This is a genomic window from Streptomyces sp. WZ-12, assembly GCF_028898845.1.
GTDB lineage: Bacteria > Actinomycetota > Actinomycetes > Streptomycetales > Streptomycetaceae > Streptomyces.
Genome location: NZ_CP118574.1, coordinates 457,575 through 514,713, shown reverse-complemented (window position 1 = coordinate 514,713; position 57,139 = coordinate 457,575). Strand labels below are relative to the sequence as shown.

Here is a 57,139-nt window from a genome sequence, read left to right as displayed (position 1 = left end):
TGGCGCGGGCGAGGTCGAGCAGGGCGAGTCCCTGATCGTCGGAGAGCGGCCGGACGCCGGAGCGGGCCATCCGCCGTACGTCCGCCTCGCCCAGGTCGCCGGTCAGCCCCGATCGGGATTCCCACAGGCCCCAGCCCAGCGCGAGGCCGGACAGCCCGGCGGAGCGGCGGCGGGTGACCAGGGCGTCCACGAAGGCGTTGGCCGCCGCGTAGCTGCCCTGGCCGGCGGGCCCGAGCACGCTCGACAGGGACGAGAAGGCCACGAACGCCACGTCCGGGTCGCTGACGAGCTCGTGCAGGTGCCAGGCCGCGTCCACCTTGGGACGGAGCACGTGGTCGGCGCGCTCGGAGGTCAGTGAGGTGAGGACGCCGTCGTCGAGGGTGCCGGCGAGGTGTACCACGGCCGTCAGGGGCTGGTCGGTCGGGATCGAGGCAAGGGCCCGCTCCAGGACGCCGCGGTCGGCGGCGTCACCGGCCACCAGGTGCAACTCGGCTCCCTGCGCGCTTAGTTCGTCCACGAACCCGGCGGCCCCGTCGGTCGCGGCCCCGGAGCGGGAGACGACCATGACGCGCCGGATCCCGTGGGAGGAGACCAGGTGACGGATGGTCATCCGGCCAAGAACGCCGAGTCCACCGGTCACCAGGACCGTTCCGTCGGTGCGCCAGAGTGGTTCGCCGGTGGACGCCGGGGTGGTGGTCCGGGCCAGGTGCGGTACCAGGAGGGTGCCCTCGCGCACCGCGGTCCGGGCGTCGTCGCTGTGCACGGCGGCCGGGAGCACGGCGGCGGAGGCGGCGTGGGCGTCGAGGTCGACCAGGGTGATGCGGTCGGGGTTCTCGGACTGGGCCGAGGCCACCAGCCCCCACACGGCGGCGCCGGCGGGGTCGGGCGCGGCGCCGGGCGCGGTCGCGACGGCGCCACGGGTGAGGACAACGAGGCGGGAGGCGGCGAGCCGGTCGTCGGCCAGCCAGTCCTGAACTGCGGCCAGGACGCGGTGGACGGCCTGGTGCGCGGCGGTGGCCGGGTCGGACTCCACCGCGACGGCCGGCTGGGCGAGGACGACGACATCGGGCGCGGGAGCGCCGGTGTCCAGGGCGGCGCGCAGGGCCGCGAGGTCGGCGTGGTGCTCGTGGTCGGTGGCGGTCGCGGGGTCCTCAGGGCCGGTCCAGGCCCAGCGCCGGGTGTCGGGGACGCGGGGTTCGGACCGGGTGGCGGGACGCCATTCCAGGTGGAGCAGCGAGGCGCCGGCCGAGGCGGCGGTCCGGTGCAGGGCCTCGGCGGTCACCGGGCGCATCCCGAGGGACGCCACGGTGGCGACGGGGCGGCCGGTGGGGTCCGTGGCGGTGAGTGACAGCGAGTCGGGTCCGGTGGACCGGATCCGGGCGCGCAGTCGGTCGGCCCCTGTGGCGTGCAAGGCAACACCGTTCCAGGAGAACGGAAGCAGGGTCACGCCGTCGTCCGGGGCCGTGCCGGAGAGACCGGTGAACGCCGCGGCATGCAGCGCCGCGTCGAACAGTGCGGGGTGCAGCCCGTAGTGGCTGGCATCGCCGCCGTCCTCGGGGAGCCCGACCTCGACGTAGGCGTCCCCGTCGAGGCGCCAGCAGCGGCTGAGGCCCTGGAAGGCGGGCCCGTAGTGGAGCCCGCTCTTGGCCAACTGCCGGTAACAGTCGTCGAGTTCGACCTCCTCGGCGCCGGCCGGAGGCCATGGTTGGGGGAGGCTCTCGCCGTGCCCGTTGCCGGGGGCGAGGGTGCCTTCGGCGTGCCGGGTCCAGGGCTCGTCGGCGCCGGCGTCGCCCGCACGGGAGTAGAGGGTGACGGTGCGGCGGCCGGTACCGTCCGGTCCGCCAAGGGCTAGCTGGAGGCGGACGGTGCCCTGTTCGGGCAGGAGGAGCGGGGCTTGGAGGACCAACTCCTCCAGCAGTTCGCAGTCGGCCTGCGCGCCGGCGTGCAGGGCCAGTTCGACGAGCGCGGTGCCGGGCACCACGAGGACGTCGGCGACGCCGTGGTCGGCGAGCCAGGGGTGGGCCGCGGCCGAGAGTGTGCCGGTGTACAGGGTGGTGCCGCTGCCGTCCGCGAGCGGGATCGCGGCGCCAAGCAGGGGGTGGTCCGCCCCGTCCAGGCCGGCCGCCATCACGTCCGTCTGCGGCGCGGCATCGTCCTCCAGCCAGTAGCGGCGCCGCTGGAAGGCGTAGGTCGGCAGGTCCACCAGGCGGGGGTCGGCGTGCTCGAAGGCAGGTGACCAGTCGACGGCGACGCCGTGGGCATGGGCCTCGCCGACCGCGGCCAGCAGCCGCGCCGGGCCGCCCTCGTTGCGCCGCAGCGAGTCGAGGGTCAGGACGCCGTCGGCGGCCGCGTCGTCGGCCGTCTCCTGAACACCGACGGTCAGCACCGGGTGCGGGCTCATCTCGGCGAAGCCGGTGTGACCGTCGGCGATCAGCCGGCGGACGGTGCGGTCGAACTGGACGGTCTCGCGCAGGTTGGTGATCCAGTACTCGGTGTTCAGGGTGGTGGTGTCGATGGGCTCGGCGCACACCGTGGAGTAGAAGGGCACCGCCGTCCGCTGCGGTTCGACGCCGGCCAGGGCCTCCAGCAGGGTCTTGCGGATCTCTTCGACCTGCGGAGAGTGCGAGGCGTAGTCCACGGGGATCCGCTTGGCGCGTATGCCGTCGGCGGTGAATGCCCCGATGGTTTCGTCCAACGCCGCGGGGGCGCCCGAGATCACCACGGACCGTGGTCCGTTGACGGCGGCGACCGACACCGAGTCGGGCCGGCGCGCCAGTTCGTGGAGCACCCGGTCGACGGGGGCGGTGACGGAGACCATGCCGCCCCGCCCGGACAGCACCCGCAGGGCCCGGCTGCGAAGGGCCACGATGCGGGCCGCGTCCTCCAGCGAGAGGGCACCGGCGACGTGGGCGGCGGCGATCTCGCCCTGCGAGTGCCCGACGACGGCGGTGGGTTCCACGCCGAACGATCGCCATACCGCGGCGAGGGAGACCATCACCGCGAACAGCGCGGGCTGTACGACGTCGACGCGTTCCAGGGTGGGCGCGCCGGACCTGCCGCACAGCACCTCGGTGAGCGACCAGTCCGTGTGGGAAGCGAGAGCCTTGTCGCACGCCTCGATCGACTCGCGGAACACCCGGGAGGTGCCCATGAGTTCGGCGGCCATGCCGGGCCACTGGGAGCCCTGACCGGGGAAGACGAAGACAAGGCCGTCGCGGTTGGCGGCGGTGCCCAGGGCGGTGCCCGCGGACTCCTGACCGTCGGCGAGGGCAGCCAGGCGGGCGAGTGCCTCGGTGCGGTCCGCGGCCACCACGACGGCCCGGTCCGGCAGGGCGGCCCGCGAGGCCGCCAGCGAGTGGGCGGCATCCGCGTCGGGCACCTCGGGGTGGGCCGTCAGGAACTCCCGGACGCGCCGGGCCTGGGCCCGCAGGCCGGCCTCGCCGCGGCCGGAGAGCAACCAGGGCAGCGGCCGGGCGGCGACGCCGTCCTCGTCGGGCGACGGGGCGGTCGCGCGCGGCGCCTCGGGCTCGAACTCGGGCTGTTCCAGGATGACATGGGCGTTGGTGCCGCCCACGCCGAACGAGGAGACGCCGGCCCGGCGCGGGCGGCCGGTCTCGGGCCAGGCCCGGGCCTCGGTGAGCAGTCGCACGGTGCCGGAGGACCAGTCGACGACGGGGGTCGGCTCGCTGATGTGGAGGCTGCGCGGTAGCACCCCGTTGCGGAGTGCCATCACCATCTTGATCACGCCGGAGACGCCGGCGGCGGCTTGGGTGTGGCCGATGTTGGACTTCAACGACCCCAGCCACAGTGGCTGTTCGGCGGACCGGCCCTGGCCGTAGGTGGCGAGGAGGGCCTGGGCCTCGATCGGGTCCCCGAGCCGGGTGCCGGCGCCGTGCGCGTCCACGACGTCCACATCGGTCGTCGTCAGTCCGGCGCCGGCCAGTGCCTGGCGGATCACCCGCTGCTGTGCCGGGCCGTTGGGCGCCGTCAGACCGTTGGACGCGCCGTCCTGGTTGACGGCGGAGCCGCGGACGACGGCTAGGATGCGGTGTCCGTTGCGCCGCGCGTCGGAGAGCCGTTCCAGGACCAGCACTCCCACGCCCTCGGACCAGCTACTGCCGCCCGCGTCGGCGGAGAACGAGCGGGCTCGCCCGTCGGGCGCGAGGCCGCGTTGACGGCTGAACTCAACGTAGCCCCAGGGCGTGGACATCACGGTGACGCCGCCAGCCACGGCAAGCGAGCACTCCCCTCTGCGCAGCGACTCGGCCGCCAGATGCATCGCCACCAGGGAGGACGAGCAGGCAGTGTCCACGGTGACCGCGGGGCCCTCGAAACCGAAGGCGTAGGAGAGGCGGCCTGAGGCGACGCTGGGCATGCTGCCCACCACGCGGTAGCCCTCGGCGCTCGGTGGCACCTGCCGGATCCGGGCGCCGTACTCGCTGTACATCAGGCCGACGAACACCCCGGTCCGGCTGCCGTGCAGCGAGGTCGGGTCGAGCCGGGCCCCCTCAATGGCCTCCCAGGTCGTCTCCAGCAGAAGCCGGTGCTGGGGGTCGATGGTGACCGCCTCACCGGGGCTGATCGAGAAGAAGTCCGCGTCGAAGTCCGGGGCGTCGTAGAGGAATCCGGCGTGCCGGGTGACCGTGGTGCCGATGCGGTCGGGGTCCGGGTCGTACTCGACGTTCCAGCCGCGGTCTGTGGGGAACTCGGAGATGGCGTCCGTCTCGGTGCGCACCAACTCCCAGAGGCCGTCCGGGGAGCTGACGCCACCGGGCAGCCGGCAGCCCATGCCCACGATCGCGATCGGCTCGTCGCCCCCCGCGACTCCCGGACCGACGGTGGCCCCAGGGGCACCGTCGGCGCCGAGCAGCAGGGCGCCGACGTGCTCGGCCAGCGCCTGCGGGGTCGGGTAGTCGAAGACGACGGTGGCGGGGAGGACGAGGCCCGTCGCCTCGCCGAGCAGCTCACGCAGCCGCGCGGCGGCCCGTCCGCGGATGCCCTGTTCGCCGAAGGCCCGAGCGGGGTCCAGCCGCAGCGGGCCGTTCCCGTCGATGGCGGCGGAGGCGTGGGTACGGATCAGGCCCAGCAGCAGACGGTGTCGCTCCCGGTCCCGAGCAGCCGCCAGCCGCTGCCGCAGCCGGTCGCTTCCCTCGTGCAGTTCCATCATCGCTTCCTTCCTGGCAGGGTGAGGCGGCCGGTCGTCGTGTTCTGCACTGCGCAGGCTGGTTGTTCACCGTCGTGCACCGCGGGCCGTCAGGTGCGCCGGAGTCCGGTGTCAGCGGTGGGCGCCCACGTGGGGCGACCAGTCGGGCCGCTCCGGGAAGTCGAAGTCGACCTCGTCGGTCACTCCGAGTTGTTCGACCATCTTGTGGGCACCGGAGAAGTCGCGGACGAGCCGGTTGCCGCCGGTCGTCGACCGCAGGTCCCCGAGGATCTCCTCGGTGCCACGGATGCCCGCCGCCTCCAGCTCCATCCGCAGCGTGGCGAGGTCCTGTTCGGCGAAGGCCGCCAGAGCCAGCGGCAGGCACCGCACCAGGGCCCGCTGCTGCTCGGGGTTCATCCGGGCGTACAACTCCTTGACGACCTCGACGACGATCGAGCCGTGCGCGGTCTCGTCCCGCAGGTGCAGAGTGGTGATCAGGGAGTGCAGGGGCTGGATCGTGGTGTCCCGGGCCAGCAGGGCGAGCAGGGCGTTGATGCAGGTCTCGGCGACCGCGCCCCAGACCAGGACGGCGACGTCGCGTTCCCACTGCTCCGGCATCCCCGCCAGGACCTGGCGCAGCCGGCGGTAGGTGATGAGCTCCGGCTGTGCGGGCCGTTCGTGGATGCGGCGCAGCTCCCGGGTGCGGTCGATGGCGAGCATGTGCATATAGGTGTGGAAGCTTTCGTCCACGACCGCCTGCTGCACGCTCTTGCGTATGCGGGGATCGTCGCTCCCCGGGAAGACGCCGTGCATCACCAGGTCGAAGGCGGGTTCCGCGATGAGCTGTTCGGTGGCGATGACGCGCTCGTTGTAGCCGATCCACATGCCCGTCAGCACCCGCTGCCTTCGTTCCGGCGAGGCTGCGCGGAAGAGAGGGTGCTCGGCGAACGGCACGATCTCCAGCGGGTAGTCGGGGACCAGTGCGTCGTAGTCGGCCGTCTCCTCCAGGAGTTCGGCTTTGTTCGTCACCGCGGCCCGTCGTGGCCAGGTCTGCACCAGGCGGCGCAGGGTCGCGCTGCCGATGCCCTCCTCCTCGACCCACCCCCGGGCGGCCCAGGTGGTCACCAAGCCCGGCTCCCTGTCTCGCATCGTTTCTCCCGATCTCGTGCCCGTGCACCACCGCGGGCCGGTGGGGACCAGCTGTCCCCGGCACGTCCGAGGCAGATCTCGGTGAGTGGACGGCCCGCGGTTGATTGCATCGTTGCCGACCGCTCTTGATGCTTTCTTGGACATAACTTGGCGCAGGAGGGCCAGGGCTTCTGGTACGCGATCGGGACTGCCACTATGGGTGCCTGAAGCGATGGCGCGGCCTTGGACGACCGGACGTCCGCCGCGCACGGGCGTGAACCGCCCCGCCTCTCCTCGCCTCTCTCCCGGTACTTCCGTCGGAGGACACCTCATGCACGTACCCCTCACCACGGCTGATTTCCTCGACCGAGCCGAGGCAACCGCCGCCAACCGCACCGCCCTTATCGACGAGCCGCTCCAGCCGGCTGCTCCCGTGCCCACGACCGCCTACGGCGGCCTGCTGCGGCGCATACGGGCCTGGCAGGCCGGCCTGGACGCGCTGGGGATCAGCGAGGGCGAGCGCGTCGCGGTCGTCAGCCCCAATTCGGCCCGGCTGCTGGAACTGCTCTACGCGGTCACGGCCAGTGGACGGGTCTGCGTACCGGTCAACTACCGGCTGACACCGCAGGAGATCTCCCACATCCTGCGCCAGTGCGACGCCTCGGTGGTGTTCGTCGACCCCGACGTGAGCGCCGCCCTCGACACGGTCGACGGGGCGAAGCGGTTCGTCCTCGGCGAGCAGACGGAGCGGGAGGTCATGCGGTTCGATGTCGAGCCGCGCCCCTGGTCACGGCCCGACGAGAACGCGGTCGCGACCCTCAACTACACCTCGGGCACCTCCTCCTGCCCCAAGGGCGTCGCACTGACCCACCGCAGCATCTGGCTCAACGCCATGACCTTCGGCGTCCACGCCCGCATCTGGGAAGGGGACGTCTACCTCCACACCCTGCCCACCTTCCACTGCAACGGTTGGGGCGTGCCGTTCCTCCTCGCCGGGCTGGGCGCCAAGCAGGTGCTGCTGCGCCGGATCGACGGCGCGGAGATCCTGCGCCGGGTCCAAGAGCACGGCGTGACCCTGGCGTTCGGCGCCCCCGCCGTGTGGAACGCGGTGATCGAAGCAGCCCGGGAATGGCCGGGCGAGATCCCCGGGCGCGGCCGGGTGCGCGTGGTCTGCGCGGGTGCGCCCGTCAGCGAACAGCTGGTCTCCCAGGTGGAGAACGAACTGGGATGGGAGTTCCTCCAGGTCTACGGCCTGACCGAGACGACGCTGCTCACCTTCAACCGGCGGCTGCCGGGTGCCGAGGGGGACGGCGGGCTGACCCGGGCCGGCGCCCCCGCGCTGGGTGTGCGGCTGCGGACCGGTCCCCAGGGCGAGGTGCTGGCGCGCTCCAACATGGTGCTGGACAGCTACTGGCAGGACGCGGGGGCGAACTCGGCGGCGCTGGAGGACGGTTGGTTGCGCACCGGTGATGTGGGGGCCTTCGACGACGAGGGGCACCTCGTTCTCTTCGACCGGGTGAAGGACGTCATCGTCACCGGCGGGGAGAGCGTGTCCTCGGTGGAGGTCGAGGACTGCCTACTCAGCCACCCTTCCATCGCCGGGGCGGCCGTCATCGGCGTGCCGGACCGACGGTGGGGCGAGACCGTCAAGGCACTGGTCGTGCTCGCCGAGGGGGGCCGCCCCACCGAGGAGGAGATCATCTCCCACTGCAAACAGCGGCTGGCCCGCTACAAGGCGCCCACATCCGTGGAGTTCCGGGACGCCCTGCCGCGCACCAGCAACGGAAAGGTCCAGAAGGGCCGGCTCAGGGAGCCGTTCTGGGCCGGCCACCACCGACGGATCCACTGAACGACGGGATGCCGCCGAAGGCTCGCCGGGGCGGTTGCAGCGTCCCCGACAGCCATCAGCGTCGCAGGCAGTCCCGTCCTACGGGTTCGTCACGGAGGATCCGGGCGAACAGTGACCGGAGTTCCCGTCCCGGGTCCACTCCCAGTTCCTGGGCGAGCGCCCGTCGGATCCGGTTGTAGACCGCCACCGCCTCCGCCTGCCGGTCCACCTCGCACAGGGCAACCATCAGCAGCCACCCCAGCCGCTCGCGGGCCGGGAACCGCGTGCTCAGCGCGGCCAGTTCGGCGATGGCGGTGACGTAGTCCTGCCCCCAGGCCAGCTCGGCCTCCCAGAGGACCTCCAGCGTCGCCAGGCGCAGTTCCTCCAGCCGTGCCGCCTCGCACACGGCGGGCTCGTAGTCCCCGAGCTCGGCGTAGGGCGACCCCCGCCACAGCTCCAGGGACGCCCTGAGTACCCGGCTGGCCTCCGGGTAGTTCCCCTCCCGGAGCAGTTGCCGTCCCTCGCACAGGAGGGACTCGAAGCGCCGGGCGTCCACCCGGTCCGCCTCGACGGCAATGAGGTACCCCTGTGACTCCCGCCGCAGGATCCTGTTCCGCCCCCACGGCGGGCAGTTCGGCTCCAACTGACGGCGGAGGTGCGAGACGTAGCTGTGGAGACTGGCGACCGCGTTACCGGGAGGGCCGGTCGGCCATATGGCCTCGGCGAGGCGCTCGGACCCCACCACCTGCCCCGGGACCAGCAACAGCGCCGACAGCACGGCGCGTTGGCGGGCCGGCCCCAACGGGAGCGGGCCGACGGTGGACGACACCGCAACCGGCCCCAGGATGTTGAAGGACATGCCGGATGGCGGGTTCATAACGGCGTTCACAAGGCCACGCTCTCTCTCGCAACATGGGTTGGCATTAACCACGGGCTCCCCTCCAAGGACAGTGACCTCTCGTCGAGGGCGCGGTTCCCACCGGGCCGGACAGTGGAATTCCGCCGGGGCGTGTGGTCTTCGCCGTTCGGCATGAGAGGGGAGGCGGTCCGGTTCGCAGGCGGACCGCGCGGCACGGGGTGACACTTCAGGATGACGGGAGCCGGCGCCGCAACGGGCGGGTCACGGCGTCGCGCGCGTCGACGGAGCCACCCGGATCACCGCCCCGGAGCCACGGCCCGGGCGACACCCGCCGCCCGCCCCACTTCTGGCACGACCTCCGGAGGTGGGCGCCGCGGGGCCGCAACGGGTGCCGGGAGCGAGCCGCGCGGACAGCCGTAACCCTTCCGGGCGGGAGGCTTTCGGAGCGGGCGCTTCCGACAATCGGCGCACCCGGCCGAGCGTGACCTCGGACGCAGTACCCCCGGGCGTGGCGCGGTGCGGGCCGGTCGGCTGAACCGGGCTCCAACTGATGGAGGAGCACGAGGAGTCAGGAACAACGAGAGCCGCTGGACGCGCGGGCGCGAAGGGCCCGTGACAGCCTCGGGCGCGCGGACCCGCAGGGTTCCATCCGGGCTTGCCTACCTCCGGTTTGAGCGGGTGGGTCATCACTGGTACGAGGGAACGACCATGGACCGGCCCTACCAATACGTTACATATGGGCCATTTGTAGATCACGTGGGGATGCTTACACGCCACAATCGGCCCGTCCAGCGCCCATTGGCACAATTTGGTGGCACCCAAAGCGGATCGAATCGCCTACTGTGAGCCAAGTTTGCCGCAGTAGGGACTTTCGGCACTTTACGCACCTCGAATGCTGCGCTGACCTCGGGCTCCCGTCGAACTTGGGGGAGTCCGGCGCCTCGGGTTGCGCGGCAGAACTGCCAGCACGTTAAGCGAATTTGAGCCATTTGCGGGATCGGGGATCGGCCTTGGTGTTGAACAAGGCGGCTGGATCTCGCCGTTGCGTTGGCTGTAATTGGTCGGTCGGTCCGCGGTGGTCGTCCCATGGCAGCCCAGGGTGCGTCGGACTTTCCCCAACCAACCGCCCGGCTCGGTACAGTGTCCTGACTTCGACCTTGACGCCAGCCGCCTCAGGCACATGTCCAGGCGATGGGAGGCCGGTGTTCGGTGTGCGGCAGGAGGTTGTGCCGTCGAGCGCGGATGACCAGCGGGGCGAGGGGTGTTGCTCTGCAAGTGCGTTCTCGTGCGCCGTCGGCACGCTATCCACACCGCGGTGGCAGTCCAACCCGCGTGCACGGCCGGTACGAACGGTGATTGGTAGACGCTCCGTTGGGTGGGTTGCCTGCCGCGATCACGTTGCTGGTACGCAGGTTCAAGTGCCTTGATGCCGACTGCTTGGCGGTGACATTCGCCGAGCGGACAGCGGGCTCGCTGAGGAGCACCGAGGAGCGAGCCCATGCCATGACCTCGCCCAACCTCTTGAACTGGGCGTCGTGGGCGGTGATCCAGGAGTGCAACCATTTCCGGGATCCATGCTCCCCGTTTCCTGCTTGACGGCACGTGCCTGGGAGGGCGGCCGATGGGTGCTGCGCCATGCCTGAAGCGCCGTCGCGAAGGCGTTGTGGAGTACGACCTCCCATCGCCCTGGTATTGAACTTTTCCGAACTTTCTTCTCTCGTCGGGACTTTATGCCCCAATTCGATGCCAGACTTGGGTGCGTGATCGAACTCAACGGAAGACCGGTTTCGCTCGAAGAGCTCCAGACCCTGGCGCTCACGAACTACGGGCACTTCACCTCGGTGCGCTGCGACGACGGCACCGTCCGCGGGCTGACTCTCCACATGGAGCGGCTTGTCCGTGACTGCCGAGTGGTGTTCGGAACGGACCTCGACCCCGAGCTGGTCCTAAGCTACGTCCGTCAGGCCACCCGAGAACGCACTGGGTCGTTCACCGTCCGGGTGACCGTCTTCGACCCCGCCCTGGAAGTGGGACATCCCGGTGCCGACGCGCATCCGCAGATCCTGGTGACCTCCAGGCCAACAGGCGCAATGCCTCCCCCGCCGCTGAGGGCAAGGACGTTCACGTTCAGTCGGGACACGGCCCTGGTGAAACACGTCGGGCTGTTCGGACAGTTGAAGCTGCGCCGCGAAGCACAGGCAGCCGGCTTCGACGACGCCGTCTTCGTGGAGACCGATGAGCGGGTGTCCGAGGGAGCGACCTGGAACTTGGGCTTCGTGGACGAGACCGGAACCGTGGTCTGGCCCGACGCCCCTGTTCTCCCTGGCATCACCATGCAGTTGCTCCAGGAGGCTCACGAACAGACCGTCACCGCTCCGGTCACCCTCAAGGAACTTCCCCGCATGCGGGCCGCTTTCGCCACGAACACCTCTGTCGGCGTTCGCGCGATCAACGCCATCGACGCCACCGAGTTCGCAACGAATGATCCGGTTCTGGAAAAGCTTCGGAAGGTGTACAGCGCCCTTCCGGGCGAGCATCTGTAACCGAAGCAATGGCGATTGGGGGTCTCACAAGGGCCGCCGGCCGCACCGAAGTGGACGGCCGTACCACTCGTGCCCCAGCGGACGGCAGGAGAAGTCAAGCGCCACGCGAAGCTGTCCGCATGAGCCTGATGGAGTTCGCTGAGAAAGCGTGACGGCCCGCCACCGGCCGCGACCGGCCGGCCAACGTCGAGGAGCGCCCGACCTTCAAACCGGTCCTCGGCCGGCACGTCAGTCGGACCGACGCGGCCACCTCCATGCAGGCCGTCGCGGTGGACGTGCGAAAGGCACTCCAGCGCCCGTTGGAGAGATCGTTCCGCGCGCCCTCATCACCGTGGAGACCTCATCGCCAATCCGGGGCTGCCTGAACCTCAAGGCCCGTGAAGGGATCTCCACCAAGACGACCAAGGCCAGCCTGGAAAACGGCACGATCTCCGACCATCCCTTCGACCGCTACCGCACGACCATCGGCTTCGGCGCGCACACGAGTAACGGCTCCGTACATGCTGGGCTGCAGGCCAACGACGTCCGCCGTCGTTCTCAACAAGCAAAGCCATGAGACGCCGGGCGACAGGAGGTCGTGACGCACGGCTGAGGGGAACGGGGTCTGTGCCTGGCATTCCCTGTTTCATCCGCAACCTGTACGACCTGAGAGGTATGCGTAGATAGGTCCGAGGGGCGACGCATGGGGGTGCTGTTGTCTTCCATGCTGGCTTCATGAGTTGCATAGGTGGTTGCTTGAGTTCCTTCGGCAAGGTGATCGGTGCGGCCCTCGGGCTTGCCGCGGTCGTGACGGCGGTCATGCTGATCCAGAGGGGAAACGTGCTCGGCAAGATGTGGGCCATCACCTACGAGGCATCCTCAACCGGCAACCAGCCAATCTCGATCACCTTCCAGGAGACCCGGGGTCGCTACCCGGGAGAGGACCGCTCCGTCAAGGAGCACACCCTCCCGGCCGTCCAGGCACCGTGGTCGAAGGAGGTCACCGTTTTTGACGGCAAGGAGGCCAAGGTCACCGTTACCCCGCCGCCGGGCGGCACCGCAGGCTGTCGCATCCTCCTCGACGGCGAGAAGGTCCTCGTCGAGAACACGTCGGCCCCCGACAAGCCCGTCGTCTGCACCGCCACTCCCTGATCCCGCCGCGAGCGGCGCCCCTGTTGGGCACTGTCAACTTTGACGATGCATCAGATGGTTAAACGCTCACTGTGGCTCTGGTGCACCATGTTGAAACGAGGGCGCACGCTGGCGAACGCCACGACGGCACAGGGCGCAACGGTGGGCGTTCTCGCAGCGAGCAAAGACGGCCGTGCACTGTACGAGACGCTGGGATGAACCGTCGCTCCCCACTGCCGGGATGGTGTACAAGCCGGTCCACACTGATGTATCGCATGAGCCCCAGGCGTCGCACCAAGCACAGATACCCCGGTGAACACAAATCATCGCAGCTCCGAGATCACCGGAATCTGCGCGTGTCCGAGGTTCACCGGTCTGTCAGTGGAGCTGAACAGCGAACTCGTCGCCAGGACACGCCCGTTGGGGCCCAAGCGACGCCGCGTCACAGTGGGTGATCGGCGCCGGTACGCCGCGCCGGCTGGTGTTCGTCGACCGGTTCCCAGCCACCCTCGTCCATCTTGGCCACGGGACCACGAAGGAGTGTCGGTAGATATGGAAAGTGACGTCGAGGCACCTGTGGCACATCCACTCTGTGACGTTGGTGATGGGGATCCCGTTGGTCAGGCACTTCGATGCGAAGAAGCGGCGGAGCCAGTGGAGAACCATCCTCTCCGGAATATCCACGGTGCCGGCATTTTTTGAACTTCTTTCGCTGGTTCGAGAAGTAGTAGTGGGGGAAGGTCCGGCTGGGATCCTCCGGGTGTCGGAACAGGTAGCCGTTGTGAGTGCCGTGCTGCTCGACGTACCGCTCGATGGTCTGCCTGATCCATGCTGGGAGCGGTACGTCGCGGTACTTCCCGGGCTTGCGGTGTTTGAGGCGGCCGAGCGGCCACGAGGAAGGGCGCGTTGACCTGCGGTTTGATCCCAGTGCCGAGTGTCGTGACGGGAGGTCAGTTTGGCGCGGTGCGCGGTGGGTTGCCGAATCCGCTCCGCTGATGATGTCGTGCCGTTCGGTGTCGGGCAGTGTCGGTTCCCGCGTTGCGGCGTCACTTCTCCAACTGGGCTGCGTGGTCCGGGACATAGGTCTGGAGGTCGCGGGGTGGTCGACGGTAGCCGGTGGACGGGGGCCGGGCCGGAAGTTCCAACACCGGTGGGGGGACCTCGTGGTAGGGCACGGTCGACAGCAGATGGGCGATCATGTTGAGCCGGGCCCGGCGTTTGTCGTCGCTCTCGACGACGTTCCAGGGCGCCTCGGGGATGTCGGTGTGGATGAACATGTCGTCCTTGGCACGGGAGTAGTCCTCCCAGCGGGTCAGTGATTCGAGGTCGATCGGGGAGAGTTTCCAGCGGCGGGTGGGGTCGTCCAGGCGTTGGCGGAAGCGTTGTTCCTGTACGTCGTCGCTGACGGAGAACCAGTATTTGCGGAGCAGGATGCCGTCCTCCACGAGCATCCGCTCGAAGACCGGGCACTGGTGGAGGAAGCGCTGGTACTCGGTGGGGGTGCAGAAGCCCATGACCCGTTCGACACCGGCCCGGTTGTACCAACTGCGGTCGAACAGGACGATCTCGCCGGCCGCGGGTAGGTGCTCCGCATAGCGTTGGAAGTACCACTGGGTGCGTTCGCGTTCGGTGGGCTGGGGGAGCGCGACGATGCGCGCCACCCGGGGGTTGAGGTAGGCGGTGACGCGCTTGATGGTGCTGCCCTTGCCGGCCGCGTCGCGTCCCTCGAAGACCACGACGAGCCGGGCGCCCTCGGCGCGGACCCACTCCTGGAGCTTCACCAGCTCCGTCTGCAACCGGTACAACTCGCGCTCGTACCGGGCCTTCGACAGTTTCCCCGGTGCGCGGGGGCCGCTTTCCTGGTCGTCCGTCATGCCTCGACGGTACGAAGACTTGCGCGGGTGCGGGCGGGCACGGGAGCCGAACGAGGGGCACCGGAGTGTCGGCATCGCCATGACGCCGGGACAGGGCCGGACGGCCCTGTCCGGCTGGCGCGGCACGTCGCAGGCTGGTGAGTGATGCCGGACAGGCATGCCGCATGGCCCGGCTGCGACCGTGCGGCGCGGGGTCGCTCCCGAGGAGGCACGACCATGCCGAACATCCCGCGCAGGGTCAGCGACGTCATGACGCAGCCCGTGGCTGCCGTCGAGCGTGCGGCCGGTTTCAAGGAGATCGTCGGGACCCTACGGCGGTGGCGGGTGAGCGCTCTGCCGGTGGTCTCGGCCGAGCTCCGGGTGGTCGGTGTGGTGTCCGAGGCCGATCTGCTCCCCAAGGAAGGCTTTCGGGAGGCGGATCCGGAACGGCTGGAGCGGCTGCGCGCGCTCGATGACGTACGTCGGGCGGAGGCCGTGACGGCCGGCGAGCTGATGACCAGCCCCGCCGTCACGGTGAGCGGCGACGCCACCCTCGCTCAGGCCGCGCGGACGATGGCCCGGGCGTCCGTCAAACGACTGCCGGTGGTGGACGGGAACGGGTTGCTGGTGGGCATCGTCAGCCGCGCCGACCTGCTGAAGGTGTTCCTGCGCTCCGACGACGAGATCGCGGCGGAGGCGCGGCAGATCCTCACCCAGCTGTTCGCCGCGCCCGCGAAGGACCTGCGCGTCGCGGTCACCGACGGGGTGGTCACACTCAGCGGCCAGTTCCGCGACCGGTCGCTGGTGCCGGTGGTGGCCCGTCTGGTGCGCGGGATCGAGGGGGTGGTGGACGTGGAGTACGACGTGACGGAGGTGGCGACGGTACCCGGTGTCGCGTCGGCGGAGACCTCGTCCCTGTGAATGCCGTGGAGACCTCGTCCCTGTGATGCCGTGCGGCGCTCGGATCGGTGGCTTGCGGCCCTGCGCACGTGGGTTGAGGCTCAGGGCGCGGCAGTTCGACGGTGGGTGTTGTGCCGGCCCCTAGCCGTGCGGGACGACGGCGACCGGGGCGGGGCAGTGGTGCAGGACGGCGTGTGCGATGTGTCCGATGTGCCCGATACGGGCAACGGAGGGCAGGGCCGTGAGGCGGTGGCGGCCGATGACGACCAGGGCGGCGTGCCCGGCGGCGTCGAGGAGGTGGCGGGCGGGCTCGCCGATGACGGCCTGTGCACTCACCTCCACGCCCGGGTGCCTCTCCCGCCACGGTTGCAGCGCCTGGTACACGGATTCCCGTTTGTCGGCCGAGAGGTCGGTGCCGAACTTCAGCGCCGCGCCGAGCCCGTAGACGTGGTACGGCGGTGGGTTCCAGCCGTGCACGACCACGAGCGACGCGGTGCGTACCGCCGCGGCATCGAAGGCGAAGGTGATCACCTCGTCGCAGCGGCGACTGAGGTCCAGTCCGAGGACCACGGGCGAGGCCGCACCGGCAGCCGGGTCGGGCGGGCGTAGCTCCGACTCCTCACCAGGGACCGGACGTTCGGTCGCGCCGGGGGCGCGTACGAGGACGACGGGGCCCTCGGCGTGGGCGACGACGGCCATGGCCACCGAGCCGAGCAGGAACCCGGCGACCCGGCCCACCCCGACCGTGCCGATGACCAGTACTTCGGCGTACTTGGCTGCCTGACAGAGCACGTCCCGCGGCTCCCCGATGACGTGGTCAGCCGTGATGTCGAGACCCGGGTAGCGGAGCCGCAGTTGGTCGGTGACCTCCTGGGGCACGCCCTCCGACCAGCGCCCGGCGGCTTCCTCGCCGGCGGGTGGGGCAGAGGAGCGGGGCCCCTCCCAGGCGTGGACCAGACGCAGGGGCAACTCCCGCAGCAGCGCCTCGCGGGCGCCCCAGTCCGCTGCGGCCAGACCCGCGGGCGAGTTGTCCACACCGACGAAAACGGGGTGCGCCATGGCCACCTCCGGGACGGATCTGCGAGCCGCGTCTCCCACACTGCGCGGCGCGCACGGTCCGCAGCAGGGGCCGCTGGTCCCGGGGGAAGGCCGGTCGGCCCTACGGGCGAGGGGGGTGGCGGGTGTCCCGGTCGGCGGGAGGAAGGGCCGGACGGCCCCTGCCCGGTCACGCGCGGGCCACCACACGCTGTGAAGGTGTCGCGGCCCCGTCGCGACAGCCGCCGTGGGAGGAGGCGTCATGGTGCACGGTCCGCACACGGTCAGCGACGTGATGACTCAGACGGTGGTGGCCGTCGGTCAGGCGGCGCGGTTCAAGGAGATCGTCGAGACCATGGAGCAGTGGAAGGTCAGTGCGTTGCCGGTGCTCGCGGGGGAGGGACGGGTGATCGGTGTGGTCTCCGAGGCCGATCTGCTGCCGAAGGAGGAGTTCCGGAACGCCGAGCCGGACCGGCTGGAGCAGCGGCAGCGGCTGGGCGACCTGCGGAAGGCCGGAGGGCTGACGGCGGGCGAGTTGATGAGCGCCCCGGCGTTGACGGTGCACGCCGACGACACCCTCGCCCAGGCGGCGCGCACGATGGTGCACAAGTCGGTCAAGCGGCTGCCCGTCGTTGACGGTCGCGGAATGCTCCAGGGCATCGTCAGCCGCGCGGACCTGCTGAAGGTCTTCCTGCGCTCCGACGAGGAGTTGGCAAAGGAGGTGCGGACGGAGATCGTCGACCGGCTGTTCACCGGGAGCCCGAAGGACGTCGAAGTCAGCGTCAAGGACGGCGTTGTGGCACTGCACGGTCCGATCCGCGACAGCGCGCTGCTGCCCGTCGTGGCCCGTCTGGTGCGGGCGGTGGAGGGAGTGGTGGACGTGACGTTCGACGACGTCCACGTAGGACGGGAAACGGTGGAACACCGGGCGGCCCGCTGAGCCCATGTCCGGCGCGCATCCACCCAGTTGGCGAGCCGAGCGCGCGTCACCGGACAGGCGTCGGGCGATGGCGGAGCTGGAGCTGGGGTGGGCGGAACCCTCCGGTGGTCCGGGGGCGGGCGGGACCGGGGGCCCGGAACGGGCGTCCGTGCGTTCACTGCTGGTGGCGTCGCAGCCGCGCATCCAGCGCTTCCCACTCCTCCTCCCACTGGGCATAGCGCCTGCGGTCCAGCAGATGCACGCCCGTCCTCTGTGCGCCGAGGAGCAGCAACCCGGTGCCGGCGGCGCTCACCGTGCCGACCACCGCGCTCCGGGCAAGGGAATCCGTCGGGGTGGTGGGGTCCGGCACCAGCGCTCCGTGCCGGTCCAGCCAGACGGTCGTCGGGTCGCCGACGTGCGCGCCGGGCGTCACGGCCGTCTCTCCCGTCCGCACGGTGCGGTCCGCGGCGGTCCAACGCACGGTCGTGTGCGTCGGGCCGCCCGGGCCCGCCCCGGTGTCCAGGCCGATGCGGGCGGGCGCGTCCCTCGTCACGACGGCCGAGACGCGATGCCAACCGGCCTGCTGCTGACGGGACGCCGCGTCCACCGCATGCCCCGCCGCGACACCCGCGGTCGGGACCCCCACGGTGATCAACACCCAGGTGGCCAGGGCCAACCACGACTGCGCCACGTCCGTGCCCCGCCGAAGCGGACCGGGGCGCCACGGTCGGTGCAGCTTCTTCCGAGACATCACACACCCCCATCACCTGCTGTTTCGACACTCCCACCGCAGGACGGAGGGGAAGGAGGGCCGAACGGGCACGATCAAGGGCCGGCGGTATGCGCGGACCGGCCGGTCAGGGACCGTTCGGCCCTGGTATGTCGTCACCGCCGGCGCCACCATGGACAGGGGCTCGGATTCACCGTCGGAGGGCCTGATGAGCGAGACGGACGCCTGCGCGGCGCAGCGGCCGATCCGGGTCTTCCTCGTCGACGACCACGAGGTCGTCCGGCGCGGGGTCCGGGACCTGCTCGACGCCGAACCCGACATCGAGGTGGTGGGTGACGCCGGTACGGCCGACCACGCGCTGGCCCGTGGACCGGCGCTGCGGCCGGACGTCGCGGTCCTCGACGTCCGGCTGCCGGACGGGGACGGCATCACGGTGTGCCGGGAGCTGCGCTCGCGGATGCCGGGGCTGGCCTGCCTGGTCCTGACCTCGTTCGACGACGATGACGCGCTGCTGGACGCGATCATGGCCGGGGCCGCCGGCTATGTGCTGAAGGAGATCAAGGGGGCGGACCTGATCGCCGCCGTGCGGACGGTGGCCTCGGGGCGTTCGATGCTCGACCCGGCAACCACGGCACGGCTGATGCGGCGCCTGCGAGCCGACGAAGAACAGGACGCGCCTCCCGAGGAAGGGGTGTTGTCCAGCCTGTCGGCGCGGGAGCGGCAGATCCTGGAGCTGATCGGCGAAGGGATGACGAACCGTCAGATCGGTGCGCGGCTCTACCTGTCAGAGAAGACGGTCAAGAACCACATCTCCCGGATGCTGGCCAAACTCGGCGTCGAGCGACGCATCCAGGCCGCGGTGCTCGCCACGCGGAGCGTTCCGTCGACCGTCACGGAAGCAGGGCACGGTGGGTAGCAGGGAACCAGAGCGTCGGAGCCCGGCACCGGGCCCCGACGCGTTGCCAGCCGCGGCGGTCACGCGCCCGATGCGCCCCCGGCACCCGCGGTCGGCGGCACCGGCGCCCCCGGCACACGGATGCGCCGTCCGCTGAGGTGGGTCGGCCGGATGGCGATCCACTGATACCGGCCGCTGCCCACCCAAGGGGCCGAGTACGCCTGCTCCTCGAACTTGCGGGATTCGTAGAAGCCGGTGACCACCTCGGCCGGTCCCACGGCGAGCACGCTCCATCCCTGGCTGAAGGCGTCGTCGAGGTGGTCGACCTCCAGCGCGGCCTGGTGGCCGGCCGCGGCGGACGGGCCGGAGCCCGCCTGGGTGCGGTAGGCGATCACGTTGTCGATGACGGAGTAGTTGACGGGGAAGACGGCGGGGGCGCCGTCGAGGGTGACGGCCACCCTGCCGACGCCGTGGGTGGAGAGCAACTCCCGGCATTCGGTGGGGCCGAGCGCGAGCACCTCCGGATGCGCGCCGGCCTTGCCGAAGCCCGGAGGGAGATCGACGGTGCCGCCGGTCAACTCGGCGACCGTGGTGTTGAGCGCACCGGCGAGGCGCAGCAGGAACCCGATGCTCGGCTCGGCCGCGCGCTCCTCGATGTACTCCAGGTAGCCGGGCGACGCGCCGGCCCGGGCCGCGACGTCCTCGCGGGTCAGCCCCAACTGCTGCCGGTGCAGCGCCACGCGCCGCCCCAGATCGCTGCACGGCCGCGCCGGCTCGGGACCGGAGCCGGATGCCTGGTCGTTCGTCATCGGGCACACCTTCCTTCGGCGCACGATTGCGTTCTCGTCCCCAACAAGCCCTCGCCCTCAACAAGCCCTCGTCCCCGCCAAGTTCTCGACTCCGCCATGTTCTCGTCTCCGCCGTGGGCTCAGCCGTGCGGCACGATCGCCACGGGGCACGGCGCGTGGTGGACGGCCGCATGGACGACATGGCCGATGCGCGGGGGCAGGCGGCCGAGGTGCGGGCGGCCGACGATCAGCAACTGGCATCCCGCCGCACCGTGCAACAGGGCCGGCGCCGGGCTCTCCAGCACCACCTGCTCCTCCACCCGCACGTCCCGGAACTCCTCCCGCCACGGTCGCAGCGCCTCGGACAGCTCCTCCCGCGCACATCGAGCCGCCTCCTCGGCGCTGGCCCGCTCCGCGGCGCCGTCCCGGTCGTCGGCGAACGGGGGCAGGTTCCGGCCGTGCACGGCACGGAGCGGGACGGCCCGCCGGGCGGCGGCCTCGAAGGCGAAGGCCAGCAGCCCCTCGCCGGCGTCGTGCAGGCTGACGCCGACGCCGATGCTGCCCGCTTCCTCGGCCGCCGCACTGTCCTGTTGGGCCCTTACCAGGACGATCGGGACCGCGACCCGCGGCACCAGGTCAAGGCCGGTTTCGCCCAGCGCGAAGCGCGCCACCGGGCCAAGCCCACGGGACCCCAGGGCCAGCAGGTCCGCCCGCTCGGCGGCCTCGGTGAGGGCGTCCAGCGGCCGCTCGCGCACCAGAACCGCCTCGACCGGTACCCCCGGCTCCGCCGCCTCGACCGCGGACCTGGCCTCCTCGATGACGCGGTCGGGCCAGTGCGGCATCTCCTGCACCCACGGAGCGGCACCGCGCGACTGCGCCGTCAGCGGTTGCCAGGCGGTCAGGAGCCGCAGCCGGGACTGCCGCAGCCGCGCCTCGTGCGCCGCCCACTGCGCCGCGGCCAGCGCGTGCGGCGTGCCGTCCACGCCGACGGTGAGGACGTTCTGTATCACGGGGACCGGCCTTCCTCGGACGGGGGCGACCTCAGGTCTTCGGAGACCGACACCACCCCGTCGACGCTCTCGCACATCCGCACCAGCACGGGAACCAGCAGCGGGTCCGCCACGCTGCCGTGCAGGGCCACCTGCCCCCGCTGGACGTCGACCGTCACGCCCGCCGCACCCAGCCGCGCCGTGCGCCCGATGACCTCACGCCGGATCTCCTCCCGGATCGCCCCGTCCTTGCGCAGGAAGACCCGCAGCAGGTCGGCGCGGCTGACGAGGCCCAGCAGAGCGTCCGTCTCGTCGACCACGGGAAGCCGCTTGACGTGCTGCACCTCCATCAGGCGTGCCGCCTCCACCACGGTCCATTCCGGGTGGGCGCACACCGCCGGAGCGGACATCAGCTCTCCGGCGGTGCGCCCCTCCGCCCGGGCCCGTTCCCACGCCTCCAGATGAGGCAGCGCCGTCAGTCCGGACAGATCGGGCCGGTCCGCCGCCTTCCGCAGCAGATCGGCCTCCGAGACCACGCCGGCCGGCCTGCCCAGGCTGTCGAGCACCGGCACGGCGCTCACCGCGTTGTCCGCGAGCGCCTGCACGATCTCCTTGAAGGGAGTGTCGATCCGCACGCTCGCGACCTTCCGAGTCATCAGCTCACCTACCGTGCGGTGCTCCATCTCCGGCTCCTTCCACGCGGTGACCGGCGGTGCGGCCGTATCTCCAGCGTGGCCGCTGCGGTGCGCGGTCCGGCATGAGCCACTCGGCCCCATCGACCGGCCGGCCGTCCCCGACGGGCCGACCGGCACCCGGTCAGGGGCCCTATGGCCCCTGACCACGACGAGGGCGCTCCGCGACGCTGAAGAGGACCCTGCCGACCACACCGTCCGGGAGGCTCCCGGTGCTCACCCACTCCACCCTCGATGACACGGCCGTCAGGTCGCTGGTGGCCGAGGCGGTCACGGCGCCCTCGATGCACAACGCCCAGCCGTGGCTCTTCGAGTACTCTCGGGCGTCGCGCACCATGGTGCTCCTGGCCGACCTGGACCGCGCGCTGCCGCTGGCCGATCCCACCACCCGTGAGCTCCATCTCGGCTGCGGCGCGGCCCTGTTGAACCTCCGCGTCGCGGCGGCACACGTCGGCCACCGCACCGTCACCACGCTGCTGCCGGCCCCGCGCACCCCTACGCTCCTGGCGTCCGTGCGGTTCGACGTGCCGCACGGCCCCCTGGAGGTGGGCCTCTCCGGCCTCCACGACGCGATCCGCGCCCGGCACACCAGCCGCCTTCCGTTCACCGAGCGACGCATCCCGGACGGCCTCCGTGCGGCCCTGGTCGACGCGGCGGCCGGGGAAGGGGCGGCCCTCGCGTTCTTGACCACCCCGCACCGCGAGGCCGTGCTCGACCTCATCCTGCACGCGGAGGGCTACGACCGCATGGACGACGGCCGCGAGGTCGAACAGCGCGGTTGGACCCGCGACACCTCCGCCGCATCGCCGGCGGACGGGATCCCCGAGTCCGCCTTCGGCCCCGCCAAACGCGGCGGCGCGGCCCCGCTACGGGACTTCGCCGGCCGCCGCCCGATCCCCGGACGCCCCTACGCCGACTTCGAGCAGAGCCCGCAACTGGCCTCCCTCAGCACCACCCACGACGCCCCGGCCGACTGGCTGCGCGCGGGCCAGGCTCTCCAACGCGTCCTGCTCCTCGCCACCCGCCAAGGGCTCGCCAGCTCCTTCGCCACCCAGCCCCTGGAATGGCCCGACCTGCGCTGGCTGCTGCGCGACCCGCGCTCCGGCGCCGGCCACGTCCAGATGATCCTGCGCCTCGGCTACGGCCCCGACGGCCCGAGCACACCGCGCCGACCGGTGGACGAGGTCCTGACGATCACGCCATGAGCCCCTGGACACCGAGCAGTTCGGCCTACCCACCACCGGTCTCGGCAGGCATGAGAAAGACGAACCTCAGGAGGAGAGCGAGAAGTAACCCTCGGTGCGCCTCCTCCTCTTGACGGAGGTGGAGCCGCGGCACGGTGCGGAGGCCGTGCAACGACGCCTGCATTTCGACGAGTTGTTCCGGCGGCGGGGCGTCCGGTGCGTCGGCGGGGCGAGTTGTGCGGCCATGGAACCGGCGCTGCCGCGCCGCGAGTTGGGGAGCGGAGGCCATGAGGAGCGCACGGTAGGGGGAGGCGGGGCGCGTTGTCGTGGGTCCCGGGCGGGGACCGCGGCTACTCGGGGACGGGCGCCGACCAGACCAGGCGGGTGCCGCCGTCCTCCGGTGTGTCGACGGCCATGGTGCCGCCGAGCTCTTCGGCGCGTTGGGCGAGGTTGCGCAGGCCGCTGCGCCGGTTGTTGTGCTCGGGGATGCCCACCCCGTTGTCCGTGACGGTGAGGGTCAGCCGTCGGTCGCGGAGGACCAGGGCCACGTCCGCCGCGCTGGCGTGGGCGTGCCGGGCGACGTTGCTGAGCGCCTCGCCGAGCGCGGCCAGGACCTGCTCGGCGAGCTCGTCCGGTACGTCGGTGTCCAGAAGTCCTTCCATTCGGAGGGAGGGGGTGAAGTCCAGTGCGCGGGAGGCTTCTTCCACTGCCGTGACGGTGCGTGCCCGTAGGCGCTGCCTACCGGGTGTCGGGTCGCGGGGGCGGAGCCCGAAGATGGTGGAGCGGATGATCTTGATGGTCTCGTCCAGGTCGTCGACCGCGCGCAACAGGCGCTCGCTCGCCTCGGGGTGCTCGACGAAGCGGACGGTGCTCTGGAGGGTCATCCCGATGGCGAAGAGCCGTTGGATCGCCAGGTCGTGCAGGTCGCGGGCGATCCGGTCATGGTCCTTGAGCAGGGTCACCTGCTCCGCGGCGCAGCGTTGTTCGTCGAGTTCCATGGCGAGGGCGGCCTGGCCGGCGAACGTGAGCAGGGGAGTGGTCTCCGGGGCGGTGAACGGCGCGCGTCCGCGCAACCGGGCCAGGAGGAGGACGCCGCGGAGTCGGGCGCGGGTGGTCATGGGGACCGCGACCGCGGGCCCCAGCCCCTGCCAGCGGGGCGGGCCGGCCGTCACCCTCGGGTCGTGCTCGATGTCCTCGCTGATCAAGGGGCGTTCGGCGTCGAGCGCGGCGCCCGAGAACGATCCGCGGCGGGGGAGGACCAGACCGCGGTGGGCGTCGGCGTCGACCCCGGACGCCACCTCCATGCGCAGGCGGTCGCTGCCTATCGGCAGGGCCAGGACCGCCAGGTCGGCGGAGAGGATGCGGGCGGCGTGGTCGACGATCGTCGAGAGCACGTCCTTCTCCTGCGCGCCCGGAAGCAGTCGGGACACGATGTCGCCGTTGGCTTCCAACCACTCCTGGCGGTGGTGGGCTTCCTCGTAGAGCCGGGCGTGTTCGACGGCAACTCCGGCGGCCACCGCCAGCGTTGCCAGCACGGTCTCGTCCTCGTCGGTGAAGGGGCCGCCGCCGCGTTTCTCGGTGAGGTAGAGGTTGCCGAAGACCTCGTCCCGGACGCGTATGGGCACCCCCAGGAACGTGTGCATCGCCGGGTGGTTCGGTGGGAAGCCGTAGGACGCGGGATGTCGGCCCAGTTCTTCCAGCCGTAGCGGTACGGGGTGGCGGATCAGCTCGCCGAGGATTCCGTGTCCCGCCGGCAGGGCGCCGATGGCCGCGAACTGCTCATCGGTGAGGCCGACCGGCAGGAACTGGCTGAGCCTGCCGTCCGCGCCGATCACCCCCAGCGCGCCGTAGCGCGCGTCGGTGACGACGGCGGCGGCCTCGACGATCTGGCGCAGGACCTGCTGCACGTCCAGCCCCGTGCCCACCGACAGAATGGCTTCGAGCAGGAGGTGGTGGGGCCCACCGGCCGTCGCCTGCACGGTGTGCAGGCGCTCCAGCAGGTCCTGCGGCAGCGTGTGCCCCAGTGCACGCAGACCGTTCGCCCGGCCGGATCGCTCTGCCACGACAATGCTCCGCTGCGCCGGGTCCGGCTGACCCGGCCACACCACTCACGGTAGTGCGACGAGGCCCCACCGGGCATCCGCGGGCAGGGGCCGACCTGACCTGAAGGGCGGCCCTTCGCCACCGGCTAGGGCCGGGGGCGGCGACATCCCGGCAGGCGGCGAGAGGCCCCACCAGGCGGGCCCGATCTGCCCAACGGCCGAGGACCACCGGCCCTATGCCCCGCCGACACCCTCCGCGGACGATGCGGGCATGGAGCGGGAGAACGGCTTGCGAATGCTGGATCGCCAGGAGTGTCTGCGGCGCCTGACCCTGGTGCCCATCGGACGCCTGGTGTACACGCACGAGGCGTTGCCCGCGGTCCTGCCGGTCAACTTCTCCCTGGACCAGGACCACGCCGTGGTCCTGCGGACGTCCGCCCTGTCGCGCCTGGCACACGCCGTCGACGGGGCCGTCGTGGCATTCGAGGCGGACTGGTTCGACGAGGCCGCGCGGTCGGGGTGGAGCGTGAGCGTGATCGGACGGGCCGCGGTGGTGACCGACCCGAAGGAGCAGGAACGGCTGCGCGCGGTGGGACTCCGCTCGTGGGTGGCGGTGGCACAGGACACCTTCATCCGGATTCCCCCGGAGCTGGTGAACGGCCGTCTTCTGGAAGGACACCCGCGCGGTGGCGAGGGGCGGGGCGCGGCGTGGTTGGCCGATGTCTCCTGACGCGGCGGGGCCGATACGTCGAGGGCGAGACCCGACACGCCACCGCCCCGCTGCCGGCGTTCGCACCGGCCACCCCGCCGGCGCCGGCCCCGGGCCCGCCCGACGAACGACTCCCTGGAGGTGCGACATGGACGGCCCGGTCGTGGTCGGGTTGGACGGTACCGGCAACAGCGCGCCGGCCGTGCGCTGGGGCGTCGCGGAGGCAGCCGCTCGGAAATTGCCCCTGCACCTCCTGCATTCCTGGTCCGCCGCGCACTGGCCGGCCTCGCTCGCGCGGGAAGAGGCCGATCTGCGCCGGCACGGCACCGAGGTGCTGGTGCGGGCCGAAGCCGTGGTGGAGGAGCTGCACCCGGGAATGCACGTCGTGCCCGAACTGGTCGGCGAGGAGGCGCCTGACGCGCTGGCCGAACGCAGCGGTACGGCCGCCGTCTTGGTGCTCGGCTCCCGCAGACACGACGCGATAGCGGGATTCCTGTTGGGATCGGTGAGCCTGCGGGTCCTCGGACGAGCGGAGTGCCCGGTGGTCACCGTCCGTGAGGACGCGCGGTCCGCGGTCCCCGCCCGGGAGATCGTCGTCGGCGTGCGGGAACCAGGCGCTGACGAAGCCGTGCTGGACTACGCGTTCACCGCGGCCGAGGCTCATCGCGTGGGCCTGTGCGCGGTCCATGCCTGGATGCCCGGCACCGCTCCCGGTGGACTGGACACTCCCCGCGCCGATCACCGGGAGGACGCCGTGCGTGCCGCGGACGAGTGCGAACCGCTCCGGGCCGGGCTGGTCCCGTGGCGGGAGAAGTTCCCCGAGGTCCACACGGTCGAGCGGGTAGTCGAAGGAAGGGCTGCCGCCGTTCTGTTGAGAGCCGGTTCGCGGGCCGGCCTGCTGGTCATCGGTCGACAACCACACCGTTCGCCCATGCCCCTCGGCCCGGCCGTGCTGGCCCTGCTCCACCACTCCTGCTGCCCGGTCGCCGTCGTACCGCGGAGGTGAGCCGCCGGGCACGCCATGGGCATCAAGTCGCAGGGCGGTCAGCGGAGTTGGTTGCGGGCGGTGTCGAAGGCGCGGGCCTGGCCGGCCTCCGCCTTGGCGTTGTGGGCGAACAGCTCCGCCGCCTTGGCGTCGCCCGCTGCCTTGGCCTGGCGGGCATAGGTGGGGTACATGATGCGGGACTCGTACTGTTCGACGTTGACGGCGGTGATGAGGTTCTCGCGGGTGGTGCCGACGGTGCCGGCCAGTTGCGCCTCGCCGGCGAAGTGCTCGCGCAGTGCGGCGTCGGCCGTGACGGTGAAAAGGCGGGCCAACGCCGGGTTGCCGTGTGCGGCCGCCGCCTTGGCGAACTGCGCGTACTTGGCCGACGCCATGGCCTCGCTGTGCTGTGCGGCACTGAGGCTTTGCCTGGTTCGCGCCGCGCGGACCTTGGGCGCTCCCGCCTGGACGGTCACGGGCTTGACGCCGGGGGGCGTCGGGATGGCGCCCCTGCCGGTGCGGATGACCTCCAACGCCTTCGCGGACGCGGCCTGTTGGGCGCTCTCGTCCCTGGCGATCTCCTCGAAGAGCCGGGCGGCGATGGTGTCGCCGTCCTGCCGGGCCTGACGGGCGAAAGCGGGGTACATCGCGTGCGATCGGGACTCCTCGTCCTTCATCGCGGACTGCAGGTTGGCCGTGTTGCCGCCGACCACACCGCGGAGCTCGGCCTCCTTCGCGAAGTGCTCCCACAACTCCACCGCTGCCGTGCGCCGGAACAGTTGCCGTACCGAGGGCAGCCCTTGGGCGCGTGCCTGGTCGGCGAAGAGCGAGTAGGTGGCGTAGGCGTACGCCTCACCCTGCATCGACGCATCGAGATTGGCACGGGACTGCGCGTGCAGCGCGGGAGCCATCTCGGGGGCCAACAGCGCGGCGGCAGCCGCGGGCACGCTGATCGCCACCGCCAGGGCGCCCGTCGACATGGCACGCATGGACACGGCGCGCATCGAGAAAGGGATCATGCGGACCTCCACACTCGGGCCGGAGAGCTCCCCAAGGCATCACACCAACGAGTGGCAGCCTGAGCTAACGCGATGTGGCGATCGGGTGAAGGGCGCAGTTACCTACCGTGATAAATCCCAGGTGAGAGGGGTGCTGCCGCGAGCCGGAGCCCGCTGGCGCCGAAAGCGGGGCCTGGGCCGTTTGCCGGGTCCCCCTGAGTTGTGGGTCGCGCCGCCCGTGGTGCTCCTCCTCGGCGCACCGTTGGGCGGGGCGGCCGGGGCGTGCGCCGCCCCGCGAATGTTGACTTCCGAACAACATGGCATGAACATGATGGAGTTGGCGGGTCGGTTGATCGATGGGTCGGTTTCCGGCAGAGGGTGCGAGGGGCTGCCTCTCCGGGCCCTCGGAACCCTGTGAGGATCGCCTGTGGTGGGTAATGATCCCGGGGATCCTGGAGATCCCGGGGCGCGGCAGGACATGGAGCGCGCCGCCCGTCTGCACCTCGCGGACGGTGGCAGCGCCGTTCTGCACGGCCCCGCCGGTATCGGCACCTCACACATCCTGGGCGGCCTCGTCGACGCCGCCCGCGCCCGCGCCGAGACCGTGCTGTACGCCCAACCCGGCGCACCCGAGGGGCAGTTGACGTACGCGGCGCTCGCCGATCTGCTCGACCCGCTGGCCGACGACGAGTTGGCGCGGCTGTCCGTGCCGCAACGGTCCGCGCTGCGCGTCGTGTTGCGCCGTGAGCCCCCGGCGACGGATGCGCCGGACCCGCTCGCCCTGCGGCTGGGCGCGCTCGCGCTGCTCCGCGGACTGGCCCGCGACGGCCCGGTGCTCCTCGCTGTCGACGGCGCGCACTGGGTGGACCGCCCGAGCGCCGAAATCCTCCGGTACGCCGCGCGCCGCCTGCGCGCGTCCGGAGTACGGGTGCTCACAGCGGAAACCTCCGTCGGCGGGCAGGGGGCGCTGGCGGGCACGGCCTTCTGCCCCGACCCCGTGCGGGAGTTCGAGGTGCCGCCGGCAGGTCTGTCGGAACTGCGGGAGATGCTCGGCGACCGGGACGGCCCCGCGCTGCCCGGGTGGCTGGTCCGCCGGGTGCACGAGGCGTGCTCGGGGAACCCGGGCGAGGCCCTGGAGATCGTTCGGGCGCTCGACGGCCAAGCCCAACTGCCCTCCCGTGACCGGCCGTTGCCCGTCCCGACTCGCGTGCGCCGCGAGCTCGCGAAGCGACTGGCGGGCATCGGACCGGAAGGCCGGGAGGTGCTGTTGACGGCCGCCTGCACCCCGCGGTTCAGCACCGGCCTGCTGCGTTGCGCCGCCGCCGCAGGCACCGCGCGCCCCGCGCTCGACAGTGGGCGGGCCGACGACACGGCCGTCACGTCGAGCGGCCGTCCCCCGACGCCGTCCGGCGGTGACCCGGTGGCCGACACGGTCGGGCACGCCCTCGCCGCCGGCGTGCTCGTCGCGGACGAGGACGGCGACCGTCTCAGGTTCGCCCACCCGCTCTTCGCCTGCGCGGTGTACGGCCGTGCCACCGCGGCCGAACGGCGGGCCGCGCACGCGAGGTTGGGGGCGGTGACCACCGACCGTGCCGAGCGCGCCCGCCACCTGGCACTGGCCGGTACGGAACCCGATGAGGAGGTGGCGGCGTTCGCGGCCGACGCCGCCGAAGAGGCCGCCAGGCACGGCGCCCCCCAGGCGGCGGCCGCCCTGGCCCGCCTCGCCGCGGCGCGCACCCCGGCACGCTTCGCCGGCCGCCGCTGCGCACGCCTGCTGGCCGGCGCAGCGCACGCCTACGCGGCGGGGGACCACGAACTGTGCCGGGAACTGGCCCTGGGCGCCGCAGCCGACGCCGACACCCCGGGCCGTCACGTACGCGCCCGCATCCTCCTCATCACCGCCGCCGACCAGGCTCTGTCGGGCCTGGACGAGGTCTTCGCGGAAGCCTTCGCACACGCCGGCGGCGCACCACGCGACCGGGCCCGCCTGCACTACCTGCGCGCCTGCAAGGCCCATATCGCCGACGGGGACGCGGCCGTCACCTGGGCGGAGGCCGACCGGGCCGCGTCCTGGGCGCGGCGTGCCGGCGACCGCTGGACCGAGGTGTTGGCCCTGGCGCTCCAGGCGTTCGTCGGGACGCTGTTGGGCCGCACCGACGCCCCCGAACCACTGGCCCGCGCGCTGGCCCTGCCGCAGGACATCAGTTGGTTCGGAAGCCACAACGGACCCCGGGCGATCAAGGCCAGGCTGGACTTCTTCGCCGACCAGCTCACCGAAGCGGGCGCAGAACTCGACGCGTTGCTGCTCCGCGCCAAGACGTCGGGCGACGCCGAGGGCAGGATCTTCCTGCTGTGCGCGGCCGTCGACGTGGAGGTGCGGGCCGGTCGCTGCGGACGGGCGATGACCGTCGCGCGCGAGGCACTCGGCCGGGCCCGCGAGTTGGGCGCACACCTCGGGCAGGCGTGCTATTCGGCGGCCGTCGCCGAGGCCGCGGGCGGCGACCTCAACCGGGCCGCCGCGCTGGCGCAGGAGAGCGTCCTGGTGGCGGACGCCGAGCGGGACCTCATCTATCTCCCGCTCGCCCTCTGCCTGTTGGGGCAGGTCCGGATGCGGGCGGGGGACGCCTGGGCGGCCGTGGACTGCCTGGGCCGGGCGCGCTCCATCGCCCGCAGCCGCGGCATCGTCGACCCCGTCCCGGTGCCGTGGACGTCGGACCTCGCCGAGGCGCTCATCGCGGCCGGCGAGCACGACCGGGCCGCCGCGGTCATCGACGAGGTACGCGACACCGCACTCCGACTGGGACGGACCGGTACCGCCATGTCACTGCTGCGGGCCGAGGCATTGGTACGCGCCGGTTCCGGCGATCTGGCCGGAGCGGTGTCGGCCCTGCGGGAGGCGGCCGAACGCCACCAGGGCCTGGGACTGCCGTTGGAACACGGCCGCGATCTGCTGGCGTTGGGCAGCGTGGAGCGGCGCCGACGACACGTCACGGCGGCCCTGACCTGCTGGCAGGACGCGGCGGCCGTGTTCGAGCGGGCCGAGGCACACCCCTGGCTCGATGGGGCCCGTACCGAGCTGTACCGGATCACGGGCAGCGTGGAGGCGGCGGGCAGCGGCGCGGCACCGACGGCGTGGTGGCGGGCGTTGACGCCGGCCGAGCGGCGGGTGGCGCAGATGGCCGGCGACGGGGCCACCAACCGTGAGATCGCCGCCCAACTGTTCCTGTCGGCGAAGACGATCGAGTCGACGCTCACCCGCGTCTACCGCAAGCTGGGCATCCGCTCGCGCGCCGAGCTGATCGGACTGCACCGGCACACCGCACACGCACCGGAGAACGCCCCGCCGCGGTGAGCCCGACGGCGCCACCCGCTGGACCCCGGTTCCCCAACAACCCTGGCCATCAGCCAGGTTGGCCATTTTCCGGCGTCATAAGGGGGGTACCGGAGATCCCCTTGCTCTGAGGGCAAGGGGGTTCCCGGCCGGGTCCCGGCGACCCCACCGTGGCGTCGTTCGTCTCCAGCCGGCCGACGAGTTCCCGCCCACACCTGAGGTGCGGTGCGGCCCCACGACACGACCTCGACGGCCCCTCCCCTCATCTTGGCCCCGGCGACATCAGCCGGGCGAGAAGGAGTCTCCATGATTCTGCGGAATCGCAGGACACCGCTGAGAGCCACCCAAGCGCCCCCGACACCGCGGCGGTGTCGCCCCAAGGTGCTCGCCGGACTCGCGGCCGCCGCCTTCCTGGCCCTGCCACTGGCCGGCTCGGCCTCGGCCGCGCCCGCCGGACAGGCACGGAACCACGACTCCAAGCTCGACTTCACCGAGCTGACCCAGGAGCAGGACGAGTGGTGCTGGGTGGCGACGGGCCTGTCGGTGGCCCAACACCTGGGCTACGGAAAGGACACCGACCAGAACACGTTCTGCAACCTCGCGCACGGTCAGGACGGCGGCTCGTCCTGCCCCAACCAGCCCGGCGAGCTCACCGACGTGCAGAACGCCTGGTCCGGTCTTGGCATGAGCCCCGGCAACGTCACGGGCGTCATCCCCTTCTCCACGGTCACCTCGTCCATCGACGCCAACTCCCCGGTGGAGGTCGGCATTTACTGGACCGCGGGCGGTGGCCACGCAAACGTCCTGTACGGCTACGACTCCGCCAGCAACACGATGCTGTACGCCGATCCCTGGCCCTCCAACCCCCGCTACGGCGAGATGGACTACTCGACCTACGTCAGCAACGGTCAGTTCAACTGGGCCGAGTCCCTGTACGGAGAGAAGTGAGTGCGATGACCGACAACTCTCCCTCTCGTCTCCACCGCATCGGCGGCGCCGCGCTCGCCGCCGGCCTCTGCGCACTCGCGCTGCTACCCCCCACCACCGCCCACGCCGCCGACAACTCCCCTTCCACACTGGCAGGTTCGGTGAACGCGGCCGACCGCGCCGCGGCCGATCAGACGCTCGGCAGCCAGGCCACCACGGACAGACTGGCCTCCTTCTTCGTCCACCTGCGCGAGCACCGGGCATCGAAGCGCGGCACCGTGGCCGACGTGAGGGTGACGCCACAGGACGCCGCGGCACAGGCACCCGAACTGGTCGGCTCCGCGGTGCCCGTCTACTCCCTGGACCCCGGCTTCGTCCGCGGTGACCGGGCGTCGGCGCCGCTCGCCCGATTCTCCTACCTGGCCGCCGAGGCCCGTTCGGCGACCGGCGAGGAGGCGACGGTGTGGACCGTGCGCGACGCCCGCACCCACAAGTGGGTCGTCGCCAACATCCTCTCCGGCGCGGATGAGTTGACGTACACGCACCGGGCCGGGGGCGCCGCGGTCTTCACCGAACCGCAGATCGCCGCCTGGTACAAGCTGTCGGGAGACCGGATATTGCCGCTCAACGACAGCGCCCGGCAGTCGGTCGGCACCCATGGGGTGACGACACAGGCGTATCGGAAGCTCGTCCACACCCGGTACGCGGACAAGTTGGCCGGTTCGGAGTACCAGCGTTCCGGAAAGCTCGGCGGTTTCTCCCCGCGCACGGGATCCGTCGCGGCCGCCGCGCCGAACTCGGCGCCCGACTCCTCCGTCGCGGCAACCGTCGCGGCGGCAGGCGGCGGCCTCCTCCTCGGCGGCGGCGCCTACCTCCTCCACCGCCGCCGTCGCGGAGCAACTCCCGCGTAGCACCCGCTCCCAGCGCCTCCTTCTCACCAGCCCGTGCCCGGCCCGCCCTCCCTTCCCCACCCGCCGGCGGCCGGGCATGGGCGCGGGTCGGCGTGCCCAATACTGCAACCGCACCTGGTAGTTGGAGGAGGCATGGGCGAAGGGGGACACCCACGGGTGCCCCCCTTCGCCCATGTGCAGAGTGGCATCGGTGGGTGTTTGTGCCCGGCTATCGGTAGGCGGCGACGATGGTGGCGGATTCGTTGATCATGCTCACGGCGTCGGCCTGGCCATCCCGGCCGGCGGGTTCACCCAGCGGTTCGCCGTCGATGTCCAGATTCGGGTTGGAGAAGTACGGAACGACCGCGCAGGAGGTGCCTGCGTCCAGGCATTCGTTCTCGTAGGCCATGATGGTGCGCCACTTCTTGCTGGGCGCCACGTATCCGCGGGCGTGATCGTAGCCGTCGCCCGGATCCTGGGGGTTGACGTAGCGGTCGTGATCGAGGCCGAGCAGATGCCCCAACTCATGGGCGAAGGCGTCGGGTTCCTTGTCGATCATCTGCTGGCCGAGCAGCATGCTGGCGCCCGCCGTCCCCTGGCTCTCGGGCGGCAGTGGGCGCCCGCGGTCGCCGACGTAGGCGAAGCCGCCGACCTCGCTTCCGATGAGCGCGATCACGTCGGCGCGGTGCTGGTCACGCAGCTGTGCCACTGACTCCGGGGCCTCCCAGAGGTACTCGTAGCCGCGCTGGTTGTCGTCGATTTCTCCCGGTCCGTAGTCCGGGGCCGGCGCGACACCCGCAATGCGGGCCCCGGCATGGGCCTGACTGTTGTCGAAAGCCTGGTTGGTGTAGTCGACGGACCGCTCAACGATGTCCCGTATCCCCTGCTCGCCCCCGGCGTCCCGTTCCGCACTCGGGGTGTAAAGCACCATTACGTCGATGACCGGTTTCTCCGCGGCTGCCGCACTGGGAGCAGAGGGGACAAGAACGCCGAGAGCGGCACAGGCGGCAATTACCGTGCCATATGTCTTGCGTGCGAACTTTCGTTTCATAACGGTCACCGTAGAAGCGCAAGTTGATGACCGTGTAATCGTTGTGTAATGAACCGTGGATCAGCGCCACGCGGGTTCCTGGCGCCGGAGGCCACCTGGCCCGACGGACGTTGCCGGGTCTCGTTGGCGTGACGGCGTGCTGATGTGGTGACGGTTGAGCAGGTCGAATCGTGGCCCGAGGGAGTAGCTGGGTTCCATGCCCGATCCCGCCGATCCCACGACGAACGCCGAGGCCACAACCCCCGAATGCGGTTGCAGTACTAACGACGCACGGGAGCGGACGCGGACTGGAGGTGTCCGGGAGGTGACGGACGAGGCCGCCGTGGCCGTCGACCGACCCGGCCGGCGGGCGCGGCGGACCCCAGGCTCCGCCGCGCCCCCTCCGATTGGCCATCAGGAGGGTGGTCAGCATGACCGCTGCGGGGCCGATTAGACAAACCGGGTCCGGAGCCGTTCCGCGTGACGGGCCGTGGACGGTGGTTGAGTCAGTGAATTCCCGTTCGAAAGGCGGATGTTGGGGCGGATGTCGAATGCGGGTGTCGTCGGAGTCGCGCTGGCCCTGGGAGCGGTGTCGCCGGCATGTTCCGCTCCCGTGCCGCACGGTCACGACAAGCCGCTGCTGGACAGCGACACGGTCAGCAAGTCCACCGTGACGAAGCCCGGGGGCATCGTCGACATCAGGGCGATCGTCAACGGGGCGGACAAGGTCGCCAAGAGCCTGGCTACGAAGAACGACCTCGCGTCCAGGACCAACGCCCTCGGCGGCGCGGCCACCCGCTGAACGTCGGTAGGTGAAAGCGTCGGCGCCCCGCAGCCCGGGGCGTCGAACGCGTTTCAGGACCCGAACGCCTCACGGGCGCCGGGGAGTTGTGCGCGGCGTCACGTGCTTCCCCTCCCGTAGGGGGACGCTCACGGCGTATCCGCTGCAGGCGTCGCACCTGGTGAGGAGCGTGTGCTCGCAGTTGATCACGTGCACGAGGAAGCGCTCGGCGTCCTCAAGTTGCGCCCGCTGCGCCCGGATCCGGTGGAGCTGCCGCGCGATGGCGTCCGCCCTCTCGGGTTCGGCTCGATGCAGCACCTGTCGGATCTCCGGCAGGCTCATGCCGACGCTCTGGCACGCACGCAGGACCCGCAGACGGTGGAGATGCTCCTCGCTGTATTCGCGCTGGCCCGACGGTGTGCGGTCGGGCACGACGACACCCATGTCGTCCCAGTGCCTCAGCACGTGCACCGCCACTCCCAGACGGTGCGCGACCTCTCCGATCTTCATGGGGCCATTATCGCTGCCCTCCTCGCTTGACCTCAGGTCGACCTGAGGTTCTACCTTCCTGGCATGAGCGTCAGCATGAGCGTGAGCACGGGGATGAGTTCGAAGATGAGCGCGAGCACGCGGGAATCGCCACTGCCGGAACCCGTCCACGTCACCGTCGACGGGGCGAGCATCGCCACGTACGTACTGACTCCCGAGGACCGGACTCCCGTGAGGGACGTGGTGTTCTGCCACGGCACGCCGTGGTCGTCAGAGGTATGGGCGGAGGCCGCACGACACCTCAGCGGCAGCCATCGGGTGTTCATGTGGGACATGCCTGGCTACGGCCGGTCGACGAAGGATCCGGCGATGCCGGTCGACCTCGCCTCCCAGATGTCGCGGTTCGCCCGGCTGCTCGCGCACTGGGGCCTGGAGCGACCACACGTCGTCGCACACGACATCGGAGGAGCCGTGGCCCTCGGGGCTCACCTGCTCCACGACACTGAATACGCCGGCCTGTTCCTCTGGGACGTGGTGACTCTCGACCCATGGGGATCGCCGTTCTTCCGACTGGTCGCCGACCACGCCGACGTGTTCACGAAGCTCCCCGCCGCACTCCACGCGGCCCTGGTCAAGGAGTACATCGCCGGTGCGGCACGCCACCAGTTGACCCCTGCTTGGGTGGACGCACTGAGTCAGCCGTGGTGCGGAGCTTCGGGCCAGCCGGCCTTCTACCGCCAGATCGCTGCCCTCCGGCCCGTACACACCCGGCCGGTCGTGGAACGCCTGCGGCAGGTGCGCTGCGCGGTGACGATCGGCTGGGGCGAGCAGGACCCCTGGATCCCCGTCGACCAGGCAACCCGGTTGCAAGACCTGCTCCCCGGAAGTCCACCCGTGATCACGCTGGGCGAGGTGGGACACCTCGCCCCGGTCGAAACGCCGTCGCGCGTGTGCCGGGCTCTCGGTGACTGGCTCGCCTGATCCGTCAACGGACGTACCTCGTAGGGGAGTTGTGCGGCTGGCGAGCCGTATCCGCCGACGCGTTCGTGAGCCCGCCCAACAATCCGTTACGAAAGACGATCGTCCGTTACGTACGGTGTTGGTAGCGGAAGTAGCGGCGTTCACCGTGGGCGCGCAGCAAGAGCGACACCCCGGGGCGAGATCGGAGCGAATGATGAAGGCAGCGCGTTTCCACCAGTTCGGGGGCCCGGAGGTCCTTGAGATCGTGGAGCTCCCCGATCCGCATCCGGGGCCCGGTCAGGTCCGGATCGCGGTGCGTGCGGCCGGCGTCAGCCCGAGTGACTGGAAGAAGCGCAGGGGCCTGATGGATGAAGGGCTCCCGCAGACACTGGGCTACGAGGCGGCGGGCGTCGTCGACGAACTCGGCGAGGGCGTAGCGGACGTGGCCGTCGGCGATCGGGTATTCGGCTTCTCCGCCGAGGGGGCGGCCCAGGCCGAGTTGGCCGTGCTGTCCCACTACGCGCCGATCCCTCAGTCGCTGGGTTTCGCCGACGCGGCCGCGCTGCCGGCCGCCATCGAGACGGCCACCCGCGCGCTTGACCAACTCGGTGTCGCGAGCGGCGGCACGCTGCTCGTCAACGGGGCCTCCGGAAGCGTCGGTAGCGCCGCGGTGCAACTCGCCGCGATGCGCGGGGCACGCGTGATCGGCACCGCCAGCCCGGCAAACCACGACTACCTCCGCTCTCTGGGGGCCGAGCCCGTCGCCTACGGGGAGGGTCTCGCCGAGCGGGTTCGCGCGCTCGCTCCCGACGGCGTCGGGAGGGCACTCGACGTCGCCGGGAGCGGTGTGCTGCCCGAGCTCATCGAGCTTGCGGGCGCCCCGGAGCGCGTCGTGACGCTCGCCGACTTCGCCGGTGCGCAGGAGCACGGGGTGAGGTTCAGTCGCGGGGATGCCGGCCGCGCGGTCCATGTGCTCGCCGAGATCGGCGCGTTGATCGAGGCCGGGCGCTTCGCGCTCCCGGTCGCGCAGACCTTCCCGCTCGCCGAGATCGCGGAGGCGCATCGCGTCAGCGAGGACGGTCATGTGCGCGGGAAGCTGGTGCTGTTGGTGGGCTGATGCGGCCGTGTGGGGCGATGAGGCTGGGGAATGGGGAAGACGCGAGCAAGACGTCATGACGACGACATGACGACGACACGATGACGAAGACCTCGACGTCGGCGCCTGCTCGCGGACCCCGGCCCTCCTCCGCCAAGCGCACGGCTGCCTGGTGCAGGAGGGCCGGCGCGCCCGCAACGTCCTGATCACCGTGCTGGCCCGGGCCCCGAAGGACGCGCCCCTCCTCGTCGACTACCGCTGCGTCCCCCCGCGCCCACGCCCCGTGAACCAGTCCCGGACGCGGTGCCGGGACTCGTCCTCCGAGCGGTAGGAGCGGTCGTCCTCGTCCGGCTGGCCCACCACCGTCCAACTCACCGCGGAGACCGCCGGCTCCAACGACAGCCGGCTGACGGCCGCTTCGAGCAGGGAGTCGTCGCGCCGCTCGGTGGTGAGCTCCGCGGCGACCGTGACCTTCCCCTCCTCCGCGTCGCGGCTGAACACCGAACGCAACAGGAAGCCGGGCCGCGCAACGGACTGGACGAGCAAGGCCCTGATGTGCGCCTCCTCCGGTTCGGCGCACACCGCCTCGAAGTAGTAGTCGGTGGCGACCTCGGCACCGCCGCGCGGCTCCCGGTCCAAGTGCCGGCCCAGGGGCCGCAGCAGCAGGTTGGCCCCCACCACCGCGGCCGTGCCGAGCCCCGCCACCACGTACAGCCCCGAACCGGCCAGGGCGCCCACCGCGGCCGAACACCACAACGTGGCCGCGGTGTTGAGACCCCGTACGCTCAGCCCGTCCCGGATGATCACACCGGCGCCGAGGAAGCCGATGCCGGAGACGATCTGGGCCGCGACCCGCGAACCGTCGTACCCCACGGCACTGGTGGCCTGCGCGAAGCCGTAGTTGGACAACAGGACGAAGAGCGCCGACCCGGCGGCCACCAGCGCGTTCGTCCGCAGCCCCGCCATCCGGGCCCGCCACTGCCGCTCCAGCCCGATCGCGGCGCCGAAGCCGAGCCCGGCAGCGATGTTGTCCACCAGCAGCCACTCGTTGATGACGGCCATGGTCCGCGCTCCTCGTCCGTTGTCGCCCTTGTTCCCTTTCCCGTGCCGGCTCTTGTATCGGCAGTCCACAGCCGGGTGCTGAACCGCCGGACGTGTCTCGGAGTCCACCTCCGCACGGAGGGCGAACCGCGGTGGCGGGCGCCGGCGGCGTACGTTCCCGCCCGGCCCTACCCCGCTCCGGGCTACCGCCGCGTGACCGAGCGGATCCAGGCGAGTTGCTGGGAGACCTCCCCGGCCTCGGCGATCTGCTCGCGGTCGGAGCCGTTAAAGACGCCGAGGAGGGTTTCGGCGCCGTTGCGGGCGACGCTCATCACCGGCCCCCCGGAGTCGCCGCCGGCGGGAATCCCGGACACCTTTTCCATACAGAAGTCCGAGCCGCCCGGCGCGGTGTGGCCCTCGCACCGGGGGTCGTCCTGCCGTACGACCCGCAGGTCCGACTGCTTGAGCACGGGGGACTGGCAGGAGTTCTCGTCGCCGGTGCAGGTGGCGCCCCAGCCGTACTGGCGCACGACCTGACCGAAGTGGACGCCGGCCGTGGCCAGCGGCGCCGTGCGGACCTTCATCGGCGGGACCTTGATGAGCATCATGTCGGCGTGCGCGCTTCCCTCGCGTTTGCCGGGAATCGGGCGGACCGTGCTGCCCTTGCGCATGTCGAGGTTGCCGACCCGGAACGAGATCCGCTTGTCGGCGATCGGCTGTGCCTGTTCGAAGAAGCAGTGCGAGGCGCTGATGATCCACTGAGGCGTGACCGCCGTCCCCGTGCACGCCGGTTTGCCGTCAACGAGCATGCGCACCGCCCACGGACCGTACGTGCTCTTCGACCCGCCGATGACGGCGGAGGCCGGCGCGGACGACATCACCGCGCCTGTCACCAGAAGTAAGGCGGTCAGCAGTAACAGACGAACTCGACGCATCATGGGAACCAACTCCCCCTGCCGGGGCGTGTATTCGTGGAGATGCCCCGCTGGGCCGAAAAGTTCCGAAGGCGTCGAACGAATGGGGCCGGTGGGGAGGAGCACGGATGCGATTGATGAACCGCATGGGGAGGGTGCCTGGGCCACGTCGGTGAGCCCGTGGGGTCGCGAGCCCGTACGGGGCGGTGTCGAGGGCGTCGGGGCGTGTCGTTGGCGAAGCGGGAACGAGGTTGTTGACGCAGGGAGCCCGGTGGGCTCGGCCTTGTCGCAACCGCATCGATTTCTCATCGATTCACGAAGGTCATTGCCGTGGGCCGCACTTCGGCACACAATGCGCATGTCAAAATCCGGAGTGACGGAGGCACCTGCCGCCGTGGAACTCCGGACCAGAGTTGAGAGGACCCCACATGTCTCGACCTCTCGTCGGCGCCCTGGCCACCACCGTGTTGGGCGTTGCCGCCCTGGTCACCGCCGCAACCCCGGCGGGCGCCGCCCCGGCCGACGCCGTCGCGCACCACAAGCCGACGCCCCCGCACACCAAGGCGGTTGACTTCGCCGGCACGGTGGCGTTGGACGACTGCTCCGGCTCGATCGTCAAGATGCCCACCTCGCAGCCGGACGACCCGGCGTTGGTGATGACCAACGGCCACTGTCTGGAGAGCGGGATGCCGTCCGCGGGCCAGGTGATAGTCGACCAGCCCTCCAGCCGCGACTTCACCGTCCTGGACAAGTCGGCGGGTGACCTCGGCTCGTTGCAGGCGACCAAGGTCGTCTACTCGACGATGACCGACACCGACGTGACGCTGTATCAGACCGGCTCGACCTACGCGCAGATCGAGCAGCAGTACGGCATCAAGCCGCTGGAGATCTCCACCGACCACCCCACCAAGGGCGCCGGCATCACCGTCGTCTCCGGCTACTGGAAGAAGACGTACACCTGCGGCATCGACGGGTTCGTCCCCACCCTGAAGGAGGGTGACTGGACCTGGAAGGACTCGGTCCGTTACACCCCGGAGTGCAAGGTGATCGGCGGCACCTCCGGGTCGCCGGTGGTCGACAACAGCACCGGCAAGGTCACCGCCATCAACAACACCACCAACGAGAGCGGCGAGCGCTGCACCCTCAACAACCCGTGCGAGGTGGACGCGAACGGCAACGTCACGATCCACCAGGGCACCGGTTACGCCGAGGAGACCTACACCATCCCCAAGTGCTTCGGCGCCGGCAACAAGCTGGACCTGAACGGCGCGGGCTGCACCCTGCCCAAGCCGTCGGGCGTCCGCCGCTGAGGACGTCGACCGGCGGTCGGTGAGCGCCGATCGGCAAGCGGCCGGGTCCCGCGCACCGCGTGCACGGGACCCGGCCTTGGGCGCGACGGTCGGCGACGCGACCGGGCCCGGACAGCGCTCCAGAATCCGCATGCCGCACGCATGGTGGGTGGTGCCTGCGGCCCGGGGGAGGTTGTTGAGCTCCTCCCTGTGCGCGACGGACGGGTCGACGCGGTCGGCCGCGGTGTCCTCCTCGACGCGGTCGACCCGCCTGGTGCCTGGGGCGGCTCACCGGTCCCACACCGCCACGACCAGATCTGTGGCAAGTTGAATACTGTGTCTTCCGAGACATTGATGGGACATTGAACCCTGTGTCTTCGGAGATGAAGCCAGTCACCGGTGAACTGACCAGTCCTGACGACGCCCCCGCTTCCGGGGGTCGCGCAGGTCCCATGACCGTCGGGGTCGAGGAGGAATTCCTCCTGATCGACCCCGAAACGCGCACCCTGGCACCCGTCGCCGAAGCCGTCATCGCCAAGGCTTCACCACTCCTCGGCGACCGCGTCACCCCCGAACTGACGCTATATCAAGTCGAATCCCGCACCGAACCACACACCAGCCTGGCCGATCTCGCCGAGCAACTACACGCCATGCGCCTGCACTTGGCGCAGGCCGCCACCGCCAGCGGCGCACGCCTGATCTCCAGCGGCGCCCCCGTCCTCCTTCCCGCCGGGCCCCCGCCACTGTCACCCGGCGAACGGTACGTCCGCAGCGCCGCCCAGTTCGCCGCCCTCGACGACGAACAAGTCTCCTGCGCCTGCCACATCCACATCGGTTTCGACGACCGCGACCAGGCCCTGCACGTCAGCAACCACCTACGCCTCTGGCTGCCCGCACTCATCACCGTGGCCGCGAACTCCCCGTTCTGGGGCGGCCGCGACACCGGATACGCGAGCTGGCGCACGATCGCCTGGAACCGGTGGCCGGTCGCCGGCCCTCCGCCGTACTTCGCCTCCACCAGCCACTACGACGATCTGGTCACCACGTTGATCAGCACGGGCGCCATCTTGGACCACAGCGGCGTCTACTGGGACATCCGCCCCTCCCACCACCTGCCCACCCTGGAAATCCGGGTCGCCGACGCCGCACTGACCGTCAACCACACCATCCTGCTCGCCGCCCTCGTGCGCGCCGCGGCAGGGACGGCCCTGGACGCCGTGCGCCGTCGCGAGCCCGTGGCCCGGCCCGACCCGCACCTCCTGCGGGCCGCCCACTGGCGAGCGGCCCGCGACGGCCTCGCCGGCCAAACCGTCAACCTCAGCCACCGTCACCACCGCCTCGAACCCGCCCAGCACCATCTGCGGGACTTCCTGACGTGGCTGCGCACCGCCCTCCACCGTCACAACGACCTACGACACCTCGAAGCCCTCGCGTCCCACCTGCAACACCACGGCACGGGCGCAGCGCACCAACGCCGCGCCTACCAAAGACGCCACCGCTTCACCGACGTTGTCGACGACCTCGTGACCCTCACCCTCGCCCCACCCGTTTCCCGACAGCCCTAGGAACACGGGCGAGCCAGGACACCGGATCGGCCGGAGGCCGGCGAAATCCGGACCGCAGGCCAGTCAGGCATGGGCGACCGCGTCGCGATCCACCGAATGGCTCGTATCCCGTTGCCGCATGCGCCGGGTCTGCTTTGACTGGTAATCACTGAGCCGTGTCTGCAATGCCGTTATCCGCGTAGCCGCCATCGGGTTGCTACTGCCTTTCCGCACTGGACTTCATGAAGCGGCCAACGCCCGCATTGAGAAGGGGAATCAGCCATGCCGGAATCCATATCGGGGACGGAAGATCCTCCGGTCGCACCCTCGGCATTGGGCATTGAGGCCGCCCGGAACCTCGCCCACACGGCCAAGTCCGTTCCCCAGATGCAGGGCATCTCCTCCCGGTGGTTGCTGCGCATCCTTCCCTGGGTGAACGTGCCCGGCGGCACGTACCGGGTCAACCGACGCCTTGCCTACACGATCGGCGACGGCAGGGTGAAGTTCGACAACGCGGGTCTCCGCGCCCATGTGATACCGCAGACGCTGCGCGAAATCGCACTGTTCCGGGACTTCCCCGATGAATCGATACTCGATGCCCTGTCCGACGCTTTTGAGCAGCAAGAGGTGGAACCGGGAACGGTGTTGGCCCGGGCGGCGAGCAAAGGGGATCGACTGGTCCTCATCGCCCGTGGCAAGGTCGAGCGCATCGGTGCCGGCAACTACACGGAGTCGGTCTCGCACGGCGTACTCGCCGAAGGGTCCTACTTCGGCGACCAGTACCTCACCGGAAAAGGGCCCTGGGAATTCACCTACCGGGCGATGACCGCCTGCACCCTCCTCACGCTTCCGCGACGCGCCTTCCGGCAGCTGCGGTCCACCGCACCGGAGTTGGGCGCCCACGTCGACGCGTACCTCTCCCGGCCCCGGCCGGCCATGACGCGGCGGGGCGAGGCGGACATCGCGATCGCGTCCGGCCACGGCGGAGAGGCGCCGGTGCCCAGTACGTTCGTGGACTACGAGGCGTCGCCCCGGGAGTACCCGCTGAGCATCGCCCAGACCGTACTGCGGATCAACACCCGGGTCGCCGACCTCTACAACGGACCACAGGATCAGACCGACCAGCAGTTGCGGCTGACCATCGAGGCCCTCCGCGAGCGGCAGGAACACGAGATGGTCAACCACCCCGACTTCGGACTGCTCCACAACGCCGACCCCCAGCAACGGATCTCGACCCGGCACGGGCCGCCGACGCCGGACGATCTGGACGAACTGATCTCGATGCGACGGCAGACCACGTTCCTGCTCGCACACCGGCGCACCATCGCCGCCTTCGCCCGGGAGTGCACCCGCGCCAAGATCTGCCCGCCGGGCACCGAATTCCACGGTCACCACGTGGTTGCCTGGCGCGGCATCCCGTTCCTGCCCTGCAACAAGATCCCCATCTCCGCGAACCTCACCAGCTCGGTGCTCGCACTGCGAACCGGCGAGGACAACGGCGGGGTGATCGCCCTCCACCAGACCGGTCTCGCCGACGAGTACGAACCGGGCCTGTCCGCCCGCTTCATGGGGATCGACGACCGGGCGACGCTCTCCTACCTCGTCAGCACCTACTACTCGGTGGCTGTCCTCCTGCCCAGCGCACTGGGCATCCTGGAAAACGCCGAAGTCGGCCACTACAACGAACCCCCGGACGCGCTGTGAGTCCGCTGGGCGGCCCCACCGGCCTGGGCACCTCGGCCGCCCGCCGGTGCGCGCCACCCCCGCCAACATCCGCTGCCAGCACGGCCGTTGAGTCGCTCGACCTCCACTGCCCACCCCCGCGGCGCATCGATCCGGTGACCGCAGACAGAATCAACGAACGCCTCGTGGCCTGGGCCGACCGCATCGGCCTCTACCACGGCCGGCTCGAACGGGTACGCGCGGCCGACTTCGGCAGCCTGGCCACCCTGTGCTACCCCAGCACCGACGACCTGGACCGGCTCACCGTGCCGGCCCGCTGCGCGCTGGCCATCTGGGCCATGGATGACCACTACTGCGACGACCCCAGCCTGGGAGCCGAGCCCAGCCTCCTCGGTTCCCGCCTGGCGACCGCCGCCGCGGTCCTCGGCAAGGTCCGTCTCCCGGACCGCTACGAGGCCGAGTTCGACGACGCCACCCGCACCGACCCCGTCCTGGTCGCCCTCCGATCCGCCGTCACCCACCTGGGACACCTCACCACCCCCACCCAGCTCGACCGGACCCGCCACAGCCTCTGCTACCTCTTCACCGCGCTGGCCCAGGAAGCCTCCTGGCGCGCCACCCACCACCGGCCGCGGGTATCGGAATACCTGGTCAACCGCCAGGCCAACAGCTTCCTGCCGTGCATGACCGTGATCGACGCGATCGGCGGCTACCACCTCCCGGCCCACCTCTGGGCCGACCCGCAGGTGTACGACACCGTCGGCATCGCCGGCCTGGCGAGCTGCGTGGCCAACGACATCTACTCCGCCGACGTCGAACACCACGGAACCGGCGAGGACTTCAACCTTCCCAGGGCCCTCGTCGAGGAACGTCGATGCACCCCGAAGGAAGCACTGACCCTGAGCGCCGAACTCCACAACGACCTCATGCGGCGCTTCCACGAGCAGTCCGACGCCCTGCGGCACCGCGGCGAACCCGAACTGCGCAGCTACCTCGACGGCGTACTCGACTGGTGCGCGGGCAGCCTCGCCTGGCACCGCTCCAGCCCGCGCTACCACCCGCAAACGCCCCCGGACCGACCGCCTACGACAAGGACAGAGCATGACCACCACACCTGACCAGAACGCCACCGTGCTGCGCACCGACTACCAGAAGGCGGTTGCCGAGTACTGGGACACCCACCAGAACGACAGCGTCAACCTGCTGCTCGGCGACATCGACGAGCTCTACCACCACCACTACGGCATCGGCCCCTACGACCCCGCCGTACTGGACGCGGCCCCACCGGACCGGGACCAGCGGATCATCCGCGAACTCCACCGCATGGAAAGCGCACAGGCCGACCTGCTGCTGGACCAACTCGGCCCGGTAGCACCCGACCACCGTCTCCTGGACGCCGGCTCCGGACGCGGCGGCACCTCGTTCATGGCCCACCGGCGCTTCGGCTGCCAGGTAGCCGGCGTCTCGATCTCCCAGTACCAGGTCGACTTCGCCACCGCCCAGGCCGAACAGCACCACGTCGCCGACCGCGTCCGCTTCCACTTCCGCAACATGCTCGACACCGGACTGGCGAACGCCTCACAGCACGCGATATGGACCAACGAGACCACCATGTACGTCGAACTCGACGAAGCCTTCGCCGAGTTCGCCCGCGTCCTCACGCCCGGCGGGCGCTACGTCTGCATCACCGGCTGTTCCAACGACCTCACCGGAGGCCGGTCCAAGGCCGTCAGCCACATCGACTCGCACTACACCTGCAACATCCACCCTCGGAGCGCCTACTTCAACGCCCTCGCCGCCCACGGCCTCATCCCCATCGCGGTCACCGACCTTACCCCGTTGACCATTCCGTACTGGGAACTGCGCGCCCGTTCCTCCCTGGCCACCGGCATCGAGGACGCCTTCCTCACGGCCTACAAGGAAGGCAGTTTCCACTACCTCCTCATCGCAGCCGACCGCGCGTGACCCCGGAGGGGACGAGGCCGCACGCCTCGGCGCTTCACCAGGCGACTGTCTGGCCCTGGTAGTCGAGGTACTGCAGGCCGGCGCGGCCGCGTTGGGCGTCGATGACCGTGACGAGGCGGGGGACGCTCTCGCCGAGGGTGAGGCGGGCGTTGGGGCCGCCGAGCCCGGTCTTGACCCAACCAGGCGCCATCAGCAACAGCGTTCGGTGGTCGTCGCGGTGCCGGGCGGCGTAGCTGCGCATGAGTTGGTTGAGGGCGGACTTGCTGGCGCGATAGATCTCGAAGCCACCGCGTTCGTTGTTGGCGACGCTGCCCTGGCCGGAGGACATGATGGCGAGGGTGCCGTGGGAGTCGACGAGCCCACCGAGCGCCTCGATGACCCGCATCGGGCTCAACGCGTTGGTGATCATCAGGCGGGTGAACTCCTCCGTCGTGACGTCGGCGCTGGTCTCCTCCTGGCGGTTGGTGACGCCCGCGTTGACGAAGAGCAGATCGAAGCTGCGGGCAGCCAGCCGGTCGCGGAGTGCCTGGACCTGCTCGGGCGCGTTGATGTCCACCTGCTCGATCTCCAACCGGCCACCGGCGGAGTCCTGCAACTCGTGCAGGGCGGTGCGGCCCGGACCGCGGACGGTCGCCACGACCCGGGACCCCCGGTCGAGGTATTCCGCGGCGATCGCGTACCCCAGGCCCCGCGAGGCGCCGATGAGGAGAACGGTGGTGTTCGGTGAGGCCGTGTTCATCGCTGCTCCTTGAGAGGGTGCGCAGTTCCCGTCGCCGGCCGGTTGTCCGCCCGGGAGGGAAGGGGGGCGAGGCCGTAGAGGGATTCGGCGTTGGCGTGGGCGATCTTGTGTCGGTCGGTGGGGTGGGGAAGCGTGTGCAGGAAGTCGGTGAGGGTCGCGGCGTCGAACCGGTGGAACGGGTAGTCCCCGGAGAGCAGGATGCGGTCGACGCTCGTGTAGTCCAGCGCGTGGCGGAGCAGCCGCGGGGTCAGCATGCCGCTGGTCGCGATGTGGATGTTGGTCGCGAAGTAGTCGGCGACCCGCCGCTCCAGACGGGGTGCGGCGTGGGAGAGGCTGTCCACCCGGTCGAGCGCGAACAGCAGCATCTCGCCCCAGTGCCCCAGGACGACCTGGAGGTCCGGATGACGGTCGAAGGCGCCGCGCAGGATGAGACGCAGCGCCGCGAGCCCCGCTTCGATGTGCCACCCCCAACCGAACGTGGCCAACGCGAGGTCGAGGGTCGGGTCGAACCCGCGGTAGGACGCCGCTCGGACCGCGTCCGGGGGAATCTGCGGATGGAGGAACACGGGACGCCCCAACTCGGCGGCGGCCGCGAGCAGTTCGTCGTTGGCGGGGTCGTCCAACGGGCGCTCACCGCTGCGGCCGTAGGACATGATCCCGACGTGGCCGGGCGCGTTCGCGGTCCGCCGGAGCTCGGCCACCGCCGCATCCGGGTCTGACATCGGCAAGGTCGTCATGACCCTCAGACGGGTCGGATGGCGACGAACGGCCTCACTGGCGCGGTCGTTCGCCTCGCGGCTCAACGCCACCGCCTCCCGCGCCGGAAGCCCATGCGTCCCCGGCGGCGCGACCGACAGGATCTGGACATCGACGCCCGCCGCGTCCATCGCCTCAACTCGCCCCGCACCGATGTCGAGCAGCCGTGCGGGGATGTCCCCGCGGTCGTTCAACGCCACGCTCTCGTCGCGGGCACCCGCCGGCTGCGACCGCAGTGCCTGGTCGATGTTCGGAGTGCTCCAGTGCTCTTCGATGGCGACGACCCTCATCGCTTCACGCTCCCGTGCCCCGCTCCCCGCGGCAACCATGTACGGCACATCGTGCGCTCCTTCCGTTGTGTCTGTGCGCACCTTCCGTCGTGCACGTCCAAGCCTCGGCGACGCACTGAGCACGGCGGCCCGGATCTGGTGGAATCTGTAACATCACCGCTATGGTGCGCCACGAATCCAAAGATTCCATCACTCTCGATCTCGAAGATGTGCGTATCCTTCGCTCACTTCAGATCGATCCACGGGTCGGATTCGCGACCATGGCGACGGTCCTCGGGGGCTCCGAGCTGACCGTCGCCCGCCGCTACCGCCGCATGCGGCGGGCCGGGCTGATCCGGGTGATCGGGGTGGTGGACCCGGGAGCGCTCGGGCAGAGCCGGTGGATGGTGCGCCTGCGGTGCCGGCCGGGCAGCGGTACGGCCATCGCCGAAGCGCTCGCGCAACGCGACGACATCGGTTGGGTCGCCCTGAGCGCGGCCGGTTCCGAGGTCACCTGCGCCGTGCGCTCGCGATCGGCGGAGCAGCGCGACGACCTTCTCGGCCGTCGGCTCCCCCGCACCGCCGCCGTGCTCGACCTCCAGGCGTCCGTGATGCTCCGTCAATTCCTCGGCGGGCGTGGGCACTACTGGGCCGCGCTCGCCGGCACTCTGACCCCCGAGCAGGAGTCCGCCCTCGGATCCGGGTCCGGGTCGGGCGATCGGCCGTTCACCGAGCGGCCGGTCGTGCGCGCGCATCCGTCACAGCTCGACGCTCACGACGAGAAGCTGCTCGCGACCCTCGCCGTCGACGGTCGGGCCAGCCTCGTCGACCTCGCAGCCGCGGCCGACCTCACCCCGGGCCGAGCGTCAAGACGTCTACAGGCACTGCTCGCCAATGGGGTGGTCCACATCGACGTGGAGATCGCCCCCATCGCCCTCGGGTACCGAGCCCGGGCGAACCTCTGGATGCGGGTCCACCCGGCCGAGGTCAAGACCGTCGGGCGGGCGATGGCGCAGATGCCGGAGGTGGGCTTTGCCGCCGCGGTCTCCGGACCGCACAACCTCCACGCGGTCGTCCACTGCCACGACCTCGACAGACTCTTCGAGTTCAGCACCGAACGCGTGGGAACCCTGCCCGGCGTCGAAGGCATGGAGATCAGCCCGATCTCCCGTCAGATCAAGCAGGCCGGAACCCGACTGGACGGTGACCGCCTGAGCGAGGCGTCGGGCGGCGACCAGGGGCGTCCTTGACGCCGGTCGGCTCCCGGCCCCGGCGTTCGCTCAGTGGCGTCGGCCGAGGTAACCGTCGGGACGGATGAGGAGGCAGGTGCCGTCCGAGGCGTCGTATGCGCGGTAGGCGTGCCCGTGGGTGTCGATGACATGGGGGCCGGTTGGGGTTTGGCCGGGGCGCAGGACCGCGTAGGCGTGGGGGGTGTCTGGTGCGGGTGCGCCGAACGTCAGGTGGGTGGCATGGGGGCCGCGGTAGAGGTCGAAGAGCCGCACGGTGCGGCCGTTGGAGTCGGTGACGGGTGCGTCCGGTGCGCGGTCGCCTGCCACGATCCGGCCTTCGGCCGTCCGGTAGGAGACGTCCAACTGACGGGTGTTCGCGCCGCGTTCATGGGCGTCCGCGGCTCCCTCCCGGTGCTTGCGCAGGAGTTCGGAACTGACCGCGAGGACCTTCTGGGCGGTCGCGCGCCGCTCGTCCTCGTAGCTGTCGAGCAGTTCGGGCGAGCCGTCGGCCAGCTTCCAGCCGAGGTTGTAGGCGTCCTGCACACCGGTGTTGAGCCCCTGCCCGCCGGTGGGCGGATGGACATGGGCGGCGTCGCCCGTGAGGAAGACCCGGCCCACTCGGAAACGCTCGGCCAGGCGGATGTTCGGCCGCCAGACGGTGGACCAGTCCAGCCGGGTCAGCCGGACGCCCGCGCCGCACGCGTCCAACTTGCCCTGGAGGGTGTCCAGCGATGCCTCGTCGTCGTCCTCAAGGAGCGGCGCGTTGAACTGGAACAGCCCAGGCGTGCCGGGCAGCGGGCTCAGGCCGACTCCGACCTGCGGGGCGTCCGCGCGGGCGAACCAGTAGCCCCAGGCGTGATCCAGCCCGTCGGCGGCCACGTCCCCGAGCAGCATCCGGACGGTCTCGTCCGTCGTCCCCTGGAAGGGGACACCCAGAGCCCTGCGGACCGTGCTGCGTCCGCCGTCCGCCCCCACCAGGTAGGAGGCGCGTACGGTCTCGCCGGTGGACAGGCGCGCCGTCACCCCGTCCTCGTCCTGGGTGAAGTCGACCAGCGCCGTGCCGAGTTCGACTCGCACGCCGAGCTCGGCGAGCCGGTCCCGCAGGACGCCCGCCGTCTGGGACTGGCCGAGTACCCAGGCGTTCGGGTACGGCACGTCGGGAGTCGCCTCCAGGCGTTCGGCCATCCGCCGGTCCATGACGTGGGTGCCGTCGAGGTGCACGCGGACCGTCGCCGCCAAGCTCCCTTGCGCGAGGACCGCGTCCAGAACGCCGAGGTCTTCGAAGACCTCCAGCGTGCGTGGTTGGAGGCCGTCGCCCCGCGAACCGGCGAAGTGCCCGCTCGCCTTGTCGATGACGCGTACGCCGAGTCCGCGCCGGGCGAGGTCGATGCCCAGGGTCAGGCCGGTGGGACCGGCACCCGCAATCAGCACGTCCATGATCGAACCTCGTTTCTGAATCCAGATTCAGTGAATGTAGATTCAGTATGTTCGTTGGTAGTGTTCCCGGTCAAGGAGGTGCCGTGAAGCGCAAGGAAAAGGCCGCGGAGACCGAGGCCGCACTGAAGGTGGCGGCCAAGCGGGTCTTCGCCGAACGCGGCTACCTGAACACCAAGATCACGGACATCACCGCCGAAGCCGGCCGCGCCGCGGGCTCCTTCTACAACCACTTCGCCAGCAAGGAAGCGCTCTTGGAAGCGCTGATGGCCGACATGTCGGCCGAGAGCGACACCCTGGCCGCCGCTCCCGGACACCTGTCGGACTTCACCGACCCGGAGGCGGTCCGCGAACACGTCGCCATTTACGTGCGCCTCTACCGCGAGCACGCCGCAACGATGCGCGCCATGCAGGAGGCCGCATTGGTCAGCGAGGACTTCGCCGCGACGCTGGCGAGGTTCGAGGCGGGCGAGCGGGCCGACATCCTGGGCCACGTCACCTGTGTCGCCGAGGCCGGCCGCCCCCTGCCCGCCTCGCCGGAGACCTCCCTGCGCATGGCGTTCGACCTGATCCACGCCTTCTTGCGGACCCGCCAGCCCCACGCCGACCAGGCCGACGACGAGGAGGCGACCGAGGTCCTGACCCGTTTCGTCTACCGTGGGTTGAACGGCTGCGACTACTGACTACTGGTCAGCTCCCGTGAACTCCGGCTGCGGGCTTGGCAGTTACACCGCTCAGTGGCTGACTCCCTAGCTCCGGAGGGTCTTCCGCAGGAGTTCTCCGAATGCGGCGGGGTGGCGGGTCAGGCCCGTGTGGCCGCCGGGGAAGTGTTGGGGGTCCATGCCGAGTTGCCGGGCCAGGGAGGCGGCCGTCCGGTGGGGGAGTTCGCCGTGTGAGTCCTGGCCACAGGCGAGTACGAGCCGGTCCGATGCCGCCTTGAGGCGCTGAACGTCGGGTACGTAGGCCATGAAGCTGGGAACGATGCGCTCGACGAAGTACGGGAGGTTGGCCATCGTTCGTTCGGCTCGGGCCGCTGCCTGGGGCGGCAGCTTCATCTCGGGTTGCGGCTCAGGGGCGTTGTCGTCGCCGTCCTTCTTCAGCCCCGCTGCGAAGACCGCCATCGCCGGCATGAGTCCCTGGGTGCGGAACGTCTCCTTGACGCGGGCCGGGAGGGCACGGTGCCTGTCGGCGTCGGGCAGGACCTCGATGACGGGGGGTTCGTGCGCGACGAGGCGTTCGATGCGCTCGGGGTGAGTGGTGAGCAGGTGCAGGGCGGCGATCGCGCCGGAACTGGAGGCGAAGATCCGGGCCGGCTGGTCGGGGGAGAGCAGGTCCAGCAACCGGCGGGCGTCGTCGGCGTGTTCGGCCACGTGCTGCTCGGCGTCCGGGTCGCGCAGGGTGCTGTGGGATATGCCGCGCGGGTCGTAGGTGGCCACGGTGTAGTGCGCGGCCAGGTCGTCGGCGACGGCGTCGAAGGTGGCCGTGCCGCCGCTCCCGCCGGGGATCAGCAGCAACAGCGGCCCCTGGCCGCGTACTTCGTAGTAGAGGGTCGCGCCGTTGACGGGCAGGGTGCCGGTGGTGGGGCTGGTCATGACGGGTCTTCCTCTTCCGGTGTGGGCCAGTTCATCAGGAGGGTGTGGAGGGCGTCGAGGTTGCGCGCCCAGGAGCGCTGCGGCGGACGGGCATGGCCGAAGCCGCCGGTGGCCTCCAGGGCGACGAAGCCGTGGAAGGTGCTGCGCAACAGCCGGACCGCGTCGGTCAGATCGGGCTCGGCCAGCCCGTAGCCGCGCAGCATGCCGTAGGTCAGCTCGATCGCGCGTCGCGGGCCAGGCGCCTGCTGCGCCAGCTCGGGGTCGATGGTGAGGGGGGCCTGTGTCGCCATGTAGCGGCCCGGATGCCGGTGGGCGTACTCCCGCCAGGCGTTGGCGAACGCGACCAACGCGTCCCTGCCTGACCGCCCGGCAGCCGCCTCCGCGATCCGCAACGTCTTCTCGTCCGCCGCCAACAGCGCGATCCGGCCACGGAGATCCTCCAGGCTGCGGACGTGCGTGTACAGGCTCGCGTCCTTCACGCCGAGCCGTCGCGCCACCCGCGACATGGTCACCTGGTCGAAGCCGACCTCGTCCGCCAACTCGGCCCCCACGATGGTCACCCGCTCCGTCGTCAGTCCCGCCCGAGCCATGGTTTTCTCCTCACGTCCTAGGGGTCCTAGATGAATGAGTCCGATGTCTTCAGTGGTCATAGGCGATCAGTGATCGCTTGGCTGGGGCGTTGGTGTTCCAGTTGTGCCAGATCGCCGTGGCCAGGGCGAGGAGTCGTTGGCCGGTGCGGGCGAAGACACCAGCGGGTGTCCGGCCTCCGTGTTGTTCGAGGCTGAGCTGGCCTTTGAGGGTGTCGAATACCGCCTCGATCCACTGGCGGACGTGGGCCAGGCGTCCATGCCGGACAGGCTCGTTCTTCAGGTCCGGCCGCACCAGATGGACGCCCAGGCGCTCTTCGAGGAACGCCTCGAACTCCCGCCCGGCGAAGCCCTTGTCCGCAAGAATCACTTGACCGGAGCGCATGAGGTGGTGGTCGCGTTCCAGCAGCGCGGTCATCACCTGGCGTTCGCCGAGTTTGGGGTTGGCCAGGCACCAGGACACCGGCATGCCCTCGGCTGTGGTCAGCAGGTAGAGCCGCAATCCCCAGAAGAAGCGAGAATGGCTCGCGCAGTAGCCGTATCCGGCGTGCCCTGCCAGGTCGGAGCGTTTGACTGTCTCGCGGGAGGCGGCGCACGGCAGTGGTGTGGAGTCGATCAGCCGCAGGTTGTCGTGCCAGGTGGGCACCTGCCTGGCCAGTGCCTGGATCACGGCCGAGATCAGTGGGCCGGCGGCGTTCAGGCGCTTGTTGTAGGCGGATTGCTGGGGCAGGTAGCGAAAGAGGTGTCCCAGTCGGGCGTGTACGAAGCGGATCCATTGCCGGGCCGAGGGAAAGCCCAGTAGGACCTGGGCGACGGCCAGGCACAGCAGTTCGGCGTCTGTCAGTTTCGGGGGTCGCCCGATCCGGCGACGAGGGGCCACATGGTCATCGATGAACACGTACAGTGCAGCCAGAAGGGCGTCCAGGTTTGTCGTCACACACGAGCCAACGGGCGCCCTTCGCCATGGTCGCGGCCAGCACAAACATCGGACTCATTCATCTAGGTATAACCTAGGACCCCTAGGACGTGCAAGCGGGAAGATCTTGACGGTCGAGGCCCCGGACGCGTGTCCGGGGCCTCGGCGTACGTGTTGCATGGCCTGCTGACTTGCCGCTGCGGGTGGGGAGTTGGAAGGGAAGCCCGCAAGGGCCTGAGGCGTGGGTGCATGGTGGTGCGGCGTACTTCCTGCTCGGGCGACCAGGGGAACGGGTCGCGAGGCCCACTACCGGGGTGTGGGGTTCCCCTGGTGCCCGCGCGGGCCGACCGCCTCAGGGGCGGTGGCTCAGTCCCGGATCTGGCCGCGGTATCCGACGGGGCCCTCGTCGGGGAACTGGGCGGTTCCCGCGAAGCGGCGGCCGTCGTCGAAGAAGGTCACCGACCCGTTCCCCGCGTCGCCGCTCCACGTCACCGACGTTCCCTCGGAGGGACGGTCGTCTTCGGGGACGACTCGGTCACGGTTCCGGATCTTGATCGACAGCGGCGCGTCCGTCTGCCAACCGCCGCCCTCGGTGTGGATCTCGGTGTCGTAGGTAGCCATGGTTCCTCCCATCTGTTGCGGGCACGTGGCCCGCGTCTGCTCATCTGTGTGGAGTACCGGTGGTGGTGCAGTCGTCGGAGGGGGCCCGTCGGCAGTCCCGGCCGTGCAGCCAGGACGGGCCTTCGGCTCAGCCGGTCCGGCGGCAGTAGGACGCCGCGTTGTCGCCGCGGGTAACGACGACGAAGTCGGAGCGCGGGCCTCAGTGTCTGCTGTTGCACTGCTGCGCAAAGAGGTTGGGCGGTTCCGCCGCCTGCACCTCTTCGCAGACGATGGCTTCGCCGGCCTGTGAGGAAGAGGCGCCGGCCAGGGTGGGGGTGCGGGGTACGGCGGCCGCCCGTGCGAGGGGCGTGCCGGCGGTCTGGAAGGCCGCGAACGCACCTGCGGCCAGGGTCAGGGCCATGGCCCGCAGACAGGTGTGCGGGGTTTTCGTGCGGTGCTCATTGCGGTCTCCTTCGGGGACAGGCGGGACGTGATCTCCTCCTCCCGGATGACTGCCGCCCGAGGCCGTACCTGGGACTGTACGGCGTTCAACGGTGAGCGTCATCCAGGGGTTTGACCACCCACGTCATCGGGAGACTCGCGCCGGAGGCTTGACCCAAACCACCCCTGCGGTAGGCGCGTGACGCACATGGTGGCGCGCGGCCGGTGGTACCTGTGGTGGCGGAAAGTCGGCCCTCCGCGGTCTTCAGTCACGGGGGTGCCGCAGCCGGGGCAGGGCGTTCGAGGTCGCGGCGTCCGCCGGGTGATGGGCCCAGATGCTGTGGCCCTCGCTGCCTGGCAACTCCAGGACATGTTGGTGGAGGGTGAGGGGCCCGACCCGCGGGTGGCGGAGGAGCTTGCGTTCCATCGCCTTCTCGTAGACGTGGTGCGTGTTCCAGGATGCGGTGAACTCGGCGCTGTGGGCGGCGAGTTCGTCCACCAGCTCCGTCAGACGGGACGCTCCCGACTCGTAACCGGCCTGGGCGCGTAGGGCTGCGACCATGCAGTGAGCGAGTTCGGGCCAGTCGACGAAGAACGACGGCGCCTGAGGGGCGAGGAAGACCATACGGGCGTAGTTGTCCCGGGGCTCCAGTCCTTCGTAGAGGAGAGCGCCGGGTGCGTTGCTGCCCACGATATCGAGCCACCGGTTCATCAGAAGGGCGGGCATCGTCATGGAGTCGAGCAGCCGGTGCACGTCTGCCGAGCGCGTCCGGTCCATGCCGGGAGCCGCTGTGTTCGCAACGGCCTCTCCGGCGGCGAGCGCACGCAGGTGACGCGCGGCCGCGGGGTCCAGCAGCAACGCCTCGCACAGCCCGTCCACCACCGTGCGGGACGGCCGGCGTTCCCTGCCCTGTTCGAGGCGCACGTAGTAGTCGGTGCTGATCCCCGCCAGGACTGCCACCTCGTCCCGCCGCAGGCCCGGCACTTGGCGCCGCACCCCCGGAGCCAGCCGGTGCTGTTCGGGACGCACCTGCCTCCGCCTGGCGCGCAGGAAGACCGCCAGTGGTCCGCTACCTCCGCCGTGGTTGCTCACGACCTTGTTCAAGACCTCCATGCCGGCAGCATAAGGAAGCGGCGTTCGCCGCAGTGCGGGGCATGGACGCGCGCGTGGAGTGGGTGCGGCACTCCTACCCGTCCGGCCAGTCGGAATGACTACCGTGCGCCGATGCGTGCCGGGAGCTCGGTGCATAGCCACAGATCAGGGCGCCCGATGCCACCAACTACAGAACCCAACTACAGAACTCGACTAGACAACCCGAGTACAGAACCCGAGTACAGAACCCGAGAAAAGGGAGGACAGTTCATGTTCGTCATCACCGGTGCCAGTGGGCGTACTGGGCGGGCCGCCGCTGTGCGCCTGCTTGCGCAGGGGTGTGCCGTCCGAGCCGTCGGCCGTTCGGCCCGTCGGCTCGCCGACCTCGCCGAGCGGGGCGCTGAGGTGTGGGAAGCCGATCAGGCCGATACCGCTGCGCTGACAGACGCTATCCGTGGCGCGGACGGCGTGTACGCGGTGATCCAGCCCAACTACCTCCCCGATCACCCCGACTTCGGCGCCTTTCAGGACCAGGTGGCGACCTCCCTTGGCGAGGCGGTCACCGCGTCCGGTGTGACCCGCGTCGTCGGGCTCAGCAGCTGGGGAGCCCAACACGCCGCGGGCAACGGCCCGGTGGCAGGGCTCCACCGGTTCGAGCAGCGACTCTCGGCCATCCCCGGAGTCAACACGTTGTGGTTGCGGGCCGGCTACTTCATGGAGAACCTGTTGGACCACATCGGTACCGCCAGGGAACTCCACCGCATCCGCGCCCCGTTCGCCCCCGACCTTCCGCTGCCCTTCGTCGCCACTCGCGACATCGGCGGCCGAGCGGCGGACGAACTGGCCAACGGGAGGTGGCGCGGTAGGGGGGTCCTGGAGCTCCAGGGCCAACGCGATGTGAGCATGCGGGAAGCGACGGCCGTGATCGCGAAGGCCGTCGGCGCTGACGACCTCAGCTACGAGCAGGTCGGCATCGACCGCTTCCACGCGGAACTGCGGAGAAACGGTGTGTCCGCCAACGTCGCGGACATGATGGCCGAGGTCGGCACGTCGCTCAATCTTCGGCACACGCGCATGCAGCAGCCCCGTACCGCCCGTACCTCCACCCCAACCTCCGTTGAACGGTTCGTGGAGGAGGAATTCGCTCCCCGGTACCGCGGGACCGGAGTGGCGCGGAAGCCCTGCTGATGGGTGTCGCCGCGGAGCCGTACGTGACGGGGAGGCGGAGGCGTGGGGATCAACTGTCCTTCCGTGGCGCGCCGCTGGTCTGCAGGACGCTCGTGTAGGGCGTGTTGTCCGGGCGGGTGTAGCGGGCGCTCTTCTGCTGCCACGACACCATGGAAGAGATCGGGTACATGATGTCGTGGGCGAACCGGAAGGCGCAGGCGGTCTCTTCGGGAGTCAGGCCGCTCCGACGGCACGCGGTCCGCATCCGCGACCGCTGGAGGAGCATGTTGTCGCAGGCTTCGAGTACGGCCTCGACGGTGCGCTCGACGGCCTCCTGGCGCGTGCAGCCGAGTTCCCGCTCGAAGACGAAGACGAGGTTGTGGTGGTCTCCGGCCGCTTCCTCCTTGGTCTGCGAGTAGAGGTCATTGATGTAGCAGATGGCGTCGTTCGCCGAGTCGAAGAGCGAGCGGAAGGCCGGGACGGCACGCAACTCGGCGGTCGTGTGGTAGCCGTTGGCCACCTCGATGAGATCGGTCATCAGGTGAACGGCCCCGGTCTTCCTCCGGAAGTCGCGGTATTCGCGGTAGCTCAGCGGTTTTCGGTTCGCCCTGTTGCCCGTCTCCTCCATGGTCGAGCTGAGGAAGACGGCCCAGTTCTGGGTCAGACGGGCGTGGTGCTCCGTCGGGTAGAGCTCCTTCTCCCTGGTGATCACGTCATGGAGCGCCAGGAGGAAGGGGGAGGCGTCAGCGGGCACCACGCCGGTTTCCAGGTAGGTGAGCAGTGGCTCGCCGACTGACCGGGCGTAGCGGGAGTTGGTGGATTTCTCGCCCACGTGGAGATCGTCGTAGATGGTGCACCAGTTGAACGCGTTGGCCGCGAGTTCCAGGCCGTCGGCCGGTGCGTCGGGCAGCCACCCCGCGACCAGCAGGGCGATGTCCCACGAACGGTAGCGCCGCTCGTCGTGCGGGGTCGACATGAGTCCGGCCCGCCCGGCCCAGTCAAGATCCCGTTGTCTGGCCGTGGCGAGGTGCGCGTTGATGCGCAGCGGG

Annotated in this window: 49 protein-coding genes and 2 pseudogenes (2 of these 51 only partly in view); 24 read left to right on the top strand and 27 right to left on the bottom strand. The window is 70.6% G+C overall.

All coding sequences use genetic code 11. From position 1 onward, the window contains the following. The 4 genes and pseudogenes from PV796_RS42205 to PV796_RS01785 all read right to left on the bottom strand — a co-directional run. Positions 1-70 carry the beginning of a beta-ketoacyl reductase gene (locus PV796_RS42205; protein WP_446750666.1) on the bottom strand. It extends 605 nt beyond the left edge of the window, so only the first 70 of its 675 coding nucleotides appear in the window; its start codon is at positions 68-70; the stop codon falls past the left edge of the window. Between the two features lie 60 nt (positions 71-130). Next, positions 131-640, bottom strand: a pseudogene (locus tag PV796_RS42200) (SDR family NAD(P)-dependent oxidoreductase); the annotation flags it as partial. 78 nt (positions 641-718) lie between these two features. After that, positions 719-4,870 (bottom strand): annotated as a pseudogene (locus PV796_RS01790) (type I polyketide synthase); the annotation flags it as partial. Between the two features lie 405 nt (positions 4,871-5,275). Further along, on the bottom strand, positions 5,276-6,292 hold the full coding sequence (locus PV796_RS01785) for a 4-aminobenzoate N-oxygenase (protein ID WP_342456874.1): 1,017 nt from the start codon (positions 6,290-6,292) through the stop codon (positions 5,276-5,278). 310 nt (positions 6,293-6,602) lie between these two features. Here PV796_RS01785 and PV796_RS01780 point away from each other — a divergent pair, with 310 nt between their 5' ends. Next, entirely contained in the window at positions 6,603-8,120 is a 1,518-nt protein-coding gene (locus PV796_RS01780) for an AMP-binding protein (protein WP_274910985.1), read from the top strand. A gap of 55 nt (positions 8,121-8,175) precedes the next feature. Here PV796_RS01780 and PV796_RS01775 read toward each other — a convergent pair whose 3' ends face one another. Next, entirely contained in the window at positions 8,176-8,958 is a 783-nt protein-coding gene (locus tag PV796_RS01775; protein WP_274910984.1) for an AfsR/SARP family transcriptional regulator, read from the bottom strand. Positions 8,959-10,718: 1,760 nt separating this feature from the next. Here PV796_RS01775 and PV796_RS01770 point away from each other — a divergent pair. From PV796_RS01770 to PV796_RS01760, 3 genes are all read left to right on the top strand, one after another. Beyond that, entirely contained in the window at positions 10,719-11,501 is a 783-nt protein-coding gene (locus PV796_RS01770) for an aminotransferase class IV family protein (RefSeq protein WP_274910983.1), read from the top strand. A gap of 331 nt (positions 11,502-11,832) precedes the next feature. Further along, complete coding sequence (locus tag PV796_RS01765; protein WP_274910982.1) at positions 11,833-12,057, top strand: hypothetical protein; 225 nt, start codon at positions 11,833-11,835, stop codon at positions 12,055-12,057. 179 nt (positions 12,058-12,236) lie between these two features. Then, positions 12,237-12,632: a hypothetical protein gene (locus PV796_RS01760; RefSeq protein WP_274910981.1), complete on the top strand. Its 396-nt coding sequence runs from the start codon at positions 12,237-12,239 to the stop codon at positions 12,630-12,632. 1,025 nt (positions 12,633-13,657) lie between these two features. Here PV796_RS01760 and ppk2 read toward each other — a convergent pair. Continuing rightward, positions 13,658-14,485, bottom strand: coding sequence for a polyphosphate kinase 2 (gene ppk2 / locus PV796_RS01750; protein WP_274910979.1), 828 nt, complete (start codon positions 14,483-14,485; stop codon positions 13,658-13,660). 216 nt (positions 14,486-14,701) lie between these two features. Between ppk2 and PV796_RS01745 the strand changes: the two genes are divergently transcribed. Further along, positions 14,702-15,385, top strand: coding sequence for a CBS domain-containing protein (locus PV796_RS01745; protein ID WP_274910978.1), 684 nt, complete (start codon positions 14,702-14,704; stop codon positions 15,383-15,385). Between the two features lie 120 nt (positions 15,386-15,505). On the opposite strand, the gene PV796_RS01740 is transcribed toward PV796_RS01745, so the two are convergent. After that, entirely contained in the window at positions 15,506-16,423 is a 918-nt protein-coding gene (locus PV796_RS01740; protein ID WP_274910977.1) for a universal stress protein, read from the bottom strand. A 238-nt stretch (positions 16,424-16,661) separates the two neighbouring features. Here PV796_RS01740 and PV796_RS01735 point away from each other — a divergent pair, with 238 nt between their 5' ends. Next, positions 16,662-17,339 (top strand): CBS domain-containing protein, encoded by a 678-nt coding sequence (locus tag PV796_RS01735; RefSeq protein ID WP_274910975.1) that lies wholly within the window; start codon positions 16,662-16,664, stop codon positions 17,337-17,339. 154 nt (positions 17,340-17,493) lie between these two features. Here the strand turns inward: PV796_RS01735 and PV796_RS01730 are convergent, their stop codons facing one another. Then, entirely contained in the window at positions 17,494-18,069 is a 576-nt protein-coding gene (locus tag PV796_RS01730) for an Rv1733c family protein (RefSeq protein WP_274910974.1), read from the bottom strand. A gap of 187 nt (positions 18,070-18,256) precedes the next feature. On the opposite strand from PV796_RS01730, the gene PV796_RS01725 reads away from it, so the two are divergent. After that, the gene (locus PV796_RS01725; RefSeq protein WP_274910973.1) at positions 18,257-18,964 is read left to right on the top strand and encodes a response regulator; all 708 of its coding nucleotides are present in this window, start codon (positions 18,257-18,259) and stop codon (positions 18,962-18,964) included. A 59-nt stretch (positions 18,965-19,023) separates the two neighbouring features. Here PV796_RS01725 and PV796_RS01720 read toward each other — a convergent pair whose 3' ends face one another. From PV796_RS01720 to PV796_RS01710, 3 genes are all read right to left on the bottom strand, one after another. Then, complete coding sequence (locus PV796_RS01720; RefSeq protein WP_274910972.1) at positions 19,024-19,752, bottom strand: helix-turn-helix domain-containing protein; 729 nt, start codon at positions 19,750-19,752, stop codon at positions 19,024-19,026. Positions 19,753-19,871: 119 nt separating this feature from the next. Beyond that, a complete protein-coding gene (locus tag PV796_RS01715) occupies positions 19,872-20,741 on the bottom strand; it encodes a universal stress protein (protein ID WP_274910970.1) in 870 nt (289 codons plus the stop codon). Beyond that, positions 20,738-21,403, bottom strand: a complete 666-nt coding sequence (locus PV796_RS01710; protein WP_274910968.1) for a CBS domain-containing protein — start codon at positions 21,401-21,403, stop codon at positions 20,738-20,740. The genes PV796_RS01715 and PV796_RS01710 overlap by 4 nt, the downstream gene beginning before the upstream one ends. 221 nt (positions 21,404-21,624) lie before the next feature. Here PV796_RS01710 and PV796_RS01705 point away from each other — a divergent pair, with 221 nt between their 5' ends. Next, positions 21,625-22,617: an Acg family FMN-binding oxidoreductase gene (locus PV796_RS01705; RefSeq protein ID WP_274910967.1), complete on the top strand. Its 993-nt coding sequence runs from the start codon at positions 21,625-21,627 to the stop codon at positions 22,615-22,617. Positions 22,618-22,946: 329 nt separating this feature from the next. On the opposite strand, the gene PV796_RS01700 is transcribed toward PV796_RS01705, so the two are convergent. After that, on the bottom strand, positions 22,947-24,659 hold the full coding sequence (locus tag PV796_RS01700; protein ID WP_446750551.1) for a GAF domain-containing sensor histidine kinase: 1,713 nt from the start codon (positions 24,657-24,659) through the stop codon (positions 22,947-22,949). A gap of 250 nt (positions 24,660-24,909) precedes the next feature. On the opposite strand from PV796_RS01700, the gene PV796_RS01695 reads away from it, so the two are divergent. Both PV796_RS01695 and PV796_RS01690 read left to right on the top strand, forming a co-directional pair. After that, positions 24,910-25,368, top strand: a complete 459-nt coding sequence (locus tag PV796_RS01695) for a pyridoxamine 5'-phosphate oxidase family protein (RefSeq protein ID WP_274910966.1) — start codon at positions 24,910-24,912, stop codon at positions 25,366-25,368. A gap of 127 nt (positions 25,369-25,495) precedes the next feature. Then, positions 25,496-26,353: a universal stress protein gene (locus tag PV796_RS01690; protein ID WP_274910965.1), complete on the top strand. Its 858-nt coding sequence runs from the start codon at positions 25,496-25,498 to the stop codon at positions 26,351-26,353. A 38-nt stretch (positions 26,354-26,391) separates the two neighbouring features. Here PV796_RS01690 and PV796_RS01685 read toward each other — a convergent pair whose 3' ends face one another. Continuing rightward, positions 26,392-27,348: a ferritin family protein gene (locus PV796_RS01685; RefSeq protein ID WP_274910963.1), complete on the bottom strand. Its 957-nt coding sequence runs from the start codon at positions 27,346-27,348 to the stop codon at positions 26,392-26,394. 406 nt (positions 27,349-27,754) lie between these two features. On the opposite strand from PV796_RS01685, the gene PV796_RS01680 reads away from it, so the two are divergent. The 3 genes from PV796_RS01680 (at position 27,755) to PV796_RS01670 (ending at position 32,496) form a co-directional block, all read left to right on the top strand. Then, positions 27,755-30,679, top strand: a complete 2,925-nt coding sequence (locus tag PV796_RS01680) for a helix-turn-helix transcriptional regulator (protein WP_274910962.1) — start codon at positions 27,755-27,757, stop codon at positions 30,677-30,679. 285 nt (positions 30,680-30,964) lie between these two features. Continuing rightward, positions 30,965-31,606 (top strand): papain-like cysteine protease family protein, encoded by a 642-nt coding sequence (locus tag PV796_RS01675; protein ID WP_274910961.1) that lies wholly within the window; start codon positions 30,965-30,967, stop codon positions 31,604-31,606. 5 nt (positions 31,607-31,611) lie between these two features. Continuing rightward, positions 31,612-32,496: a hypothetical protein gene (locus PV796_RS01670; protein ID WP_274910960.1), complete on the top strand. Its 885-nt coding sequence runs from the start codon at positions 31,612-31,614 to the stop codon at positions 32,494-32,496. Between the two features lie 208 nt (positions 32,497-32,704). On the opposite strand, the gene PV796_RS01665 is transcribed toward PV796_RS01670, so the two are convergent. Beyond that, positions 32,705-33,526 carry a M12 family metallo-peptidase gene (locus PV796_RS01665; RefSeq protein WP_274910959.1) on the bottom strand — a complete coding sequence of 274 codons (822 nt, stop codon included), beginning with the start codon at positions 33,524-33,526 and terminating at the stop codon, positions 32,705-32,707. 523 nt (positions 33,527-34,049) lie between these two features. Here PV796_RS01665 and PV796_RS01660 point away from each other — a divergent pair. Beyond that, a complete protein-coding gene (locus tag PV796_RS01660) occupies positions 34,050-34,307 on the top strand; it encodes a hypothetical protein (RefSeq protein ID WP_274910958.1) in 258 nt (85 codons plus the stop codon). Positions 34,308-34,376: 69 nt separating this feature from the next. On the opposite strand, the gene PV796_RS01655 is transcribed toward PV796_RS01660, so the two are convergent. Then, positions 34,377-34,796: a MerR family transcriptional regulator gene (locus PV796_RS01655; protein ID WP_274910957.1), complete on the bottom strand. Its 420-nt coding sequence runs from the start codon at positions 34,794-34,796 to the stop codon at positions 34,377-34,379. A 63-nt stretch (positions 34,797-34,859) separates the two neighbouring features. Between PV796_RS01655 and PV796_RS01650 the strand changes: the two genes are divergently transcribed. Then, a complete protein-coding gene (locus PV796_RS01650; RefSeq protein WP_274910956.1) occupies positions 34,860-35,756 on the top strand; it encodes an alpha/beta fold hydrolase in 897 nt (298 codons plus the stop codon). 193 nt (positions 35,757-35,949) lie between these two features. After that, the gene (locus PV796_RS01645; protein WP_274910955.1) at positions 35,950-36,852 is read left to right on the top strand and encodes an NADP-dependent oxidoreductase; all 903 of its coding nucleotides are present in this window, start codon (positions 35,950-35,952) and stop codon (positions 36,850-36,852) included. A gap of 231 nt (positions 36,853-37,083) precedes the next feature. Here the strand turns inward: PV796_RS01645 and PV796_RS01640 are convergent, their stop codons facing one another. Both PV796_RS01640 and PV796_RS01635 read right to left on the bottom strand, forming a co-directional pair. Further along, on the bottom strand, positions 37,084-37,893 hold the full coding sequence (locus tag PV796_RS01640) for an MgtC/SapB family protein (RefSeq protein ID WP_274910954.1): 810 nt from the start codon (positions 37,891-37,893) through the stop codon (positions 37,084-37,086). A gap of 182 nt (positions 37,894-38,075) precedes the next feature. Then, positions 38,076-38,810 (bottom strand): S1 family peptidase, encoded by a 735-nt coding sequence (locus tag PV796_RS01635; RefSeq protein ID WP_274910952.1) that lies wholly within the window; start codon positions 38,808-38,810, stop codon positions 38,076-38,078. A 404-nt stretch (positions 38,811-39,214) separates the two neighbouring features. Here PV796_RS01635 and PV796_RS01630 point away from each other — a divergent pair, with 404 nt between their 5' ends. The 5 genes from PV796_RS01630 (at position 39,215) to PV796_RS01610 (ending at position 45,267) form a co-directional block, all read left to right on the top strand. Beyond that, on the top strand, positions 39,215-40,096 hold the full coding sequence (locus PV796_RS01630; protein WP_274910950.1) for a S1 family peptidase: 882 nt from the start codon (positions 39,215-39,217) through the stop codon (positions 40,094-40,096). A gap of 431 nt (positions 40,097-40,527) precedes the next feature. Further along, on the top strand, positions 40,528-41,640 hold the full coding sequence (locus PV796_RS01625) for a carboxylate-amine ligase (protein ID WP_274910948.1): 1,113 nt from the start codon (positions 40,528-40,530) through the stop codon (positions 41,638-41,640). A gap of 261 nt (positions 41,641-41,901) precedes the next feature. Continuing rightward, a complete protein-coding gene (locus PV796_RS01620; RefSeq protein ID WP_274910946.1) occupies positions 41,902-43,323 on the top strand; it encodes a family 2B encapsulin nanocompartment shell protein in 1,422 nt (473 codons plus the stop codon). Between the two features lie 134 nt (positions 43,324-43,457). Continuing rightward, positions 43,458-44,420 (top strand): terpene synthase family protein, encoded by a 963-nt coding sequence (locus PV796_RS01615; protein WP_274910945.1) that lies wholly within the window; start codon positions 43,458-43,460, stop codon positions 44,418-44,420. Further along, positions 44,404-45,267: a geranyl diphosphate 2-C-methyltransferase gene (locus tag PV796_RS01610; RefSeq protein WP_274910944.1), complete on the top strand. Its 864-nt coding sequence runs from the start codon at positions 44,404-44,406 to the stop codon at positions 45,265-45,267. The genes PV796_RS01615 and PV796_RS01610 overlap by 17 nt, the downstream gene beginning before the upstream one ends. Positions 45,268-45,301: 34 nt before the next feature. On the opposite strand, the gene PV796_RS01605 is transcribed toward PV796_RS01610, so the two are convergent. Both PV796_RS01605 and PV796_RS01600 read right to left on the bottom strand, forming a co-directional pair. Next, positions 45,302-46,006 (bottom strand): SDR family NAD(P)-dependent oxidoreductase, encoded by a 705-nt coding sequence (locus tag PV796_RS01605; RefSeq protein ID WP_274910943.1) that lies wholly within the window; start codon positions 46,004-46,006, stop codon positions 45,302-45,304. Further along, positions 46,003-47,052, bottom strand: coding sequence for an amidohydrolase family protein (locus PV796_RS01600; protein ID WP_274910941.1), 1,050 nt, complete (start codon positions 47,050-47,052; stop codon positions 46,003-46,005). The genes PV796_RS01605 and PV796_RS01600 overlap by 4 nt, the downstream gene beginning before the upstream one ends. Positions 47,053-47,213: 161 nt before the next feature. Here PV796_RS01600 and PV796_RS01595 point away from each other — a divergent pair, with 161 nt between their 5' ends. Then, positions 47,214-48,281, top strand: a complete 1,068-nt coding sequence (locus PV796_RS01595) for an Lrp/AsnC family transcriptional regulator (protein ID WP_274910940.1) — start codon at positions 47,214-47,216, stop codon at positions 48,279-48,281. A 30-nt stretch (positions 48,282-48,311) separates the two neighbouring features. On the opposite strand, the gene PV796_RS01590 is transcribed toward PV796_RS01595, so the two are convergent. Further along, positions 48,312-49,697 (bottom strand): FAD-dependent monooxygenase, encoded by a 1,386-nt coding sequence (locus tag PV796_RS01590; protein ID WP_274910939.1) that lies wholly within the window; start codon positions 49,695-49,697, stop codon positions 48,312-48,314. An 83-nt stretch (positions 49,698-49,780) separates the two neighbouring features. Between PV796_RS01590 and PV796_RS01585 the strand changes: the two genes are divergently transcribed. Next, entirely contained in the window at positions 49,781-50,377 is a 597-nt protein-coding gene (locus tag PV796_RS01585; protein ID WP_274910938.1) for a TetR/AcrR family transcriptional regulator, read from the top strand. Positions 50,378-50,443: 66 nt separating this feature from the next. Here PV796_RS01585 and PV796_RS01580 read toward each other — a convergent pair whose 3' ends face one another. From PV796_RS01580 to PV796_RS01555, 6 genes are all read right to left on the bottom strand, one after another. Continuing rightward, positions 50,444-51,286 (bottom strand): alpha/beta fold hydrolase, encoded by an 843-nt coding sequence (locus PV796_RS01580; RefSeq protein ID WP_274910937.1) that lies wholly within the window; start codon positions 51,284-51,286, stop codon positions 50,444-50,446. Then, a complete protein-coding gene (locus PV796_RS01575) occupies positions 51,283-51,876 on the bottom strand; it encodes a TetR/AcrR family transcriptional regulator (protein WP_274910935.1) in 594 nt (197 codons plus the stop codon). The genes PV796_RS01580 and PV796_RS01575 overlap by 4 nt, the downstream gene beginning before the upstream one ends. Positions 51,877-51,925: 49 nt before the next feature. Next, complete coding sequence (locus PV796_RS01570) at positions 51,926-52,810, bottom strand: IS982 family transposase (RefSeq protein WP_274910934.1); 885 nt, start codon at positions 52,808-52,810, stop codon at positions 51,926-51,928. Between the two features lie 345 nt (positions 52,811-53,155). Continuing rightward, positions 53,156-53,410 carry a hypothetical protein gene (locus PV796_RS01565; RefSeq protein WP_274910933.1) on the bottom strand — a complete coding sequence of 85 codons (255 nt, stop codon included), beginning with the start codon at positions 53,408-53,410 and terminating at the stop codon, positions 53,156-53,158. Positions 53,411-53,609: 199 nt separating this feature from the next. Continuing rightward, on the bottom strand, positions 53,610-53,810 hold the full coding sequence (locus PV796_RS01560) for a hypothetical protein (protein WP_274910932.1): 201 nt from the start codon (positions 53,808-53,810) through the stop codon (positions 53,610-53,612). A 285-nt stretch (positions 53,811-54,095) separates the two neighbouring features. Then, entirely contained in the window at positions 54,096-54,944 is an 849-nt protein-coding gene (locus tag PV796_RS01555; RefSeq protein WP_274910931.1) for a helix-turn-helix transcriptional regulator, read from the bottom strand. 249 nt (positions 54,945-55,193) lie between these two features. Here PV796_RS01555 and PV796_RS01550 point away from each other — a divergent pair, with 249 nt between their 5' ends. Beyond that, positions 55,194-56,111 carry an NmrA family NAD(P)-binding protein gene (locus tag PV796_RS01550; RefSeq protein WP_274910930.1) on the top strand — a complete coding sequence of 306 codons (918 nt, stop codon included), beginning with the start codon at positions 55,194-55,196 and terminating at the stop codon, positions 56,109-56,111. A 49-nt stretch (positions 56,112-56,160) separates the two neighbouring features. On the opposite strand, the gene PV796_RS01545 is transcribed toward PV796_RS01550, so the two are convergent. Continuing rightward, positions 56,161-57,139: the 3' portion of a terpene synthase family protein gene (locus PV796_RS01545; RefSeq protein ID WP_274910929.1), read on the bottom strand. Its footprint extends 29 nt past the window's final position; only the last 979 of its 1,008 coding nucleotides appear in the window; the start codon falls outside the window, past its right edge — the gene reads right to left on this strand; its stop codon occupies positions 56,161-56,163.

Coding starts and splice junctions, on each gene's coding strand:
- PV796_RS01785 (WP_342456874.1), bottom strand. CDS start 6,292: ATGCGAGACAGGGAGCCGGGCTTGGTGACCACCTGGGCCGCCCGGGGG.
- PV796_RS01780 (WP_274910985.1), top strand. CDS start 6,603: ATGCACGTACCCCTCACCACGGCTGATTTCCTCGACCGAGCCGAGGCA.
- PV796_RS01775 (WP_274910984.1), bottom strand. CDS start 8,958: ATGTCCTTCAACATCCTGGGGCCGGTTGCGGTGTCGTCCACCGTCGGC.
- ppk2 (WP_274910979.1), bottom strand. CDS start 14,485: ATGACGGACGACCAGGAAAGCGGCCCCCGCGCACCGGGGAAACTGTCG.
- PV796_RS01745 (WP_274910978.1), top strand. CDS start 14,702: ATGCCGAACATCCCGCGCAGGGTCAGCGACGTCATGACGCAGCCCGTG.
- PV796_RS01740 (WP_274910977.1), bottom strand. CDS start 16,423: ATGGCGCACCCCGTTTTCGTCGGTGTGGACAACTCGCCCGCGGGTCTG.
- PV796_RS01735 (WP_274910975.1), top strand. CDS start 16,662: ATGGTGCACGGTCCGCACACGGTCAGCGACGTGATGACTCAGACGGTG.
- PV796_RS01730 (WP_274910974.1), bottom strand. CDS start 18,069: ATGTCTCGGAAGAAGCTGCACCGACCGTGGCGCCCCGGTCCGCTTCGG.
- PV796_RS01725 (WP_274910973.1), top strand. CDS start 18,257: ATGAGCGAGACGGACGCCTGCGCGGCGCAGCGGCCGATCCGGGTCTTC.
- PV796_RS01720 (WP_274910972.1), bottom strand. CDS start 19,752: ATGACGAACGACCAGGCATCCGGCTCCGGTCCCGAGCCGGCGCGGCCG.
- PV796_RS01710 (WP_274910968.1), bottom strand. CDS start 21,403: ATGGAGCACCGCACGGTAGGTGAGCTGATGACTCGGAAGGTCGCGAGC.
- PV796_RS01695 (WP_274910966.1), top strand. CDS start 24,910: ATGGAGCGGGAGAACGGCTTGCGAATGCTGGATCGCCAGGAGTGTCTG.
- PV796_RS01690 (WP_274910965.1), top strand. CDS start 25,496: ATGGACGGCCCGGTCGTGGTCGGGTTGGACGGTACCGGCAACAGCGCG.
- PV796_RS01685 (WP_274910963.1), bottom strand. CDS start 27,348: ATGATCCCTTTCTCGATGCGCGCCGTGTCCATGCGTGCCATGTCGACG.
- PV796_RS01675 (WP_274910961.1), top strand. CDS start 30,965: ATGATTCTGCGGAATCGCAGGACACCGCTGAGAGCCACCCAAGCGCCC.
- PV796_RS01670 (WP_274910960.1), top strand. CDS start 31,612: ATGACCGACAACTCTCCCTCTCGTCTCCACCGCATCGGCGGCGCCGCG.
- PV796_RS01665 (WP_274910959.1), bottom strand. CDS start 33,526: ATGAAACGAAAGTTCGCACGCAAGACATATGGCACGGTAATTGCCGCC.
- PV796_RS01660 (WP_274910958.1), top strand. CDS start 34,050: ATGTCGAATGCGGGTGTCGTCGGAGTCGCGCTGGCCCTGGGAGCGGTG.
- PV796_RS01655 (WP_274910957.1), bottom strand. CDS start 34,796: ATGAAGATCGGAGAGGTCGCGCACCGTCTGGGAGTGGCGGTGCACGTG.
- PV796_RS01650 (WP_274910956.1), top strand. CDS start 34,860: ATGAGCGTCAGCATGAGCGTGAGCACGGGGATGAGTTCGAAGATGAGC.
- PV796_RS01645 (WP_274910955.1), top strand. CDS start 35,950: ATGAAGGCAGCGCGTTTCCACCAGTTCGGGGGCCCGGAGGTCCTTGAG.
- PV796_RS01640 (WP_274910954.1), bottom strand. CDS start 37,893: ATGGCCGTCATCAACGAGTGGCTGCTGGTGGACAACATCGCTGCCGGG.
- PV796_RS01635 (WP_274910952.1), bottom strand. CDS start 38,810: ATGATGCGTCGAGTTCGTCTGTTACTGCTGACCGCCTTACTTCTGGTG.
- PV796_RS01630 (WP_274910950.1), top strand. CDS start 39,215: ATGTCTCGACCTCTCGTCGGCGCCCTGGCCACCACCGTGTTGGGCGTT.
- PV796_RS01625 (WP_274910948.1), top strand. CDS start 40,528: ATGACCGTCGGGGTCGAGGAGGAATTCCTCCTGATCGACCCCGAAACG.
- PV796_RS01620 (WP_274910946.1), top strand. CDS start 41,902: ATGCCGGAATCCATATCGGGGACGGAAGATCCTCCGGTCGCACCCTCG.
- PV796_RS01610 (WP_274910944.1), top strand. CDS start 44,404: ATGACCACCACACCTGACCAGAACGCCACCGTGCTGCGCACCGACTAC.
- PV796_RS01605 (WP_274910943.1), bottom strand. CDS start 46,006: ATGAACACGGCCTCACCGAACACCACCGTTCTCCTCATCGGCGCCTCG.
- PV796_RS01600 (WP_274910941.1), bottom strand. CDS start 47,052: ATGAGGGTCGTCGCCATCGAAGAGCACTGGAGCACTCCGAACATCGAC.
- PV796_RS01595 (WP_274910940.1), top strand. CDS start 47,214: ATGGTGCGCCACGAATCCAAAGATTCCATCACTCTCGATCTCGAAGAT.
- PV796_RS01590 (WP_274910939.1), bottom strand. CDS start 49,697: ATGGACGTGCTGATTGCGGGTGCCGGTCCCACCGGCCTGACCCTGGGC.
- PV796_RS01580 (WP_274910937.1), bottom strand. CDS start 51,286: ATGACCAGCCCCACCACCGGCACCCTGCCCGTCAACGGCGCGACCCTC.
- PV796_RS01575 (WP_274910935.1), bottom strand. CDS start 51,876: ATGGCTCGGGCGGGACTGACGACGGAGCGGGTGACCATCGTGGGGGCC.
- PV796_RS01565 (WP_274910933.1), bottom strand. CDS start 53,410: ATGGCTACCTACGACACCGAGATCCACACCGAGGGCGGCGGTTGGCAG.
- PV796_RS01560 (WP_274910932.1), bottom strand. CDS start 53,810: ATGGCCCTGACCCTGGCCGCAGGTGCGTTCGCGGCCTTCCAGACCGCC.
- PV796_RS01555 (WP_274910931.1), bottom strand. CDS start 54,944: ATGGAGGTCTTGAACAAGGTCGTGAGCAACCACGGCGGAGGTAGCGGA.
- PV796_RS01550 (WP_274910930.1), top strand. CDS start 55,194: ATGTTCGTCATCACCGGTGCCAGTGGGCGTACTGGGCGGGCCGCCGCT.